This window comes from Selenihalanaerobacter shriftii, from assembly GCF_900167185.1.
Lineage (GTDB): Bacteria > Bacillota > Halanaerobiia > Halobacteroidales > Acetohalobiaceae > Selenihalanaerobacter > Selenihalanaerobacter shriftii.
This window is the reverse complement of the sequence record NZ_FUWM01000019.1, coordinates 1-57,671: the sequence shown is the minus strand read 5'-3', so window position 1 is coordinate 57,671 and position 57,671 is coordinate 1. Positions and strand designations below refer to the sequence as shown.

General features: G+C 32.8%; 46 protein-coding genes and 2 CRISPR repeat arrays (1 of these 48 running past the window's edge). Of the genes, 3 read left to right on the top strand and 43 right to left on the bottom strand.

Going from position 1 to position 57,671, the window contains the following annotated elements; all coding sequences use genetic code 11:
• The 25 genes from B5D41_RS10710 to pta form a co-directional block, all read right to left on the bottom strand.
• Positions 1-323: the 5' end (the start) of an NCS2 family permease gene (locus B5D41_RS10710; RefSeq protein WP_078810650.1), read on the bottom strand. It extends 1,015 nt beyond the left edge of the window; only the first 323 of its 1,338 coding nucleotides appear in the window; it begins with the start codon at positions 321-323; its stop codon lies beyond the left edge, outside the window.
• A gap of 129 nt (positions 324-452) precedes the next feature.
• Positions 453-2,171 (bottom strand): adenine deaminase, encoded by a 1,719-nt coding sequence (gene ade / locus B5D41_RS10705; protein ID WP_078810649.1) that lies wholly within the window; start codon positions 2,169-2,171, stop codon positions 453-455.
• A 31-nt stretch (positions 2,172-2,202) separates the two neighbouring features.
• Complete coding sequence (locus tag B5D41_RS10700; protein ID WP_078810648.1) at positions 2,203-4,482, bottom strand: xanthine dehydrogenase family protein molybdopterin-binding subunit; 2,280 nt, start codon at positions 4,480-4,482, stop codon at positions 2,203-2,205.
• A complete protein-coding gene (locus B5D41_RS10695; RefSeq protein ID WP_078810647.1) occupies positions 4,479-4,958 on the bottom strand; it encodes a (2Fe-2S)-binding protein in 480 nt (159 codons plus the stop codon). The genes B5D41_RS10700 and B5D41_RS10695 overlap by 4 nt, the downstream gene beginning before the upstream one ends.
• A complete protein-coding gene (locus tag B5D41_RS10690) occupies positions 4,959-5,831 on the bottom strand; it encodes an FAD binding domain-containing protein (RefSeq protein ID WP_078810646.1) in 873 nt (290 codons plus the stop codon). It abuts the gene before it with no gap.
• A 23-nt stretch (positions 5,832-5,854) separates the two neighbouring features.
• A complete protein-coding gene (gene ssnA, locus B5D41_RS10685; RefSeq protein ID WP_078810645.1) occupies positions 5,855-7,189 on the bottom strand; it encodes a putative aminohydrolase SsnA in 1,335 nt (444 codons plus the stop codon).
• A gap of 35 nt (positions 7,190-7,224) precedes the next feature.
• The gene (locus tag B5D41_RS10680) at positions 7,225-8,595 is read right to left on the bottom strand and encodes an 8-oxoguanine deaminase (RefSeq protein WP_078810644.1); all 1,371 of its coding nucleotides are present in this window, start codon (positions 8,593-8,595) and stop codon (positions 7,225-7,227) included.
• 124 nt (positions 8,596-8,719) lie between these two features.
• A complete protein-coding gene (locus tag B5D41_RS10675; RefSeq protein ID WP_078810643.1) occupies positions 8,720-9,799 on the bottom strand; it encodes a 4Fe-4S binding protein in 1,080 nt (359 codons plus the stop codon).
• A gap of 13 nt (positions 9,800-9,812) precedes the next feature.
• Positions 9,813-12,554: a molybdopterin-dependent oxidoreductase gene (locus B5D41_RS10670; RefSeq protein ID WP_078810642.1), complete on the bottom strand. Its 2,742-nt coding sequence runs from the start codon at positions 12,552-12,554 to the stop codon at positions 9,813-9,815.
• A gap of 53 nt (positions 12,555-12,607) precedes the next feature.
• A complete protein-coding gene (locus tag B5D41_RS10665) occupies positions 12,608-13,954 on the bottom strand; it encodes a uracil-xanthine permease family protein (RefSeq protein ID WP_234983938.1) in 1,347 nt (448 codons plus the stop codon).
• 241 nt (positions 13,955-14,195) lie between these two features.
• Positions 14,196-15,176 carry an ornithine carbamoyltransferase gene (locus tag B5D41_RS10660; protein ID WP_078810640.1) on the bottom strand — a complete coding sequence of 327 codons (981 nt, stop codon included), beginning with the start codon at positions 15,174-15,176 and terminating at the stop codon, positions 14,196-14,198.
• 150 nt (positions 15,177-15,326) lie between these two features.
• Positions 15,327-16,526 carry a YgeY family selenium metabolism-linked hydrolase gene (locus B5D41_RS10655; RefSeq protein WP_078810639.1) on the bottom strand — a complete coding sequence of 400 codons (1,200 nt, stop codon included), beginning with the start codon at positions 16,524-16,526 and terminating at the stop codon, positions 15,327-15,329.
• Between the two features lie 37 nt (positions 16,527-16,563).
• A complete protein-coding gene (hydA, locus tag B5D41_RS10650) occupies positions 16,564-17,946 on the bottom strand; it encodes a dihydropyrimidinase (protein WP_078810638.1) in 1,383 nt (460 codons plus the stop codon).
• Positions 17,947-17,973: 27 nt separating this feature from the next.
• Positions 17,974-18,522 (bottom strand): helix-turn-helix domain-containing protein, encoded by a 549-nt coding sequence (locus tag B5D41_RS10645; RefSeq protein ID WP_078810660.1) that lies wholly within the window; start codon positions 18,520-18,522, stop codon positions 17,974-17,976.
• A gap of 12 nt (positions 18,523-18,534) precedes the next feature.
• Positions 18,535-19,785 (bottom strand): threonine synthase, encoded by a 1,251-nt coding sequence (locus tag B5D41_RS10640; RefSeq protein WP_078810637.1) that lies wholly within the window; start codon positions 19,783-19,785, stop codon positions 18,535-18,537.
• A 153-nt stretch (positions 19,786-19,938) separates the two neighbouring features.
• Entirely contained in the window at positions 19,939-21,405 is a 1,467-nt protein-coding gene (locus tag B5D41_RS10635; RefSeq protein ID WP_078810636.1) for a pyridoxal-phosphate dependent enzyme, read from the bottom strand.
• A 78-nt stretch (positions 21,406-21,483) separates the two neighbouring features.
• Positions 21,484-22,488, bottom strand: coding sequence for a carbamate kinase (gene arcC / locus B5D41_RS10630; protein WP_078810635.1), 1,005 nt, complete (start codon positions 22,486-22,488; stop codon positions 21,484-21,486).
• 417 nt (positions 22,489-22,905) lie between these two features.
• Positions 22,906-23,871 carry a 4-hydroxythreonine-4-phosphate dehydrogenase PdxA gene (pdxA, locus tag B5D41_RS10625; protein WP_078810659.1) on the bottom strand — a complete coding sequence of 322 codons (966 nt, stop codon included), beginning with the start codon at positions 23,869-23,871 and terminating at the stop codon, positions 22,906-22,908.
• A 32-nt stretch (positions 23,872-23,903) separates the two neighbouring features.
• Complete coding sequence (locus B5D41_RS10620) at positions 23,904-25,196, bottom strand: four-carbon acid sugar kinase family protein (protein WP_078810634.1); 1,293 nt, start codon at positions 25,194-25,196, stop codon at positions 23,904-23,906.
• A 28-nt stretch (positions 25,197-25,224) separates the two neighbouring features.
• Positions 25,225-26,184 carry a 2-keto-3-deoxygluconate permease gene (locus tag B5D41_RS10615; protein ID WP_078810633.1) on the bottom strand — a complete coding sequence of 320 codons (960 nt, stop codon included), beginning with the start codon at positions 26,182-26,184 and terminating at the stop codon, positions 25,225-25,227.
• Between the two features lie 168 nt (positions 26,185-26,352).
• Positions 26,353-27,510 (bottom strand): UxaA family hydrolase, encoded by a 1,158-nt coding sequence (locus B5D41_RS10610; protein WP_078810632.1) that lies wholly within the window; start codon positions 27,508-27,510, stop codon positions 26,353-26,355.
• 28 nt (positions 27,511-27,538) lie between these two features.
• Complete coding sequence (locus B5D41_RS10605) at positions 27,539-27,832, bottom strand: UxaA family hydrolase (RefSeq protein ID WP_078810631.1); 294 nt, start codon at positions 27,830-27,832, stop codon at positions 27,539-27,541.
• A 250-nt stretch (positions 27,833-28,082) separates the two neighbouring features.
• Complete coding sequence (locus B5D41_RS10600) at positions 28,083-29,990, bottom strand: sigma 54-interacting transcriptional regulator (protein ID WP_078810630.1); 1,908 nt, start codon at positions 29,988-29,990, stop codon at positions 28,083-28,085.
• Between the two features lie 175 nt (positions 29,991-30,165).
• The gene (locus B5D41_RS10595; protein ID WP_078810629.1) at positions 30,166-31,380 is read right to left on the bottom strand and encodes an acetate/propionate family kinase; all 1,215 of its coding nucleotides are present in this window, start codon (positions 31,378-31,380) and stop codon (positions 30,166-30,168) included.
• 37 nt (positions 31,381-31,417) lie between these two features.
• Positions 31,418-32,431 (bottom strand): phosphate acetyltransferase, encoded by a 1,014-nt coding sequence (gene pta, locus B5D41_RS10590; protein ID WP_078810628.1) that lies wholly within the window; start codon positions 32,429-32,431, stop codon positions 31,418-31,420.
• A 351-nt stretch (positions 32,432-32,782) separates the two neighbouring features.
• On the opposite strand from pta, the gene B5D41_RS10585 reads away from it, so the two are divergent.
• A complete protein-coding gene (locus B5D41_RS10585) occupies positions 32,783-34,051 on the top strand; it encodes a nucleotidyltransferase (RefSeq protein WP_078810627.1) in 1,269 nt (422 codons plus the stop codon).
• Here the strand turns inward: B5D41_RS10585 and B5D41_RS10580 are convergent.
• Together B5D41_RS10580 and B5D41_RS10575 are read right to left on the bottom strand one after the other, a co-directional pair.
• Positions 34,035-35,051, bottom strand: a complete 1,017-nt coding sequence (locus B5D41_RS10580) for a YlbL family protein (protein WP_078810626.1) — start codon at positions 35,049-35,051, stop codon at positions 34,035-34,037. The two genes, B5D41_RS10585 and B5D41_RS10580, sit on opposite strands and share 17 nt — an antisense overlap.
• On the bottom strand, positions 35,051-35,836 hold the full coding sequence (locus tag B5D41_RS10575; protein WP_078810625.1) for a patatin-like phospholipase family protein: 786 nt from the start codon (positions 35,834-35,836) through the stop codon (positions 35,051-35,053). The genes B5D41_RS10580 and B5D41_RS10575 overlap by 1 nt, the downstream gene beginning before the upstream one ends.
• Before the next feature lie 241 nt (positions 35,837-36,077).
• Between B5D41_RS10575 and B5D41_RS10570 the strand changes: the two genes are divergently transcribed.
• The gene (locus B5D41_RS10570) at positions 36,078-36,947 is read left to right on the top strand and encodes an HD domain-containing phosphohydrolase (protein WP_078810624.1); all 870 of its coding nucleotides are present in this window, start codon (positions 36,078-36,080) and stop codon (positions 36,945-36,947) included.
• 142 nt (positions 36,948-37,089) lie between these two features.
• On the opposite strand, the gene B5D41_RS10565 is transcribed toward B5D41_RS10570, so the two are convergent.
• The 16 genes from B5D41_RS10565 to B5D41_RS10485 all read right to left on the bottom strand — a co-directional run bounded on the left by B5D41_RS10565 (position 37,090) and on the right by B5D41_RS10485 (position 57,299).
• The gene (locus B5D41_RS10565) at positions 37,090-38,160 is read right to left on the bottom strand and encodes a GerAB/ArcD/ProY family transporter (protein WP_159442943.1); all 1,071 of its coding nucleotides are present in this window, start codon (positions 38,158-38,160) and stop codon (positions 37,090-37,092) included.
• Between the two features lie 261 nt (positions 38,161-38,421).
• Positions 38,422-39,621: a Ger(x)C family spore germination protein gene (locus tag B5D41_RS10555; RefSeq protein WP_078810621.1), complete on the bottom strand. Its 1,200-nt coding sequence runs from the start codon at positions 39,619-39,621 to the stop codon at positions 38,422-38,424.
• Between the two features lie 15 nt (positions 39,622-39,636).
• A complete protein-coding gene (locus B5D41_RS10550) occupies positions 39,637-41,226 on the bottom strand; it encodes a spore germination protein (protein ID WP_078810620.1) in 1,590 nt (529 codons plus the stop codon).
• Positions 41,227-41,440: 214 nt separating this feature from the next.
• Positions 41,441-42,214: a CRISPR direct-repeat array (repeat unit 37 nt; unit sequence CTTTCAGTCTCCTACTTAACGGAGTAGTCTTTGTAAT).
• A gap of 345 nt (positions 42,215-42,559) precedes the next feature.
• Complete coding sequence (gene cas6, locus B5D41_RS10545) at positions 42,560-43,519, bottom strand: CRISPR system precrRNA processing endoribonuclease RAMP protein Cas6 (protein WP_159442942.1); 960 nt, start codon at positions 43,517-43,519, stop codon at positions 42,560-42,562.
• A gap of 13 nt (positions 43,520-43,532) precedes the next feature.
• Complete coding sequence (locus B5D41_RS10540; protein WP_078810618.1) at positions 43,533-44,213, bottom strand: hypothetical protein; 681 nt, start codon at positions 44,211-44,213, stop codon at positions 43,533-43,535.
• Between the two features lie 16 nt (positions 44,214-44,229).
• Complete coding sequence (locus tag B5D41_RS10535) at positions 44,230-45,186, bottom strand: DevR family CRISPR-associated autoregulator (RefSeq protein WP_078810617.1); 957 nt, start codon at positions 45,184-45,186, stop codon at positions 44,230-44,232.
• On the bottom strand, positions 45,179-47,035 hold the full coding sequence (locus B5D41_RS10530; RefSeq protein ID WP_078810616.1) for a hypothetical protein: 1,857 nt from the start codon (positions 47,033-47,035) through the stop codon (positions 45,179-45,181). The genes B5D41_RS10535 and B5D41_RS10530 overlap by 8 nt, the downstream gene beginning before the upstream one ends.
• A 16-nt stretch (positions 47,036-47,051) precedes the next feature.
• Positions 47,052-49,412, bottom strand: coding sequence for a CRISPR-associated helicase Cas3' (gene cas3 / locus B5D41_RS10525; RefSeq protein WP_078810615.1), 2,361 nt, complete (start codon positions 49,410-49,412; stop codon positions 47,052-47,054).
• A 20-nt stretch (positions 49,413-49,432) separates the two neighbouring features.
• Positions 49,433-50,404: a helix-turn-helix transcriptional regulator gene (locus tag B5D41_RS10520; protein WP_078810614.1), complete on the bottom strand. Its 972-nt coding sequence runs from the start codon at positions 50,402-50,404 to the stop codon at positions 49,433-49,435.
• A gap of 91 nt (positions 50,405-50,495) precedes the next feature.
• On the bottom strand, positions 50,496-50,687 hold the full coding sequence (locus B5D41_RS10515) for a hypothetical protein (protein WP_078810613.1): 192 nt from the start codon (positions 50,685-50,687) through the stop codon (positions 50,496-50,498).
• Between the two features lie 2 nt (positions 50,688-50,689).
• A complete protein-coding gene (gene cas4a / locus B5D41_RS10510) occupies positions 50,690-51,607 on the bottom strand; it encodes a type I-A CRISPR-associated protein Cas4/Csa1 (protein WP_078810612.1) in 918 nt (305 codons plus the stop codon).
• Positions 51,607-52,176, bottom strand: a complete 570-nt coding sequence (gene cas4, locus B5D41_RS10505; protein ID WP_078810611.1) for a CRISPR-associated protein Cas4 — start codon at positions 52,174-52,176, stop codon at positions 51,607-51,609. The genes cas4a and cas4 overlap by 1 nt, the downstream gene beginning before the upstream one ends.
• The gene (gene cas2, locus B5D41_RS10500) at positions 52,173-52,433 is read right to left on the bottom strand and encodes a CRISPR-associated endonuclease Cas2 (protein ID WP_078810610.1); all 261 of its coding nucleotides are present in this window, start codon (positions 52,431-52,433) and stop codon (positions 52,173-52,175) included. The genes cas4 and cas2 overlap by 4 nt, the downstream gene beginning before the upstream one ends.
• A 1-nt stretch (position 52,434) precedes the next feature.
• Positions 52,435-53,451: a CRISPR-associated endonuclease Cas1 gene (cas1, locus tag B5D41_RS10495; protein ID WP_078810609.1), complete on the bottom strand. Its 1,017-nt coding sequence runs from the start codon at positions 53,449-53,451 to the stop codon at positions 52,435-52,437.
• A gap of 337 nt (positions 53,452-53,788) precedes the next feature.
• A CRISPR array of direct repeats spans positions 53,789-55,378; the repeat unit is 37 nt; unit sequence CTTTCAGTCTCCTACTTAACGGAGTAATCTCTGTAAT.
• Between the two features lie 293 nt (positions 55,379-55,671).
• Positions 55,672-56,094, bottom strand: coding sequence for a type VII toxin-antitoxin system HepT family RNase toxin (gene hepT, locus B5D41_RS10490; protein WP_078810608.1), 423 nt, complete (start codon positions 56,092-56,094; stop codon positions 55,672-55,674).
• Between the two features lie 71 nt (positions 56,095-56,165).
• Positions 56,166-57,299: a PAS domain-containing sensor histidine kinase gene (locus B5D41_RS10485; protein WP_078810607.1), complete on the bottom strand. Its 1,134-nt coding sequence runs from the start codon at positions 57,297-57,299 to the stop codon at positions 56,166-56,168.
• 124 nt (positions 57,300-57,423) lie between these two features.
• On the opposite strand from B5D41_RS10485, the gene B5D41_RS10480 reads away from it, so the two are divergent.
• A partial coding sequence (locus B5D41_RS10480; RefSeq protein ID WP_143555682.1) for a helix-turn-helix domain-containing protein occupies positions 57,424-57,671 on the top strand: 248 nt, incomplete at its 3' end.

Below are 57,671 nucleotides of genomic sequence, written 5' to 3'. Positions count from 1 at the left end.
ACTCCCATATTCATAACAATAGAATAAGCGAAGAAAGCATTTAATCCCATCCCCGAAGCTAAAGCAAAAGGATAATTAGATATAAATGCCATTGATAATGTACCTAAGATTGCCCCAGCTATAGTTGCAATAAATACACCATTAAAAGGCATTCCAGCATCGCTTAAAATTCCAGGATTGACGAATATAATATAACCCATAGTCATAAAAGTTGTGAAACCAGCCAATATTTCAGTCTTTACATCAGTATTATTCTCTTTTAATTTAAATAACCTCTCCAAAAGACCAACATTTTCCTCAGTTTCAGACCTTACGTCACTCAATAGTAAGCCTCCTTTATAATTTTTAGACTAATCACCAATCCCTTCACAATAAAACATTTAACTACTCCTGTCTATCCCTCCTTTTTCATTTAAAAAACTAATGCTAAACTCATCACTCACATCCAACAATCAATCTATATTCAATTGAACATATTCTAGCTGCTTAACATCAAATAACCCTTTGTCAGTAATTTTCAATTCTGGAATTACCGGTAAAGCCATAAATGATAAAGTCATAAAAGGTTCTCTAATCTTAACTCCTAATGACTCAGTAATCTCTTTCATCTTATTAATCCGAATAGCTACCTCATCTAAAGAGAGCTTAGACATTAAACCTGCTATTGATAACGGTAATTTGGCAAGGACTTCTCCTTCTTTTACTATGACAATCCCACCATCTAACTCTTCAACTTTTTTAACAGCTCTATACATATCATCTTTATCCAGTCCTGCAGTTATTATATGATGAGAATCATGGGCAATCGAAGTAGCAATAGCCCCTTCTTCAAGACCAAATCCTTTTAAAAGTCCTAATCCTACATTACCTGTAGCTTGATGTCTATCTACCACAGCTATTTTAACTAAATCATTCTTAATCAATTCCTGTTTAACTTCTGTCTCTTCAAAAGAAAGATTAACAATCTGCTGCTTAGTTATGATCTGATCTGGACTTAATTCCATAACTCGGAATTTATTCCCTTTAAGTAATTCAAAATTTTCAGACAAAATTCGACCAATGTTTACAGAATTCATAACTTCTTTCTTCAAATCCTGATCAATCTTAGAGCTCATTGAAAAGGTAGATTCTCCTTCTTTAGCAACCATCTTTCCGTCTTTAAATACCATATCAATATTCCAATTATCGAAGTCATCAATTACTACTAAATCTGCTTGATACCCTGGAGCAATGGCACCTAAATTATCTAAACCAAAACATTCAGCAGCATTAATAGTACCTAACCTAATTGCTTCTACAGGATTAATACCACTCTTATGTAATTTTTTCATCAAAAAGTTAATATGTCCTTCTTCTACTAAATCTTGTGGATGGCGATCATCAGTAGCTAACAAGAATCGTCTCATATTATTTGAGTTGATTCCTGGTAGCAAATTAAGCAGATCCTTAGTAGCAGAACCTTCGCGAATCATGACATACATTCCGGACCTAATCTTCTCTATTGCTTCTTTAGCAGTAGTACATTCATGATCTGCCCCAATATCAGCCATTAAATAAGCATTTAACTCTTTACCACTAACTCCAGGAGCATGCCCGTCCTTAAATGTCTCGCCGGTTATCTCTAACTTTTCCCATGTCTTATCATCTCCAGCGATCACATTTATAAAGTCCATCACTTCTCCTAAACCGAAGAACTTCTCCTCAGAAAATAATTGTGACATCTTCTGAGCATCTATTATAGCTCCAGGAGTTCCAGCAGATGCTGCTGGAACCGCCGAAGGAAACATCAGGAATAAATTCCACGGCAACTCTTTTGCTCCTTGATAAATATACTCTATCCCCTTCATCCCGCTAACATTAGCAATTTCATGAGGATCAGCAAAGATAGTAGTAGTTCCTGAAGCTATAACTTGACGAGCAAACTCTTTAACTTCTACCATACCACTTTCAATATGAAGATGTCCATCAATAAACCCAGGTGAAAGAATTCTACCATCTAAATCTATCTCTTCTTTACCTTGGTAATCTCCATAACCTATAACCTTTCCATCGGCAACTGCAACATTTTCTTCTACTATTTCTCCATTAAATACATCAACTACTCGACCATTTTTAAATAGAATATCTACTTTCTCTTCTCCCCGCGCTTGCTTCAATAATTTCTTATCCAATGTCTTTAGCCTCCTCAACTATATTATAGGTTTAATTATCATTTTTCTCTCTTAAAGCTTTAAGAATTTTTTCTGGAGTAGCAGGGAGTTCTTTTATTCTTACTCCAATTGCATCTTCAATAGCATTAATAATAGCAGGAGCAGCCGGAAGGGTTACTGGTTCTCCAATACCTTTAGCTCCATATGGGCCTGGTCCATCACCACTTTCTACAATCACTGTTTCTATCTCTGGAACATCCATTGTAGTAGGTACTAAATAATTACTCATATTAGGATTCATAGTTATTCCTTCATCTATAATCTGATCTTCCATTAACGCCATTCCCATCCCCATTACAGTTCCACCTTCACTCTGTCCTTCTATATTCTGGGGATGGATAGCTTTTCCTACGTCAGGAGCAGTAACCATTCTTAATACAGTAACAATCCCTGTATCAGTATCAACTTCAACTTCTGCAACATGAGTATTAAAGGTATAAGTAACATAAGCAAGTTCTGAATAACCAGTCTCTTCATCAGGAGCATAAGTTTCTGGGAAATAACATCCTTCTGCTTTAAGCGGTTCTCCCTTATTTTTAGCAATTTGAGCTAACTCTTTAAATGTTAATTCTTCTCCTTCAAATGGAACTACTTTTCCATCTTTCACCTCAAACTCGGGATAATTAGCTCCTAATTCCATAAATGCTTGATGATTAATCTGACCTAATAATTCTTCTGCAGCCACCTTAGCCGCATTTCCAGAAAAGATCGTCTGTCTACTAGCTGAAGTTGAACCAGCATTCTTCATATCCTCTGTAGTACCTGGAGCTACTTCAATTCTATCTTGAGATATGTTTAATACTTCAGAAACAATCTGGGTAACTACAGTTAAAACACCCTGTCCTACATCAGCTGCTGCAGTCTCTATTAATATATCTCCATCTTCTTTAACTTTTACTGTGCAGAAAGAATGATCTGGAAATCCTTCTCCATAGCCATTACCAAACATTATAGTAGCCATGCCCTTCCCACATTTCTTCGTTGATGAATTATCAGCTTTCTCTTCTGTACTTGCCGACTTTTTTTGATAATCTGCTGCTTCAATAGCTTTTTTTAATGATTCCTTTGCTCCAACACTACTAGTTAAAATTTGACCATTAGGAGTTGAAGAACCTATATCATAAGCATTCTTTAATCTGAATTCATAAGGATCCATACCCAACTCTTCAGCTATAATATCAATCTGTGATTCATAAGCAAATGCTGATTGAGTAGCACCAAAGCCTCTCATTGCTCCAGCATAAGTGTTATTAGTATAAACTGTGTAAGACTTTCCTTTTACATTGGGAACATTATATGGTCCTGTACAATGATAGAGCGCTTGATGTACTACTGCTGGACCACTGGAAGCACATGCTCCTGTATCACCAATTACTTCAGACTCCCAAGCAATTATCTCTCCATCTTTAGTAACTCCTGTTTTAAATTTAAAAGTTATAGGATGTCGTTTTGATTGAGTTATCATAGATTCTTCTCGAGTATAAGCTAATTTAACAGGCTTCCCAGTTAACTTTGCCATAATAGCTAAATGTAGATGTACCGAAATATCCTCTCTCTTTCCAAAAGCTCCACCAATAGTTGGTTGGTTAATTTTGATTTTTTCAGGAGGGACTCCTAATGATTGAGCCATATCTCCTTGAGTATCATGCAACCACTGCGTTGGGGCCCAAAGAGTATACGTATCTGTTTCTGAATCATACTTAGCTACCCCGGCTTCTGGTTCCAAAGGAAGTTGTTCTATATGTTGCGTCTGAAATTCATTAGAAATAATTAAATCTGCTTCCTCAAAACCTTGCTCCACATCACCTTTTTCAAGATTATGAGAACAGACAACATTACCCTCTTCATGAATTTTAGGAGCATCATCTTCCATAGCCCGAAAAGGATTATCAATCACTTCTAACTCTTCATATTCGACTTCAATTAAATTCCGAGCTTCATGGGCAATCTCCTCTGACTCAGCAGCAATTGCTGCCAAAGCATCGCCCATGTAATGAGTCTTTTCTTTAACAAATACCTCTTCATCTTTAAGGATTAAACCAAAATTATTTAATTCAGGAAGATCATCAGCCGTAACTATTCTTACCACTCCATCTAACTCTTGAGCTTTAGAAATATCTATATCAATTATTTTAGCATGTGGATGAGGTGCTCGCAATATTTTTAAATACAGCATGTCATCAAATGAATAATCTTTTGCAAACTTAGCCTTACCAATTACTTTCTCAATCGCATCAACTTTCTTCACTTTTTGACCGACTACTTTCTTCATGATGAGTCACCTCCTCTATTAGCAACTGCTTTAACTGCTTCAATTATCTTTGTATATCCTGTGCAACGACATATATTCCCAGATAATCCGACTTTAATCTCAGACTCATTCGGTGCAGGATTCTTATCAAGTAGATTTTTTGCTGATAAGATCATACCTGGCGTGCAAAAACCACATTGGACTGCTCCATATTCAATAAATGACTCTTGTAGCGGATGAAGATTATCCTCGTCACCAAGCCCTTCAATAGTAGTAATATTACTATCATCAGCTTCTGCAGCTAGAACTAAGCAGGAGTTTACTGTTTCACCATCCTTAATTATAGTACAGGCTCCACACTCACCTTCACCGCATCCTTCTTTAGTACCTAATAATCCTAATTCTTCTCTAAGCAAATCAACTAATCTCATATCAGGACTGACATCAACTGAATAATCTGTGTCATTCACCGTTAAGGTAATAGGAAGTTTATTCATCTATATCCCAACCTCCAATTGCTCTGTAGCCTCTTTGATTAATCTAATTACTGCTGACTTAGCTACTTGCTTTCTATATTCTGCTGTTCCTCGTACATCATCAATCGGAGTAATCTCATCACTGGCTGCTTGACCTGCTTTTTCTATATTTTCTATAGTAACCTCTGCGCCTCTTATCACTTCTTCAGCTTTTCTAGCCCTATACGGTACAGGTGCTACAGAACCAAGACAGATGCGTACATCTATAAATTTCATATCTTCGCGGTCAATTTCTAAAAAGACAGAGCCGTTTAATACTGAAATAGATAGTGCTTTTCTTTTTCCTATTTTCATAAAGCTACCTGCTTTTGTGTCATCAGGAATCGGTAATGAAATATTAGTAATCAATTCTTGATCATCAATAATTGTCTCTCCTGGCCCAGTAAATATATTTTCTAAGTCAAAATTACGTTTACCATTAACTCCTGTTAATTCCACAGTAGCTCCAGCTGCAATTAGAGCCGGTACTGTATCAGCTGCCGGAGATGCATTAGCTATATTACCTCCTATAGTGCCTCTATGTCTAATCTGAGGAGACCCTACTTCTTCAGCCGCTTGACAAAGCCAAGGAACTAATTCTAATAATATTTCTGAATCACATATTTCTTGGTGAGTAGTCAACGGACCAATCTGAATCTCATCTTCTTTCTTTGTAATTCCACGTAATTCTTCTATTCCTGAAATATTGATTATCTTTCCCATTTGGCTTAAACTTTCAAAATACTCTACCATTAAATCAGTGCCGCCGGCAAAGAAAGTTGCATTCTGTTCTCTACTAATTAATTCTAATGCCTCATCTATATTAGTTGGCTTATAGTACATACTACCTGCCAATTAACCCACCTCCTATATGAAAACTAGAACCTTTTCCAAACTTCTTTAGCTGTTAACCGTGCCTTATGATATATCTCTTCTTCATCTACTACTTTAACTTCTCCATCTTCCATTAATACCTGCCCATTAACCATAGTCATCTCTACCTTACCACCAGAAATTCCAAAAAGTATATGAGGATAATAATTATCACTGCTTAAAGGTGTAGTAGGACGATAATCAACTGCTATTAAATCAGCATATCCACCTTCTTTTAAAACTGCTAATGGTTTATCATAAAATTTATTAGTTATTTTTTGATTATTCTCAAAAGTTATAGTAGGTACTTCCTCCCACGCTGCAGAAGGGTTTCCAGAATTATGTTTATGCAGAAGGTTTGCTACTTTAATTGATTCAAACATATCAGTAGTAAAACCATCTGTTCCATGTCCTACAAGAACTCCTTTATCAAGCATAGAAAATATCGGTGGATATCCTACAGCATTACCCATATTCGATTCTGGATTATGAATTAAATTAGCATTATGTTCGGAAAGAATCTCCATATCATGAGGCTGTAAATGAACACCATGAGCACCGATCATCTTTGAATTACAAAGACCTAGCTCCTCTAATCTTTCAATTACAGTTAAATCATACTTAGATAGACTATCCTCTTGGTCTGCTTTTCCTTCAGCAACATGCATGTGAATACCTGTCTCTAATTCATTCACTACTTTACTTACTTGCTGTAAAGTCTCATTACTTAAAGTAAAGGAAGCATGTAATCCAAAAGCACTTTTAATTAATTCTGAATCTTTTTCTTTACATTTTTTAATAAACCGCTTATTCTCTTCAATTCCTTCTTGGGCTTTTTCTTTACCATCCCGATCAGAAACCTCATAGGATAAACAAGCTCGAATTCCTGTTTCATTTACTGCTTCTGAAATCTTATCAAGTGAACCACTGATAGCATTGGGACTGGCGTGATGATCAAAAATAGTCGTCGTACCATTCTTTATCCCTTCAATAATAGCCAATAATGCGCTATAATAGACTCCTTCATAATCTAAAGCTTTATCTAACCTCCACCAAAGTCGTTCTAAAATCTGAACGAAATCCTGCGGGGGGTCATCTTTAATTGCCATTCCCCGAGCAAAAGTACTATAAAGGTGCATATGAGTATTAACCATCCCCGGCATAATTAATTTATCATCAGTCTTAATCTTATCTTCAATCTTTGACTCATATTTTTTAATAAGCTGCTTATAATCTCCAATCTCTTTTATCAAATTATCTTCAATTACTAAGCCGCCGTCGGTTACAACTGGTCTGTTTGAATCAAAAGTGATTATTGTCCCTGGTCCAACTAGTTTCAAGGGATCACCTCCAATAAATTAATAGCTACTACTTCTTAATTATTCACCATAACTTTAGATATTTCATTAGCTTGCTTAGCAAGGTTTCGCTCATCAACATTAACCAACTTGCCTTCCTTAACAACAATTTCTCCATTTACCATAGTCATATCCACAACATTGCTATCGCCACAAGTAATCAGAGCAGTTATTGGATCATGAAAAGCCCCAGCCAATCCTAGTCGGTACTTATCGACCATAAACAAGTCTGCTGCTTTACCAGGTTCTAAACTACCAATATCATCTCTACCTAATAGACGAGCTCCACCTCGAGTTGCCATCTCTAGCACTTCTTCTGGTGAAATAGCATCAATGCCGCCATTAACTCGATGTAATAAGAGAGCTGACTTCATCTCTCCTATCATATCTGAAGAGTCATTACTGGCACTACCATCAACTGCTAAACCAACTTTGATATCTCTTTCTAACATAGATGGAATCTTAGCTATTCCAGAAGCTAATTTTTGATTCGATACAGGACAATGAGCAACTCCAGTAGATGTCTTAGCTAATAAATCTAATTCCTCTTCATTAAAATGAACACCATGTGCAAACCAGATATCATCACCTATCCAGCCGACACTTTCCATATACTCTAAAGGACGCATTCCCATTGCTTCTTGACAGAAATCATTCTCATCTTCAGTTTCTGCTAAATGAGTATGACAATTTACTCCTTCGTATTCTCTAGCTAACTTTACTGTCTCTTCCATAATTTCTGATGTAACTGAGAATGGTGAACAAGGTGCCAATACAATTTGACACATTGATAACTCATCTGGGTCATGATAATCTTCAATTAATCGTTGACTATCTTCTAAGATTTCTTCATCACTTTGAATTACAGAATTAGGTGGTAAACCGCCATCATCTTCTCCTAAAGACATGCTTCCACGACATGGATGAAAACGAGCACCTAACTTTCTAGCCGCTTCTATCTGTCGATCAATTAATTCTCCACTTACTCCTTGAGGAAATACATAGTGATGGTCACTACTTGTTGTACATCCCGTCTTTAATAACTCTCCTAAAGCTACTAAAGAACTAGTATAAACAGCTTCAGAAGTTAAGTTAGCCCAAATGGGATAAAGAAATTTTAACCACTGAAAGAGTTCAACATTTTGCACCTCTGGAATACAACGAGTTAATGTCTGATAAAAGTGATGATGAGTATTAACTAATCCCGGAAAGATAAATTTATCCTTTCCATCAATAACCTCATCAACCTCAACATCTTCATTCAATGCTTCTTTCCCAATAGCTTTAATCTTACCATCTTCTATTAATATTGAACTATCTTCAAATATATTTCTTTTATCATCCATAGTAACTATTTTATCTGCATTTCTAATCAATTTAGTAGTCATTAGTCCATCTCTCCTTATAAATCAAAATCCAGGTTCCCGTAAAACAGATTTTCTTCTCTATTAATTATTATTCAAACTATCTCAATAAGAGACTAGTCAGAATATGATATTCAAATTTACGGATTTAATAATCAATCTTTAAAGCGTTAACTGGACATCTAGTAACACATAAACCACAACCAAAACAACTCTCTTCATCAATCAATGCTTTTTCTTCAATAGTGATAGCTTGATACGGACAGCTCTTCTTACAAATACCACAAGTAGTACATTCATCATTAGCTTTTGGTACTTCTTTATTTAAATTTACTTTGTCATCTACCTTCTGCTGAGCCAAGCCTCTAATTTCATCTAAGGAAGAATATCCTTTTTCTTCTAAGATATTTTCCATCTCAGCTACAATTTTACCATAAACCTGCGGTCCCTCTAAAATAGCAGCAGTACAAACCTGTACCGCTTGAGCACCTGCCATAATCATCTTAATGGCATCAGCTCCGCTACTGATTCCTCCAACTCCAATTACTGGAATATCAACTGCACCACAAGCTTCAAATACACATCTTAAAGCTAGAGGGAAAATAGCATCACCAGATAGCCAACCATAACCATCCTTACTTCCCATTAATGGTTCTCCAGTTTCAAGATCAATATCAAGACAAGGTCCAAATGAATTAATTAAAACAATTCCATCAGCTCCAGCATCTTCAGCAGCTTTTGCAAATTTAGATATATCAACATCAGGACTTAACTTTACAAATACCGGAATATCTACAGACTCTTTAGCTGCTTCAATGGCTTCAATTACTGGTGATGGATCACCGCCTAAATAATGAGTCGATAATTCTAAAGCATCAGCATACGGTTCTACCTTTGGAGCAAGCTCTCTAATATCTTCTCCAGAATAACCAAGTCCTACAATAATAGGTAATCCTGTCTTTTTAACTTCTGGATATTCTGCATCCAGCCATACATTGGGACCATGTTCTGACCAAAGCTCTGAATTTAAGAAACCAGTATCTACCTCTGCCATACATGGTCGAGGAACATCAGCAGCCTCTGTGGAAATTGTCTTAGTTACAATTGCTCCTGCTCCACCTTCTTTAGCTTTATGAGCAACTTCTCCATTTCTAATCGGAGGACCTGCTGCAGGCATAACTGGATTCTTTAATTTCATGTCATAAATTTCTACATTTAAATCAGTCATATTCCCACCCTTTCTATTTTGTAATTAACTTATCTTTGATTGGAATTTGATTAATATTAAGACCTATTGCATCATAAATTGCATTTGTTATAGCAGGTGCTACTGGTGAAACCGGTAATTCAGACATTCCTTTAGCACCGTATGGTCCTTCTGGATGTTCTTCTTCAATTATTATACTTTCTATTGGCGGTATATTCGCAGTATTAGGGAGATTTAATTTAGACAAAGTATCTTGAACCGGCCAGCCATCCTTTAAATAAAACTCTTCACTGAGTGCATAACCAACTCCCATGGAAACTCCGCCTTCAATCTGTCCTTCTACACCTTTGGGATTAATTGCCTTTCCTACATCATGAGCAGCAATAATCTTCAATACTTCAAATTCACCTGTTTCTTTGTCTACTGCTACTATAGCAGCATGAACGGCGTAACAATAAGAAAAATGTATCTTACCTATATCATCATCTTTAGTTGGATAAGCCGGTATATTCTGCTCAGGAATCGGTTCTGTTTCAGGAGGATGATAATCATATTTAGCTTTTAAACCTGAATAATCATTTGCTACTTCTTTTAATGAAATTATTCTTTCTCCCGTTACATTATTTATGAAATCTCTTCCTTGTAACTCTATTCTTTCTGTTGGAATACCAGTTACTTTAGAAGCGTTTTCTAATACTTTATCTTTTAATTTAGTAGCACAACCTTTAACAGCATTACCAGCAAGAAATGACATTCTAGAAGCAGTAGTAACTCCACCATCAGAAATGTGGTCTGTATCACTGGCAATAACCTCTATATCTTGATAGAAGCATCCTAACACTTCAGTAGCAACCTGAGCCATTGCTGTATCAGAACCCTGGCCTGAATCAACACAACTAACATATAAAGTGAAAGTACCATCTTTATTCAGCTTAATTCTAGCTTGATTATCTTCAGGTAATCCATGACCGATACCTACATTTTTATAACCACCAGCTATACCAATACCAATCTTTTGATTATCCTTTAAATCATATTCTTCCTTAGCTAAAGATTCCTTAAGTTCTAATAAACAATCCTTAAAGCCTATACCTGCGCCTAAAACATGACCAGTCAGTGTCGACTTGCCTTCTTCTAGAGCATTCTTTAACCTAAATTCCAGCGGATCTATATCTAATTCTCCAGCTAATTTATCTAAATGTCTTTCAGCTGCAAAACATACTTGTGGTGAACCAAAGCCCCGCATAGCTCCACCTGGCAGATTATTAGTATAAACAGAATAAGTATCTACTTTAGCATGTGGAATTACATAAGGTCCAAAGGTAAAAGTAGTTGCTCTATTGGCCACTGGAATACCTGCTGATGCATAAGCACCAGTATCAGTATAAATTTTAGCCTCTGCTGCAACTAACTTACCATCACTAGTAGCTCCCATCTTATAATTTAGATAAGCTGCATGCCTCTTAGTAGACATTCTGATTGACTCTTTTCTATTTAAAACAATCTTTACCGGCCTTTCCGTGACTAAAGCACCTAAAGCAGCATGAATCTGTACAGTAGGTTCTTCTCGACCACCAAAAGCACCACCAGTACATGTATTAATAACTCTTACTTCTTCTTCATCTAAATCTAAACTAGCAGCAATCATTCCTTGATACTTATGTGAACTCTGACTAGGAGTCCAAACCGTTATTTCTCCATCATTGTATTCTGCCAACCCACCTTCAGGTTCAAGATAAGCATGCTCAACAAAAGGAGTCTGATAAGTATCTTCAACAATTACATCTGCTTCTTCAAAGGCTTCCTCATACTCGCCTTTCCTTAGTTGTAAATGGGTTAGGGTATTACCATCGTCATGAATTTCAATAGCATCTTCATCTAAAGCATCTTGTGGTTTATAATAAGTAGGAAGTTCTTTATACTCAACTTTAATTACTTTTGAACCTTTAGCTGCTGCTTCCTTACTTTCAGCAAGGATTAATGCTATTGGCTCCCCGACATATCTTACTCTATCGTAGGCTAGAATCGGTTGCTGATCGAGGATTAAACCAAAATTCTTCTCTCCTGGTATATCATCAGCAGTTAAAACTTCAACTACACCAGTAACCTGTAAAGCCTCACTTATATCTACATCAACTATTTCAGCATGAGGCTCTTCACTTAAATGAAGCTTTCCATGTAACATATCTTCCTTACTATAATCATCTACATATATAGAAGCTCCCTGCACCTTATCTAAACCATCATTTCTAATGACTGATTTACCAAATGCATCTGTGGTATAATTTTCTTTAATCTCTACTCCTTCTCTTAAATATCTGGCAGCAAGTTGTACAGATTCAATAATCTTTTGGTACCCAGTACATCGACAGATATTTCTCTTTAAGGCATCTCTGACTTCATCTTCTGAAGGATTGTTATTCTTATCTAACAAAGCCTTAGAAGACATTATCATTCCTGGAGTACAGAAGCCACATTGCACAGCACCAGTCTCTAAAAAGGCAATTTGGAGAGGGTGTAATTGCCCATCTTTGTTTAAATTCTCAATAGTTTCTACGGTCGAACCATTAATCCTCTTTAACTTCCAAAGACAAGATCTTTTCGCCTCTCCATCAATAATTACTGTACAAGTACCACATTGCCCTTGACCACATCCATTCTTAGCACCCATTAAACCCATTTCATCTCTAAGGAAGGAGAGTAAGGCTGTATCTCCTTTTTCCTCTGTTACTGATATTTCTTCTCCATTAATTATAAGATTTATTTTCTCTGACATGGAGTTGCCTCCCTCCTTCTTTCTTTTACTCTAAAAATTTTAATTAATTAACTTTACATACTTGCTTTTTGCTGATTATCAGCTTTATTATTAGGTAAAAATTGGTTTAATACAACTGCAAATATAGCTCCAACAGTTATACCAGAGTTTAGAACAGTTTCTAATAATTTAGGTAACTGTTTAACAACATCAGGTTTCATTGTTACTCCTAAACCAAATGCTAATGAAATACCTAAAATAAATAACTTACGATCCGTTAATCCACCTCTAACAACTATCTTCATTCCTGACGTAGCTACCATTCCAAATAAAGCTATTGTAGCTCCACCTAATACTGGACTAGGCATGACACTGATTAAAGCGCCAAATTTAGGTAATAACCCTAGAAGAAATAAAATTCCAGCAGTAGCTATTCCTATTGTTCTACTACCTACTTTACTAAGCTGAATTACACCAGTATTTTGACTAAAAGTAGTATTCGGTAATGAATTTAATAAAGCAGCAATCGCACTACCTACTCCATCTGCTAAAACTCCTCCACTTAAACGCTTCATATGCAAATCACCATCAACTGGTTCCCCAGAAGACTCAGCTATAGCAGTCAGATCACCGATAGATTCAACTGTAGTAATAAAGTAAGCTACAATCCAAGGTAAAACATGAGACCATTCAAAGCTTAATCCAAACTTAACCGGAACAGGAATTGTAAACCAACCAGCATTAACTATTGGTCCAAAGTCTACTAATCCTAATGGAATCGAGACAATATATCCTGCTACTAAACCAATAGCAATTGCCCCTGATTTAATTATTCCTTTTCCATACCGATTAGCTATAATAACAATAGTCAAGACAAAAGTACCAAGTAATAAGTTTTGAATACTACCAAAATTTTCAGCTCCATGACCACCTGCAAAGTCAGTAATACCAACTTCCATTAAAGTAAGTCCAATTAACATAACTACTGTCCCAGTAACAACCGGTGGGAATATTTTCTTTGCTAACTTTATAAAGCGACTTAAAATCATTTCTATAGGTGATGTAGCCAATGCCATTCCTAAGACCAAGGGTAATCCTCCTGCTTTAGCAGCAGCAATAGCCATTGGAACAAAAGTAAAACTAGTTCCCATAACTCCTAATAAACCTGACCCCACAGGACCTACCTTTTTAACCTGAATAAAAGTAGTAATTCCCGACGCAATCAAAGCCATACTAACAAAGAAACCAGTCTCTGCTGCATTCAAGCCTGCAACTCCAGCAATGATTAATGGTGGTGTTATAATCCCTACAAACATAGCCAACATGTGCTGAAAACCTAATAAAACTGTCTCTCCTACCGGTGGTTTATCCTCCAGCTTATACAGAACCTCTCCATCACTCGTCCCTTCTGGTTTACTCAAAATAAATCAGCTCCTCTTTTAAGATTCTTATTTTGAATAAAGAATATTACTAGTATAAATTAGCTCATTCATGTCATAAATACTGGAAGACCGGTAGAGCATCATAGAGAATAATTATTTATATTTTATATTGGGAATTTAAGTAGTAAATATATTTTTAAATCAATTACTTCCTTATCTATTAAGCAAATACAAGTGGATATAAATTTATACCCACTTGTATTTAAAATCCTTGCTATGCTTATTTGCCACCCATAGTTAAAGTCATTACCGATTTAGCAGTATGAATTCTATTCTCTGCTTCATCATAAACAATTGAGGCAGGACCATCAATTACAGAATCTTCCACTTCATTACCTCTATCAGCAGGTAAAGCATGCATATACATTACATCATCAGCAGCTAGATCCATCATTTCTTCAGTGCATTTCCAATCTTTATTAGATTCTAACATTTCTTCTCCACCTTCAGGATGATTTACCCAGCTACCCCAGTTCTTTGGAATAACAATATCAGCATCCTCATAAGCTTCTTCCATGTTATTAGTAACTTTAAATGTACCATTATGCTTTTCAGCATTCTCTTTAGCTTGCTTAATTACCCAATCAGGTAATTCAAATCCTTCAGGATGAGCAAGTGTTACATTCATAGAATAACGTGGGAATAGAAGTGCTTGAGTTAATGGTACAGAAATCGGCTTCTTATGACTAGTTGCATATGCCCAAATAATAGAAACATTTAATTCTTTAGTTTCATCTTTCTTCTCTTGAATAGTCATTAAATCAGCTAATCCTTGCATTGGATGATATAAGTCACATTGTAAATTCAAGATAGGTGCACTAGAATGCTCTGCCATATCTCTTAAATAATCATTTCCAATTTCCCAAAAACAATTACGACAAGCAATTGCATGACTATAGCTAGAAAGAATAACTGCAGTATCCTTAGCAACTTCACCATGATTAATCTGCATAGTACTAGTGTCTAAAAAATTAGCATGACCTCCTAGCTGAGCTAAACCAGCTTCCATGGAGTTTCTAGTTCGAGTTGATTCCTCAAAGAACATTAACATTGCAGTTTTATTCTTTAAATATGAAGTGTCAACTCCCATTGCAAACTTACGTTTTAAATCAAAAGATACATCAAGTAATGTGTCAATCTCTTCTTTCTCCCAGTCCTGCAAAGTAATAAAGTCTTTTCCTCTTAAAAATGTTGTTTTCATATTTTTTGCACCTCCATAGTTTATTAACTAGCCCCTAATCTTCATAAGATTGGAACATTTTAAACATAAATTATATTCTCTCAATTGAATATTTTGAAAATAATTAATATTGATGATAATCTTCACTCACTTAATACTTATATTATTAAATTATAGATATTCAGGATAAGTAGCATAGAAAGCAGCAGCTTTTAATAAGTGATCTACTGGAATTTGGTCATTAACTGTATGGGCATAAACCTCATTAGCTGGTCCGAAACCAATGCAAGGGATTCCAGCCCTTCCCATAATAGAAACACCATTAGTACTAAATGTCCACTTATCTACAGTAGCTTCTTCATCAAATAATTCTTCAAAAGCACCTACAGCAGACTGTACAATATCATCCTCTTCTTCAATAACCCAAGTAGGATAATACTTTTCAGTTTCATAAACTAAGTCAGTATAACTTGGAGTATCATAATTTAGTATTCTAACTTCAGCTTCTATATCAGCTTCAGCAACTACCTCTTCTACTTGTTTAACTGCTAATTCTTTATCTTCTCCTGCCGTTAATCGACGATCTAGATGAATCTTTGTCTTATTTGGAACAGCACAAAGGCTAGGGGTCTCATTAGTAACATGAGTTACTGCTATTGTTCCTTTTCCTAAAAAGTCGTCATCTTTAAGATTTTCGTTCAATTCTTCGATTCCTTCAATAATAGGTGCCATCTTATAGATTGAATTAACACCACGGTGTGGAGCACTACCGTGACAAGAAACACCATCAGTAATTACTTCCATTTCCATTCTACCTCGATGTCCACGATATATATTTAAGTTAGTAGGTTCAGTAACAACTACTAATTCTGGTTCTAACTCATCTTCATTAATAATATATTGCCAACATAAGCCATCACAATCTTCTTCCTGAACACTACCTATGAAATATAGACTAAACTCATCATATAAGTCTAAGTCTTTAATTACTTTAGCGGCATATACCATACTAACCATAGCGCCTTCTTGGTCAGTAGCTCCTCTACCATAGATAATACCATCTTCCATCTTACCTTCAAATGGATCCCAATCCCACTCATCAAGATTTCCTACTCCAACTGTATCAATATGAGCATCAAAAGCTACTATCCGATCTCCAGAACCGATTCTTCCTAAGATATTACCCATAGGATCGATTTCCACTTCATCAAAACCTACCTTTTCCATCTCTTCCTTAATCCGTTCTACAACTTCTTTTTCCTCACAACTCTCACTAGGGATTCTGATTATATCCCGCATAAATTCTACCATTTCATCTTCATACTTGTAAGATTCTTCCCTGATTTTTTCTACTAATTCATTTCTATCCATTTTATTACCTCCTAATTCTAAGTTTACTAGATATGCCCTAATCCAAATTTTCTGAATATAGTGAGGAAAGATTAGCTTTGATAAATTGGCCTGAACCTTTAGTTCCTAAAAATTCACCATCTTTAACTAATTTATTTCCTCGTAGTATTGTAAATAATGGACTTCCTTCCATCTTCATGCCTTGATAAGGAGTATAACCTGCTTTAGAATGTAATTGCTTATGCTCAATAGTCATCTTTTTATTTGGATCAAAGACAACTAAATCAGCATCGCTACCAGGTCTTAAACTACCTTTTCGTGGATAAAGTCCAAAAATTTTAGCTGGCATCGTTGATAAAAGTTTTACCATTTTAGAAAGAGTAATTCTTCCCTCTTTAACTCCATATGTATAAACCAGAGGTAAAAGAGTTTCTACTCCAGGAATTCCTGGTAAGACATCTAAAGAATTACTGCCTTCTTCTTTCTGTTTAATACTGAAAGCACAATGATCAGTAGCTATGACATCAATAGTCTCATCTATGACACCTTCCCAGAGTGCTTCATTATCCTTTTCTTCTCGCAATGGTGGTGTCATGAAATTTAATCTACCATCTTGTCCTGCTAATAAATCACGTGTTAGCAAAAGATAATGCGGAGTTGTCTCTGCTCTAATATTTATTCCTGCTTTTCTTCCCTTAAGTATTTCTTCATATCCTTTTTTAGAAGAAAGATGTGCTATATAAATAGGCATCTGAATATCTTCCACATACTTACACAAGTCCCTAATTGTCTCACTTTCAGCAATATCTGGACGGATATCAGAATGATACTTTACCCCTAGCTTATTCTGATCATCATATATCCTCTGCTTCTTTTGAATAATTTTATCTTTTTCAGCATGAACAGTTACTAAAAGTTTAGCTTCTTTAGCTGCTTTTAATAATGGTGACCACTTCTTATCATCGAGCATGTACATATCTTGATAAGTCGTAAATAACTTTATACTATTAATCCCAAACTCTCTTAATTCATGCAATTTATCAACCTCTATTTGGGGTTGAAAATCATCATTAATCACTAAATGGAAAGTATAATCTATTACAGAATCAGTTGCATCCTTAATTCTATTCTTAACTCCTTTTAATAAAGAATCAGGTGCTTGATCAGCATAATCTACAACTGTTGTAACTCCTCCAAAAGCAGCTGATCTGCCTCCCCAATAAAAGTCATCTGCAGTAACTGTTCCCCGGGAACGAAGCTTAAAATGAGTATGAGCATCTATAATCCCGGGTAGAACTAATTTACCTGCAACATCAATAACTTCTTCTCCTAAATCAGGAGTTAAATTATTAGCAACCTCTCCAATTATTTCTCCACTGATTCTAATATCAGCTTTTTTTACACCATTTTCACTTACTAATTTACCACCTTTTAATAGCAATTAGTACAACACCTTCCTTCGTATTATTTAAAAATCAGGCGGTGTAATTGCAGAAACAAAGACAAGATCTTTTTTACCAGTACTAGTAATCTTATGAGGAATACTAGAATAATAATATACACTATCTCCTGCATCTAATTGATAAGATTCATCTCCTATTTTAATTTCCATCTTTCCTTCTAACACTAATGTGCATTCCTCACCAGGATGTGAAAGTGGCTCTTCACATGTATAAGCTCCTGGCTCTAAGCTAGCATAGATTACTTCTAAATCCCTTTGTAAATCAGGAGAAAGTAATTCAAAGGTTAAATTAGATGGAAAAGCCAATACTTTTCTTTCATTCTTCCTTACTACAGGACTATGTTCATTTGAATCTAACAGAAAATAGAATATTGGTACATTTAATGCTTGAGCAATCTTGCGTAGAGAAGTAATAGAAGGATCTGCCATCCCTCTCTCTACTTGACTTAAAAAACTCGAAGTGCAACCTACCTTATCTGCAAGCTTAGCCAAACTAAGATCTCGTTCTTTTCTTTTTTCACGTACTCGTCTTCCTAATTCTTTCTTTTTATCCATTATCATCGATAATCAAAATCTATCTCCCCTCTTATAAGTTTTTTCAAGAAGTTCTAAATTCGGTGGTACTTCCAATGGTTCTCCAGCAGCTTTCTTACCATTAGTAATATCCTTTAAACCATTTCCAGTAATCACCGCTGCTACTTTATCTTCCTTAGCAACTACTCCTTGATCAACTAATTTCTTAAGTCCAGCAAATCCAGTTACTCCAGCCGGTTCACCAAAAACCCCTGTTGTCTGACCGACAGTAACCATCATATCTAGAATTTCTTCATCACTTACATTTACCATAGTACCATCAGACTCTCTAATAGCATTTAATGCTTTTTTGTAATTTCTCGGCTTTCCTACAGCAATACTATCAGCTAAAGTATCTTCACTAGTTGTTTCTAGTGGTTTTTCAGTTCTAAAAGATTTAGTAATTGGGGCACAGCCTTCAGCCTGAACTCCTATTAACTTTGGAATCTTGTCTATAAAGCCAATCTGCTTTAAGTCATATAATCCCTTCCAGGCTCCAGCAATCGTACAACCATCTCCAACTGAAAAGACAAGCCAGTCAGGCATTTCGAAATTAAGCTGTTCAGCTAATTCTAAACTTACTGTCTTCTTACCTTCAACTAAATAAGGATTAATACCTGCATTTCTATTATACCAATCCCACTTTTTAATAGCTCCATCTGATAAGTAGTAAGCTTCTTCATATGAACCTTGAACTGAAACTACTTCTGCTCCATAGATTAATAATTGGGTTACTTTACCCATTGGTGCTCTCTCAGGAACAAAAATAACTGCGTCCATCTTTCCTCCCATGGAAGCAACATTACCTGCTAAAGATGATGCTGCATTTCCAGTAGAAGAACAAGCTACTGTAGTAGCACCTGCCTCTTGAGCCTTAACAACTGCCATTGCCGAAGCTCTATCTTTTAAAGAGCCTGTAGGATTTAATCCATCATCTTTTAAATATATCTCTTCTAATCCTAATTCTTGAGCCAGAACATCACTATCATAAACTGGTGTCCATCCCACTCGTAAACTAGGACGTGGAGTCTCTTCCTTAACCGGTAATAAAGGCAAATAACGCCAAATACTTAAATCTTCGTTCGCCTTTAAATCTTCTATTGACCAATCTTCTTTAATCTTATTGTAATCATATTCTACTTCAAGAATACCTTCATTATCACATTTAGAGCATAAATACTTATCCGGTTCTGCATCATATTCCTCTCCACAATCAATGCAAACCAGTTTCTTTACATACTTCATTTTTATACCCCTTTATATAAATATTTAACTAATATAATCATCTTTCAACCTTTATCTAACCCTAGCACATTGTATAAATTTATAAAATTGTACTTAACTGTTATTAAATTTATTCAATATTACTACAAAATATCCTTCCTTTTTTGACTAAATTCATTCTAAAAGTCCTGTTCTTTCATTGAATTCTTTAATTAATTCATCTATTTTATCTGCTTGTTTATGAACTCCACCCCAATATTCATCTGCATCATACCATTGTGCATTTAATTCATCTAGCTCTTTACCTTGCTGTTCAATCCAAGTAAAGTATTTTAAGTTATGAACTCGTTTCTTATCATAATAATTTAATTCCTGCATGTGATCTGTTGTTACAGCCATTAAATTCTTATGGTAATCTATAGCTGCATCCATTTTTTCATAGGAACCAAACTTCTCCTCTAATTCTTCTAACCTTGATCCATATAGCTCCATAGAATCAGTAAATACTGTTAGAACAACATCATCTTCAGTCAACTCGTAATACTTAGCAAACTTAATAGCACTAAGCATATTAGACACACCGGAAATACCCATTACAGATAACTTTTCAATTAATTCTTCAGAAACTCCCTGTTCTTTTAAATATTCTTGACCAGCTGGTTCATTGAATAATCGAATTAATCCCATACTCTTATTATCATCAACACCAAGTACCATATCTGTATTCTTCACATTATGAATCCATGGAACATGCTTATCTCCAATTCCTTCAATTCGATGTGCACCAAATCCATTATTTAATAATGTAGGGCACTGTAAGGCTTCTGCAGCTACTACTTTACTATTTGGATAAATCTTCTTTAAGTAATCACCACAGCCAATAGTTCCAGCTGAACCAGTAGTTAATGTTACACCAGCATAATTATCTTCTGGTCCCATGACTTCTTTTAGAACATCTTCCATAGCATGACCAGTAACTTCATAATGCCAGAGATGATTTCCTAGTTCTTCAAATTGATTAAAGATATTGATGTTATCTCGAGTTTCTCTTAATTCCCAACACTTATCAAATATCTCCTTTACATTACTTTCTGTTCCTGGCGTAGGAATAGTCTCACTTGCTACTTCTGATAACCAATCAAATCGTTCTTGACTCATCCCTTCCGGTAATATAGCAATAGACTCACATGCTAAAAGCTGTGAATTGTAAGCTCCTCCTCGACAATAATTACCTGTCGAAGGCCATACTGCTTTTTCAGAAGTAGGATCAAACTGCCCAGTAACTAGTTGTGGAATTAAACATCCATAAGTTGCACCTACTTTATGAGCTCCTGTTGGAAACCACTTTCCAACTAATCCAATAATTCTAGCATCAACACCTGTTAATTCTGAAGGTAATTCTACAAAATTGACACCATCATGAAGTCCACCACTCTTTTGTGCCTCATTCTGCCAAGTAATTCGGAAAAGATTATGTGAGTCAATTTCCCACAGATCTATATCTTTAAGTTTCTCTTTAATCTTGTCAGGAATTAACTCTGGATTCTTTTGTTGTTCTAAAGTAGGAAGCATAATATTCTTTTCCTTAGCTCTCTCAACGGTTTTCTTTAATTGCTTTTCATCAACAGTTAAATCAATCATTCCATCTCATCTCCCCTTTACTTTAATAATAGTTTGAATTTTAAATAATATTCTGATTTATTTATTAATATTTATTCTTTAAAAATTAGATGCTGCTAAAGTCTCCTCATAACCTTTAGATGAATCGAATTCTTCACAATTATCAGGTATAATTATTGTTCCATTATTCTTATTTAAAGCTTTTAAACCATTATCCAAGGATGTGATAATAGCTTTTTGTCCTCCATTTTCTACAAATTCAAGAGCTGATTCAACCTTTGGACCCATGCTACCATCAGCAAAGTGACCTTCCTGTAAATACTTCTTCATCTCAGAAACTTTAGTGACATTTAAATTTTTCTGCTCTGGAGTATTAAAGTTAAGAGCAGCATATGGAACTTCAGTTAAAACCATAAATATATCCGCCTCTATTTCTTCAGCTAATTGTTCACCAGCTCTATCTTTATCAATTACTGCTTCTACTCCTTGATAAGTTCCGTCTTCATGTTTGATTACTGGAATTCCTCCACCACCAGATGCTATTACGATAGCACCTGTCTTCACCAATGACTTAATGGCATCAATCTCTAAAATACCTTTTGGGATAGGAGAAGGCACTACTTTTCTCCAACCTCGACCTGCATCTTCTATCCAATCTTCATCCTTTTTTTCTATCATCTTTTTGGCATGCTTTTCTCCATAAAAAGGACCAACTGGTTTAGCAGGATTTTTAAATGCTTCATCGTCTTCATCTACAAGCACTTGAGTAATAACTGAAATAACTGAATTATCTATTTCTACCTGCTCTAATTTCTCTCTCAATGCCTGTTGAATCATATAACCAATCTGTCCTTGTGTCTGTGAACCACAAACATCTAACGGCATAGCTGGGACTTCTTCTTTTGCTGCTTCTTGTTGAATTAATAATGACCCAACTTGAGGTCCATTTCCATGAGTGATAACTACTTCATGACCAGCTTTGACTATTTTTTTAATTTCTTCTGCTGTATTTTGTATATTCTTCAATTGTTCCTCAGCCTTTCCTTCTTCTTCAGGCTGCTTAATGGCATTACCACCTAGAGCGATTACAATCCTTTTTCCCATTTTTAACACCTCCATATCTTGTTAAGTATCATTTAACTCTATATTAATATATTAAATATAAATTAAAATATTCCTGCATTTTATTAGAATTTATTCATTTTTTTATTAAATATTAAGTCTGATTTAATATTTAATGGAGATTCAAAATGTTTATATATCAATCATATAATTAAATAGGACTAAACCCTTATTATATTTATTCAGTACCATTTAATATTTTCCTGCTTATTTTGACAAAAAAATCTGAAAATTCAGTAATAATCATGATTATTGGTATTATGTATAATTAATTGTAAAATTTTGCGACTTTTTGTGTTTTATATCATGATGATTTTAAAATTATACATATATAACCTAAAATAATAAACCAGGTAACGAATAGAAATCATCTATTCGTTACCTGGTTAGATTAAGAGACTATTTATTAGAAGATAATTTATTAGCTGCTCTAATAGCTTGTACCAAACTTGTTTCTCTAGCAATTCCCTGCCATGCTATGTCAAATGCTGTACCATGGTCTACTGATGTTCTAATAATCGGTAATCCCGTAGTAATATTAACTCCATCATCAAAAGCTAATAACTTAACTGGAATATGACCTTGGTCATGATACATAACAACAACTATATCATATTTACCTTCTACTGCTTTAACAAAGACTGTATCCGGTGGTAATGGTCCTTCAACATCTATTCCTTGCTCTTTAGCTGCACTAACAGCAGGTTCAATTGCCTTTATCTCTTGATCTCCAAAGATACCATCCTCACCAGCATGAGGATTAAGACCTGCTACTGCAATTCGTGGTTCAGTTAATCCCATTTTCTTTAATGTTTCATCGGCTAATTTAATTACTGTCTCCACTCGTTCTTTATTTATAGTTTTACAGGCTTCTTCTAATGCTAAATGTGTTGTCACATGAATTACATTTAACTTATCTGAATATAACATCATAGAGAAATCTTCTGTCTCAGTTCGTTCAGCTAATATTTCAGTATGCCCTGGGTATTTGAACCCAGCTTTATGAATTGACTCTTTATTAAGTGGTGCAGTTACTACAGCATCTGTATCTCCATTTAAAGCTAAATCTATTGCCTTCTTAACATACTCAACTGCAGCCTTTCCAGCTTGTTTTTGTACTTTTCCTGACTGAAGCTTTTCTAAATCAACATTAGCCAAATCTAGTACATTAACTCTTCTATCTTCATTCTTTAGTTCTTTAATATCTTTAACTCTATTAATCTGTAATCCATAACCGAACTTTTCATTTAAGTGTTCTAATACTTCTGCATCACCAATTACTACATGCTGGCCTATAGGTTGAACCTTGTTGTTTTTAATTGCTTTTAATATAATCTCGGGACCAATACCTGCTGGATCCCCCATGGTTATGCCATAAATTAAGTCGGAATCCAAATTTAACTCCTCCTTCGTAAATACTTAAAGATCTCTACTATAGCTTCTTCTTCACCAAAGGCACCTGCTTTTGTAACTATTGGAGTTTCTAATAAACCTTCTCCTTTGAATATTCCAATAGGAATTCCTGGTAAGACTTCATCTTCAATAATTGTTGCCTTCGCTCCAATTATTGAAGCAGATTTGATAGCAATATCTCCACCAGTAAGCAATATCCCTTTAACTCTTTTATCTATATAAAGTTCATTAGCAATAGTACCTAAAAATTCTGCAACTAAATTACTAATTTCTAGATCAGTCATTCCTTTTTGATTACCAATTTGTTGTGCTTTAGTGACTACATCTCTAGTCTTGGCAGAACGCACAATTATATCTTGTCCTTCTTTGATTAATTCATTAACCTGAGTAATTATTCTACCTAATTCTCTTTCATAACTATCTCCGAATAGATGCTCCGCATTAATATCAACTATATTTAATTCCAAATTCTTTTCTGCATAATTAACCTGTTCTCTAGTGACATCACTAACACTACCTGCTATCCCTACTATACTTCCTTCTGCTTCTAAATTTGCTTTCTTACTAATTAATCCTAATCCAGTCGGTAAACTTTCAGCAAATCCGGCCGAGCCTACCAACAGATAATCTTTTTTAAGCAGTTTTAGTATATCAGCAATTACATCTAAATCTTCATTCTTAATCGAATCAATAACTAAAATTTGTATACCTTCATTTAGTTTCTGTTCAATTTCCTGAATTAAATTTTTACTACCTCTAATTACTTGTTGTAAGTTTATACTTCCTATCTGTTTATCTGTCTGTTCTTTAATTATATCAGGTACATAAGAGTGATTAATTGGAGTTACTGGATCATTAGCCATTTCTGTCTTCTCTAAAGGAAGACCATGGACTAATTGATTACCACCAATAGTCACTCTTCCATTTGAAGGAAGAGCTGGTGCAACAATCGCTATTTCATAATCACCAGCTTCCATAGCAGCTTCTATTTCAGAACCAATATTACCTCTTAAAGTAGAATCTAATTTTTTGTAAATATAATCTATTCCCATGTCTTTTAAGTTCAAAACAGCATTATAAACTTTACTATATGCTTCTTCTTTTCTATCAAACCTACTATCTGTATCAATAACAATTACATCCGCTTCATAATCTAACTCATTAATACTATTTATTTGAGATGTCACTACTGTCTTTAAACCTTTCTTACTAAACTGTACTCCTGTATCATTAGCACCGGTAAAGTCATCAGCAATTATTGCTAATTTATCTGCCATATATTATCTCTCCTTAAGTGCTTTTCCTTTATACAGTCTCTTCATTATTTATTATAACTTCATCTTCTTTATTAACTCGTTTTGCCATATAAGCTGTAATGGCAGGAGTTAATAATGCAGTTGTAATCGTTGAAGCGGCTACTTGCGGAGTTGCAGTAACTGCTAGTGATTTAATTGTTGGGTCAGCAACTGCTACAGCCTGTGGAGTAGCTACAGCATTACCTGCTGTACTAGATGCAGCCGCACCAGCAACACCACTTCCACCTGTTGCCTTATCAGCCATAATATTAAAGAATCCACCTATGAAACTAGTCATTACTCCTAATAAAACTCCTGGTAAACCAGCTTTAATTAACATCCCAAAATTAATACCTGCTCCTAGTGCAAATGCAAAGAATGGAATCAATAAAGCTCCACCTTGAGTTAAAAATTCTTTTAATTCTTCATCAAGATTTCCTAAGATCATCCCTACAATAATTGGTAAGATTACTGCTACTAAAGTCATCAACGGAATAGTAGCAATACCTGCTGTTCCTAAAGCAACCATAGTCAAGAATGGGCCATCATTTACCGAAACAATTGCTATTGCTCCTACATCTGTCTCATCACCAAATTCACCTGTTAATGCTGCATATAATCCACCATTAGTATTAGTCATAGCAGCTATTACTGCTAAAGAAGATAAACCAAACAGACTATCTCCCATAAACTTAGAAACTAATAATCCTATAGAAACACCTACTAATAATTTAGCTAATGTAATAACTAATCCTTTCTTAGCCGCTTTAGGAGCCGCTTTAACACTCAATCCTGCACCCATACAGACTAAAAATACCCCAATCAAAGGTAAGGCACCTTCAGCAATAGCAGTTGTAAAACCACCTATTTTAAGCAACTGCGGAAAGAAAGTATTGATTAAAGCTCCTAAAATCAAAGGAACTACCATCATCCCACCAGGTATCTTTTCAATTGATTGTTTAATCTTCATTATTATAATTCCCCCATTCTATTATTATTTTCCTTATTAAAGAAATTCATAATTAAATAAATTTAAAAATTCTATTTAAAGAATTTTAACTGTCAATTGCATGTTAGATAGGTAACAATCTATAAATATAATTTATAATTGCTACCTATCTCTTTTAATCAAAACAGATTAAAAAGTCGGTGCTATTTTGTGAATACCAAATTCTTGATGTCCTAACAATTCAGCTTTAGTCTTCTTACCATTACAGACCTCAACCATAAGATCAAAAATTTCTTCAGCAAGATCATCTATTGTTAATCCTTCATCAATAATTTTACCAGCATTTACATCTATATTATCGATCATATTATTAAAAGTACTCGAATTTCCAGTTACCTTAATAACTGGAGCTAATGGTGAACCAGTCGGAGTTCCTCTACCAGTAGTAAAGATCACTACTTGTGCTCCACCTGCAAGCATACCAGTAATCGATTCAATATCCTGTCCTGGTGTGTCCATAACATGAAAACCTTTCTTAGCCGGTACTTCTCCATATTCTAAAACACCTGCAATATCTGCTGTTCCTGCCTTATAAATACAGCCTAATGACTTCTCTTCAATAGTTGTCACTCCACCTTCAATATTTCCTGGTGTAGGCTGACCTCCTCTAATATCAACACCCAAGGACATCGCTCGATCCTCTGTTCTCTTCACTATCCCTAAAAGATTTTCTTTTACATCCTCATTAACAGCTCTTTTAGCTAAAACATGTTCTGCTCCAATTAACTCTGTTGTTTCTGATAACATAGCAGCGCCGCCAAACTCAATAAGTTTATCAGAAGCACCTCCTACTGCTGGATTAGCAGCAATACCAGAGGTAGCATCAGTTCCACCACATTCAATAGCTAGAGTAATTTCACTGATATCTACTTCTTCTTTCTCCATCAATACTAAATCATTAGCTAAATCTCTAACAATTCTTGTGCCTTCTTCAATTGCTTTTAAAGTACCACCGCATTCCTGAATAGTTATTTTTTCAACAGCCTTACCTGTTTTAGCAATTCTTTTAGCCATATCTCCTGGCTCTGCTCCTTCACAGCCTAAGCCCACAACTAAGACTGAACCAACATTAGGATTCTTACCTAAACCAACCAAAGTATTAACTGTTTGGTCATGGTCTGCACCTACCTGACAACAACCATGTTGATGCGGAAGTGCTACAGCTTCCTTGATATGTTCTGCTATCCTAACTGCAGTTTCACTAGCACAAACTGATGCAGGTAATACTAAAAGATGATTTCTAATTCCAACTTTACCATTTTCTCTTCTATATCCTTTAATCTTCACAGTTATCCCTCCTATTTTATCAAATTTATTACTCTATTAAATCTCCTCTACCACGTTTACTCTCTAAATTATGAACATGAACATAATCACCTACATTAATATCTTCACTAGCCGCTCCTAAACTTTCACCATACTTAATAATATCTTTCCCTTTTTCAATCGTAGCCACAGCAAATTTATGGCCAAATGGGACATCTTGATTAATCGTAATCTCTTTAACTTCTCCACCTATCTCAACATCCACCTTTTCTCCTTCATTAATCGCTTCAATAGTAGTCGCAACATTATCAACCGATTTCATAACAAGACTTTTCTTACTCATATTATTTATTTCCTCCCTTCTTTTACTTGAGAAGTTTAGCTTCACTTTTATAATAATGCAACCTTTATGCCAACTTCTAATAATTTTAAATAAAAAAATATTGAAATATCTAAAAATAACCGCTTCAACCTACATAACCTTAGGATTGATAACTTTAAAAAAAAATTTAAATACTAGATCAATATTAAAGTAATACAGAATTCCAAAAATAAAAAAAGAAACATCATGCTGCATATTGCAACACGACGTTTTACTCTGCATCCCATTTATTTAATTTACGCCATAAGGTTGTCCGATCGATACCTAATTTTTCTGCTGCTTTAGTCTTATTCCCTTCTCTTTTTACCGTTCTTTCTATTATTTCTCTTTCAATTTCTTCTAAAGTTCCATCCATAATTACAAATTCATCATCTAAATTAAAATTATCTTCTCTATTTATTAAATTAGATAGTATAAAATTTATGTCTTCTTTCTTGATTATATTACCTTCAGAAATAACAACTATCTTTTCTATTACATTTTCAAGTTCTCTAACATTACCTGGCCAATTATAATCTGCTAAAAACTCTATTATATCATCATCTACTTCTTTAATATCTTTATTTAATTTTTTACATTTTTTCTTTAATAAATATGAAAATATTAATTCAATATCTGCTTTCCGCTTACGTAAAGGAGGAATATCTAAGTCCAATACACTTAATCTATAATATAAATCCTCTCTAAAGCGACCATTACGAACCTCTTCCCGTAAATTCCTATTAGTCGCAGCTAAAATCCGTACATCAATTGGAATAACCTTCTCTCCTCCTAGTTTCATAACTCTCTTCTCCTGAATAACTCTAAGCAATCTTGCTTGTAAACTTTTATCCATTTCACCTATCTCATCTAAAAAGATTGTTCCATTATGAGCTAACTCAAATAACCCCTTCTTACCACCTTTTTTAGCACCAGTGAAGGTTCCTTCTTCATAACCAAACAGCTCACTCTCAAGTAAATTCGTAGGTAGTGCTGCACAATTAACCGCAACAAAAGGTCCTACTCTCCGATCGCTACAATTATGAATTCCTTGGGCAAATAACTCTTTTCCAGTTCCGCTTTCTCCATTGATTAATACAGTAGAATCAACTTTACCATACTTACGTGCCAATTTTTTCACATTTTTAATTTTATCACTATTACCTATAATGTCCTTTAAGGTATATTGAGCTGTCAATCCTTTTTTATGCAACTTCTGTCTAATCTTTTGTTCTAATTCCTGAATCTTAGTGACATCTTGAAAAGTAGCAACTGCTCCTGTTATTTTGTTACCAACTTTAATCGGCACTCGATTAGTAGCAATTTTAGTTTCATCTATATTCTGGACATGACCAATATTCTCATTACCAGTTTTGATTATTTTCGGTAATTTCGTATTAGGAATTACTTGCTCTACACTTTTACCAATAACTTCACTTCGTCTTTTATTAAATAATTTTTCTGCTGTTGGATTAAAAACAGTTACAATCCCTTCTTCGTCTACCGCTGTAATTCCTTCATGTGCAAAGTCTAATATTGTTTGTAACTTTTTCTTTTTCTCTCTTTCTATTAAAGTTGCTTCATATACCTTCAATGCTTCTAAAAAACCATTTAAGATCGCTTCATTTCCTGATTTAATTAATTCATAATCCAAACCATACTTTTTAGCTGCATTAACACCTACAGTATCTCCAATAATCGTTTCTATCCCATTGTTAATCGCTTCTTTAATCTTCTCTTCTACTTCTAGCTCTTTCTTAATTGTATAATAATCTATATTAAGTCCTATAATTTCAGCAATTGCCTTTACACCATAAATTACACTTTTGTAACCGATGATCCCTATCCGTTGTTGACAACCTTCATATTTATGCAAAACACGTAACAAATCATAACCAGTCACATTAATCTTTACAACAGGCAAATTAACAGCTTCTTTAATTAAAGAAGCTGTCCCTCCTCTACTGATAATCACCTCATAACCTTGATTTGTCATTTCTTTAGCACGTGTTACCCCTTCACTCATATCTCCTATAATGGTTGTAATAGGAAATTTTCTATCTTTTATCACTTCATCAGCTAGTCTCTTTAACTTATTATATGGAGCAATAAAGCATATTTTATTTTCTTTATTTGACATAAGCTCCCTCCTAGCATTACTTATAATTTATACATCATACTTTATTATAAAAGTTATGACTTAATTTGTCTAATTTATGATATATAAAATAGAAATAACTCCTAAGACAATAAATTTACCTTAGGAGTTATTAATTATCATACTATTTAATTTTGGCTAACTATAAATATCAATCTTAACTAGCTGCTTCTGCAGCTTCTTCAACTAATCGCTTAGTATCTCGAGCAATTACTAACTCTTCATTAGTCGGTACTACCATAGCGATATTATCTGCATCATCAGTAGTAATCACTTGCTCCTTACCACGCATATCATTCTTTTCTTCATCTAAAGTAAGTCCTAGATAACCTAATCCTTCTAGAATATTAGCTCTAATCTCAATAGCATTCTCACCAATACCAGCAGTAAAGACTACCACGTCTGCTCCGCCTAATACAGCAGAATAAGAACCAATATACTTCTTAACGCGCTGAGCAAATACATCAATAGCTATCTGTGCTTGCTCATTACCAGACTCTGCTTCTTCTCCAATATCTCTAAAGTCGTTACTTACTCCCGATAATCCTGCTACACCACTCTTCTTATTTAGAACATTGTCCATTTCAGCAGCAGAATAGCCTTCATTCTCCATCATAAATGGTACAATCGCTGGATCGATATCTCCACAACGAGTTCCCATTACTAATCCTTCTAGTGGAGTTAGTCCCATACTAGTATCCATTACTTTACCACCATCAACAGCAGCTACACTAGCTCCATTTCCTAAGTGACAAGTAATAATCTTTAAATCTTCAAAAGATTTACCAAGAATTTCTGCTGCTCTCTTAGCAACATACTTATGAGAAGTACCGTGGAAACCATAACGACGTACTCCATAATCTTCATACCATTCATAAGGTAGTGCATACATATAAGATTTAGCCGGCATTGTTTGATGGAAAGCAGTATCAAATACTGCAACATCAGGAGTTTCAGGCATTAACTCTTGACTAACCTGAATCCCTAATAAGTTAGGTGGATTATGTAATGGTGCTAAATGCTTGACTTCATCAATAGCATTATATACTTCATCGTCGATTAAAGCAGAATCAGCAAAATTCTCCCCTCCGTGAACAACACGATGACCAACCGCACTAATTTCGTCCATACTAGCGATTACTCCATAATCATCATCTAAAAGAGTATCGATAACCATCTTAATCGCTACACTGTGATCTGGAATCTCATTCTCTATCTTAACTTCTTCACTTCCAGCTGGCTCATGTGTCAAGAATGCGCCATCAATACCGATTCTCTCTACAACTCCACTTGCTAATGGTGACTCATTTTCCATATTAATTAACTGATATTTAGCAGATGAACTTCCACAATTTAAAACTAATACTTTCATAATTTAGCCTCCTTATATATTATTAATATTTAAAATTTTAACCTTCTTGTGATTTTCTAAATTGAGATTGTACTGCAGTAATAGCAGACACAGTAACAATATCTTCTACACTACATCCTCTAGATAAGTCATTAACTGGTAAAGCATTACCCTGAATTAATGGTCCAAAAGCATCAGCCTTAGCTAACCGCTGTACTAATTTATAAGCAATATTACCTGCATTTAGGTCAGGGAATATTAATACATTTGCTTTTCCAGCTACATCACTATCTGGAGCTTTTTTAGCACCGATTTCTGGAACTAAAGCTGCATCTCCTTGCATTTCACCATCAACTTGTAAATCAGGTGCTTTCTCTTTACAGATTTCAGCTGCCTTTCTCATTCTTTCTACTATTGGGTGCTCAGCACTACCTTTAGTAGAGAATGATAACATAGCAACTATAGGCTCTTCTCCAGTTAATGCTTCAAAAGTACTTGCAGAAGAGATAGCTAATTCTGCTATTTCCTCTGGATTACCTTCAGGGAATACTCCACTATCAGCAAATAACATCTTACCCTCTGATCCATACTCACAATCTGGTACAATCATTAAGAAAGAACCAGATACTATGGAAACATCATCACTAGTACCTATAATTCTAATTACAGGTCGTAATACATTAGCAGTAGTATTTAAAGCACCAGCAACCTTACCATCGGCTATTCCTTTCTTAACTAACATAGATCCAAAATAAAGTGAATCTTTCATCTGCTCTAAAGCATCTTCTTTAGAAATACCTTTGTGCTTTCTTAATTCATAATAAGTTTCAGCAAAATCTTCTAAATAATCAGATGCTTCCGGGTTAATTATTTCAGCTCCAGAAATATCTACACCCTCATCAGCAGCTATTTGATTTAATTCTTCTTCATCCCCTACAAGAATAATATCAGCAATTTCTTCTTCTAATATCTTAGGCGTTGCCTTAATCATTCTTGGTTCTGTACCCTCTGGCAAAACTATTGTTTGCCGATCTTCACTAGCCTCTTTTCTAATTTCTTCAACAAACCCCATAATTTAAACTCCTCCTTTTTATTTAAATTTAAAATGTACACTTAAATTTATTATTAAATTTAAAATTTATAGCATTATAATATTATAAAAATAGACAAAATAATAATTTAAAATTTTCTGAAAATTTAGATTAAATTATTTAACAGCTATACCTCCTTTCTCCTCCTTTATGCTTACATAATCTATATTCTGCATAAAAGAGATTATTCCTGCAAAAAATAGAAAATAATTCCCTTTTTGCATAATAATTGTGTCCTATAAATTATAAAGGAGCTTTTAAGTTTTTATAGAAATTGTAAATAATATTGAAGGAAATATCAATAAAAGATATTAAGGAGTCGATTTGAAATTATGAAAGCCTTAGGAATCATTACTGAATATAATCCTTTTCATAATGGTCACCTCTACCACTTGCGTAAATCATTAAAAACTACTGACGCCGATTATACTATCTGTGTTATGAGCGGTAATTTTGTACAAAGAGGAAATCCAGCCATTATTGATAAATGGAACCGAGTCAAAATGGCTTTAGAAGCTGGAATTGATTTAGTATTAGAATTACCAATTGCTTATGCTCTACGTAGTGCTGAATACTTCGCTTATGGTGGAGTCCAACTTTTAAACCAAACTGGGATAGTAGATAAGATGGTTTTTGGTAGTGAATTAGGAGAGATTGAACCGTTAATAGAAATAAGTGAAATTCTTGCTGATGAACCAACTGAATTATCAAATCTAATTCAAGAAGAATTAGATAAAGGAGTTTCTTTCCCCAAAGCTAGAGCAGAAGCCCTAAGTATATATATTCCTAATTTGGATACTACTCTAAGTACTGCTAAAGTCAAGAAAACCATTAATAATCCTAATAATATTTTGGGTATTGAATATATTAAAGCTTTAATTCAAACTAATAGTCAAATTAAACCTTTAACTATTAAGCGTAAAGGAGCAGACTATCATCAAACAAAGATTAAAGGTAAAATAACAAGTGCTACTGCTATTCGCAATACAATACTTAAAGATCAGTCATTACAAGATATAAAAGAATTACTACCGTCCTACTCTTTTGATATTTTAAAAGAGAATATTAGGCTTAATAAAGGACCTATTGATTTAGAAAATTTTGAATTACCAATCTTAACTATTTTACGACGCACATCACCATCAACTTTGAAAGAAATTGAAGATGTTACTGGAGGTTTAGAAAACAGAATTAAAGATGCTGCTAACCAAGCAACATCTTTATTAGAATTAATAGATTTAATTAAGACTAAGCGATTTACTCAAACTAGGATTCAAAGAATTCTTCTTCATTTATTATTAGGGTTGAATAAAAGTACATTAAAGGGATTTGACAAAGCCGGTGGCCCACAATATTTAAGAATTTTAGGTTTTTCTAAAAAAGGTCAAAAAATATTAAAAACAATGAAAGAAACGAGTAAATTACCTTTAATTAACCGAGTAGCAAACCATTATAAGAGTGCCTATCCAGCTGATTCACTTAAAGCTAAAATGTTAGCTATGGAAGTTAAAGCAACTAATATTTATTCCTTAGCTTATAATAATCCTAAATATCGCCAAGGAGGCCAAGATTATACCCAACCACTTATTCTAAAGAATTAAGAAAATCAATTGCATCTTCCACCTTATCTACAGAAACCACTTTAATCTTAGTAGCCGATTCTTTAGCTTTTTCATAATTCCCAGCTGGTGATAAGAAAATTTCTGCTCCTTCTCTTTCTGCAGCTAATATTTTTTGTTCTACTCCACTTATTTCTCCTACATTTCCTTCTAAATCTATAGTTCCTGTTCCAGCTATATCCTTACCATGTGTCAAGTCATTTTTAGTTAATTGATTAAGAACTTCTAAAGTAAATACCATTCCTGCAGAAGGCCCTCCTATATCTCCAGAATTTATCTCAATCTCAACTGGAAAGTTATAAGAACGTTTATATGAGGAAATTAAGACTCCTAAGGATGCTTTACCAGGACTATTCTCTAATTCTTTAGTCTTAATACTATATTTATGAGTCTTATCCTCTCTCTTAATCGTTAAATCGACTGACTCACCTATCTTTCTTTTTCTGATTTTATCTATTACTTCAGTTACTAAACTTATCTTCTTGTCATCAACTTCAGTAATGATATCCCCTTCTTTTAACTTATCTTTAGCATTACTCTCTTTTAAGACCTTAACTATCTCTGCTCCTTGCCCAGTAATCTCAAAATCATAACCAGCTTGCCTTAAAGCAACAGCTTTGGCCTTTAATTTACTCTCTTTCATTACATCTTTCATCATCTCAAAATATTCTCGAGGTTCAACTTCTGGAGGTAATTGCTTCCCTAAAGGGGTTAATGCAACACCTTGCGGCTTAAATAAAGAAACATAATAATATTCTAATACACTAGCTGTTTCTAAAGAGACAGCAGTTAATCTAAACTTACCTTTAATCTCATCCTTATATCCATTTTTTACCTTTACTAATGAACTTAATTCTTTAGCAATACCTGGTGATTCTACATAATAATCTGTTGGCCAAATAGCTGATAAAAGACTGACCAATATTACAACCAAACTAATTATTAATAATCTATTTAATTTTTCGTTTTTAAAACTTGCCATTATTTCTCCCACCTTTTAATTAACTCTTTAATCTTAGGAACTTTCTCTTCAGCAGCTTTAACTCCGGCTGCTACACATTCTTCGGCTTTATCTAAAGCTCGAGAGGGAACATGACCTACTTTAGGCCTAATTAAAACATCAGCATCTATCCCTTTATACTTCATGATTTCTCGTTCCATAATCCCCAAGGTCTTCATAATAATTTCAAATATATTATTGACATTACCATCTTGAGTGACATCATAGCTTACATCTACTCCAATTATAATATCAGCCCCAAAATCCTCAATAACATTGGTTGGAACTCTATTTAGGATTGCTCCATCAACTAATAACCGGTCATTAATTTCATGCGGAACATAAACTCCAGGAATAGATATGCTAGCTCTTATAGCATCTGCTACTAATCCTTCTCTCAAAACTACTTCTTCTCCTTTTTGAATATCTGCTGCTACTGCCGCAAAAGGTAATTTCAAATCTGAAAACCTCTTATTTTGAGTCAGTAATTTAATAAATTCTTTTACTTTATTCCCTGCAATTAATCCTTGGCGCGGAACTGTTAAATCCGTCACTAAATCCCAATCCATTTGATACGATAATTGTTCTAAGCGTTTAAGGTCTAAATCTGCTGCATAAAATCCTCCCACCATACTTCCAATACTAGATCCTGCTAAGTAATCTATATGTATTCCTGCTTTATCTAATACTTGTAATACACCAATATGTGCTATCCCTCTGACTGAACCTGCTCCTAAAGCTAAACCAATTTTAGGTTTATCCCCCACTTAAATCACCTCAATTAATGACTTGTTATTAAACAAGTCATTATTATATTATATACAAATTTATAACACTATACTTCTTAACTTAAAAAAATATAGATTAATATACTTTCTTAATGAATATGCAGGATATTAACAATTAACCTAGAAATAATGTTGATAATAGTTATTATTTTATATGATTTATATGCTAGATGAATTTTCCTTATAAATATACATATAATTAAAGGAGCTGACAACCCCCATGACATTAGATGAATATCAGAGTCTTAAAATAAAGCTAAATAAACTCTCCAATGGAGTTATCATTATTAATAATGATAATCAAGTTACTTTCATTAATTCTGCAGTAGAAAAGATTCAAAATATATCTATAGAAGAAGCAATAGGACAAAACATAGTTCTATGTGAAAATGAAAAATATCCAAATCAAATTAAAGAAAAATTACAATCTTTTAATATAGAAAAAGAAGAAAAAGATTCTGGTATCTTACATAACCTTAAAGAACAAGTAAGTCAGTTAAGTACTGAACTCCAAGAATTATTTATATCTTCTATGACCAGTTTAGTAAAAACCCTAGAAGCTAAAGACTCCTACACTAAAGGTCATTCTGTACGAGTAAGCACTATAGCTAAAACAATTGCTCAACATAAATACGGAGATTCTAATAAAACAGAACAAATTAAATTAGCTGGTAAATTACATGACATAGGTAAAGTAGGTACTCAAGAAACCATTCTTAATAAACCAGGTAGATTAACTGATCAAGAATTTGATCATATCAAACGACACCCTATTATTAGTGAAGAGATCTTAAATCCGATTAAACGATTCGAATCTATAACTCACATGGTAAGACACCACCATGAAAAATTTGATGGAACAGGGTATCCTGATGGATTAGCAGGTAAAGAAATTCCTATTGGGGCTAGAATAGTAGCACTTGCAGATAGTTATGATGCTATGACTTCTAATCGCCCTTATCGTTCAGCTATGGAACCTATAAAAGCTGCGAAAGAAATTGAAGAAAATTTAGGAACACAATTTGACCCAAAATTAGGAGAAATATTCTTAGGCCTATTCTATGATAAAAAATTAGTACCGTTACCTTAATCTACTGTTATTTATTATTACATTAAACAAAAAATAAATATTACCTTTATTTTTTAGGAAATATAAGAAGTCCTCATCAAATGATGAGGACTTCTTTATCTTAAGATTCAAATTCTATCTTCTCATATCAAAAATAATTTTATTACTGAATTGTTTCTTTAATTAAGGAAGTAATCAATATAATCAATGGAATAATAACTTGAAAGGGAATAGCATAATAAGGATAAATCTGTGCTGACCACTGCAGTGTCTCCATAATACTACCATATAACCATTGAGATAAACCTACTGTCACTAATAATAGTGGGATAATAAAAGATTTATAATGATCAAGCTTAAACAACTGAGCTAGTCCCAATGCTGCTGCATAAATAAGCAGACTACCTTTAATCCCACCTCCAATTAAAAAATTAACAAAAATTACTGGATCAAGGTTAAGATTAAGATTAGGAATTACACTAGTTGTTATTACTGGTGGAAAAATAGCATTAGCAAAAAAATTTGGTCCTAATACCAATAAATCTCGAATAGTTATAATAAAAAGAATCATCCCCATAATTGCAGTAGCTAAATAAGATGTTTTAAAAAGCTCGTCTTTTTCATTTAAAGCTGGAAATATCATTAAAAATAAAACAACCTCACCAAAAGGAAATGTAGTAATTGAAAATGCTGCTTTAATAACTGGAGTTATCCCTCTTTCTAAGATAGGTAAAAAATTACTAACATCATATTCAGGTAATAGAATAAGAAATAAAAACAGTACAAAAATAGGCACCAGAGGAACAAATAATTCACTCATTCTTGCTAACACTTCTAACCCTGACCGTACTTGATAAGCAACAGCCCCAGACAAAATGATTACAATGAAAATAAGAGGAGTTTCAGTATATGTAGATATAACCATAAATTCTCCAAAATTTCTTAAAATAATAGCTGCTAGATGAATAAAGTACCAGATATACAACATTCCCAATATACTACCTAAATATTTACCAAAAGTAGCTCTTAATATATCTATAAGAGTCTTGTTGGGATTTAAAATTGCTATATATGCATACATTCCTATTAAAATAAATCCTGCAGCCCACCCCATAATAAATGCTAACCAAGCATCCTGATAGGCTGCTGATGCAGGATTAACAATAATTCCAAATATAAATCCCATCATTAATACTAATAATTGGTACTTAGAGATTTTGATATCATTTACCATATTAAACCTCCAAAACATATTTCACTATTTTTTTAATAATAATAGCTGGACTTGTGGGCGCTTTATCAATGATTAATAAAAAGTTGATTATAAATCCCATGGAGATTAAAGTGTAATATATGATACTTATCCTTTTTTTATCATTTACTTCCAATATTCGAGGACGGTCAATAAGGATAATAATACAAATTCCTACAATTAATAAAACCAACAATAAAGCCATAGTTCAATCCTTCTTTCTCTTTATTTTACTAATTGTTTCTACCTAGGTCTAGTAGGCTTCTTAATTAATCCTGTACTCATGGTATTCCAGGTTACTTCTATCTTAACTGGGGTCTTACTAAAGACCTCAACCCAATTGTTTTCTACCTCTTTCCAATAATCTAAATGTTTATTATGAACTAATTCGGAGAAACCAAAAATATCACTTTCATATTTAAATTGTGCTAATTTTACAGTATTTCGAATTTCATTTTTTATAACCGAAGCTACCTCTTTCTCTAATTTCTTAACTATTTTAGGTTTAGTTAAGTCACCTTTTCCCTGCTGACTAACCAGCTTACCTTTAGTATCAATCTTAATTAAAAAAGTTAATTCACCATTTTTTAACTTAACATCTATTTCTCCTTGAGAAGAAAGTATTTCAAAATCTAATTCTTCTTTTTTATCCATAGGATTAGGTAAAGTAATTACTGTACTACCCACCTCATTTAATGGGAATAATAGCCCTCTAGTCTCTATAGGTCCTAACCACCCTATTAACCTATCTTTTTTAAAGACTGCTGCGCCTTCAATTTTTAAATCTTTAATCTTTACGTTATCTATTTGTTTATTTAAATGAATCATACCAATTACTGGTGATCTACCTTTACTATTTAAAACTTTAAGTAATTTAAAAACGCTTACTTTTCTAATTTTAGCTAAAGATTTTAAGTTACTTTTAATTATATTTACCATATGTATTGCAGGAATATCTTCTAATTCACTTTCAGCTTTTAAAACCTTTTCTGCTGTTAATCCTTTAGATTCTTTAGCTACTAGTATCTCTGATAATTCATTTATATTTTGATTTCTTTCAAACAACTCTAATATACCTATTATTCCCTCTTTAGCCACCTCTTCAGAAATTACTACTATTTGATTATGAGAGAAAACTACCTTGCGGTCTATAGTTTTAAGTGAATTTCTAATGGCTTCAAATGCTGTCTTACCAATCGCTGAATGTATCCAGACTGCCCTTTCTTGATTACCTTGGGCTTTAGCCTTAATAATCCCCGGCTTAACTATCTGCAAAGTTACTTTTAGCTTACCATCCTTAGTTTTATCAAAACCTATTGCAGTGGCTATAGCCATTTCAGTTAAATCCCTATTATTCCAACAGCCAGTAGAGGCTAATATAGTTAAAAAAATAATTAATATTAGGGATACTTGTTTTAATTTTTTACTTCTTCTTTTGTTCATTATTTAGCTCTCCTATTAATCTTCTTTAGTCTTAATATCAACATTCATTCTATAGGCCGCTTCTCTATCATCTTCAATCAAATCATGAGGCCTTCTCCACATTAGCCATAGAGGTAGACGAATAAATGTATCTTTTAATTCCATTCCAGCTAATGGTGCAAATGGTACTAAATAAGGCACACCAAAAGACCTCAGCGTACATAAATGAATAAGAATAACTACTCCTGTGAGGGATATTCCTAATAAACCTATAATATTTGCTGTAATTAACATAATTATTCGAATAAGTGGGATTACTCCTCCTAAAGCTGGTAGAATAAAACTGCTAATGGCTGTAAGTGCCGTCACCATGATTACTGGATTACTGGCTACTCCTGCTTCTACAGCTGCTTGTCCTAAAACTAAAGCGCCTACTATACTTACTGCTTGCCCAATAGGTCTTGGCATTCTAACTCCTGCTTCTCTTAATAATTCAAAAGTAAGCCCCATCATTAATGTTTCTGTAAATGCTGAAAAAGGTATGCCGTCTCTTGAAGCGGCAACTGTTAGTAATAATTTAAAAGGAATTACAGTTTGATGAAAAGTTACTAAAGCTACATAAAAGGCTGGAAAAATAGTAGTAATAAATAATGCTAATCCTCTCAATATACGTAATAGTGAGGAAAAATAAGGCCTAGCATAATAATCTTCACTAGATTGAATTGATTCAATAAATAAATGAGGAACTGTAAGTACAAAAGGTGTACCATCACATAAGATTGCTACTCTACCTTCTAATATTTTTGCTGCTACTATGTCCGGCTTTTCACTATTACCTACTGTAGGAAAGATTGAAAGAGGAGCATCTTCAATAAATTCTTCAATATATCCTGATTCTAAAATAGAATCTATCTTAATCTTTTTTACCCTTCTTCTAACAGTCTTAAGTATATCTTCATTGGCTAATCCTTTTACATAACAGATAGCTACATCAGTATTGGTCTTTTCACCTAAAGTAATATTTTCAAATTTAAGGTTTGAGTTTTTGATTTTTCTACGTAAAAGGGTAGTATTTGTTCGTAGAGTTTCAGTAAAGCCTTCTCTCGGCCCTCTAACGACTGACTCTGTATCTGGTTCAGTTACTCCACGAGATTCCCATTCTCTCATCCCAACTTTTAGTGCAATTTCAGTTCCATCTATGTAAATAATAGTATCTCCAGAAAGCATAGCATGTAATGATTTTTGAAAATCTTTGACTTCTGAAAGTTCACTTGCACTTAATATATTATCCTTTAATATCTCAATGATATTACTTTGATTTAAATCTTTATCTAATTCAGTGTCTCGTGATTCTAAAATTAATGGTTTCACAATATTATTATTAACTGATTTTCTATCTGTTAAACCATCTATGTGAGCAATAATAACTTCAATATTAGATTCATTTCCTAATACCACTTCTCGCATAACAAAGTCACTACTATCTTCAAACAATTCCTTTAATCTTTCTTTAATATCCTGGATTGAACGAGGAATTTTCTCTATGTTTTTTTTGCCTTTTTTAGCTTTTTGATTAGATGATTTTAATTTTAAATAATTAAGCATTTTAAATATCCTATTAAACATAGAATCCCTCCTTGCTTATTAATTTAGTATTATATTAAATGAAAAAAATATTCACTATTTAAACTCTTAAATTTTTGCATAGAAAAAGATAGGGATACCTTCCCTATCTGAGTTGACAGTTTACAGTTATCAGTTGACAGTTAAAAACAAAAATCAAATCATATTTAGACACAGACGGAATACAGACTAGAAATAAAAAAATATATTTTATTTATTTTCAGTCTCCTACTTAACGGAGTAGTCTTTGTAATGGCTTCTTTTATGATGTCTGGATAACCTTCAGGAGTACTTTCAGTCTCCTACTTAACGGAGTAGTCTTTGTAATAAGTACAAGAGGTGATTGATAAATGCTCAGCTTAGTCTTTCAGTCTCCTACTTAACGGAGTAGTCTTTGTAATTCAGGTTCTAAGGCTTTTATTCAGCATTACAATGATACTTTCAGTCTCCTACTTAACGGAGTAGTCTTTGTAATTCTATTAGACATGATGGTTCAATCTTGTTGGCAGACTTTCAGTCTCCTACTTAACGGAGTAGTCTTTGTAATGGAGACAGATAGTGAGTTATTAGATAGGTTTTTAATGACTTTCAGTCTCCTACTTAACGGAGTAGTCTTTGTAATAATGGGGCAGAGAAGAGGATTAAAGTATTTGAGAACTTTCAGTCTCCTACTTAACGGAGTAGTCTTTGTAATAATAATGGATTTGATATAGTTAAGCAGAGTAAAGATCTTTCAGTCTCCTACTTAACGGAGTAGTCTTTGTAATAGCAAGAGGGATGCAATTGGTGGCTAAGGTTAATAAGACTTTCAGTCTCCTACTTAACGGAGTAGTCTTTGTAATAGAGTATTAAAAAGACAGGAGAGCCTGGGTTTATTAATCTTTCAGTCTCCTACTTAACGGAGTAGTCTTTGTAATTGACTAATGAGGGATATAAAAGATTAGATAGTTTAGTCTTTCAGTCTCCTACTTAACGGAGTAGTCTTTGTAATCGCGAAAAATTGAAAATAAGAACCCCATGATATCAAGCTTTATAGCACTTCTCCTTCTTGAAATCACCTCCAAATTTTCGAAAACTAAATCTTGCACGAAAACCCTAGAGGTTTGCGAAATACATCCCGCTCCTTATTGTGTCAGGGTTTATAGCTATTTTAACTAGCAAACTTTTAAATCAAAATCTATTATTATATCATTACTTTTATAGGGTTTTCGAAAATAAGACTTAGCTACTAAATAATAATTTCTATATTAAACCTAATTATCCTGCATATTACATGATATTGAATTGTTCATTATCCTAACTAATCTCTTTTAATTTAAAATTTTCTAATACAGTTTTAATTATTCTTCAGAATCTTAAAATCACCTAATCCAAAGACTGTATTCTTACCTACATGTGTATATTGTCCTAGAATTAAGTAAGGTAAAAACTCTCCTAAGTCACCTTCATATTCTAACTCACCTGTTACTCCATACATCTTAATTCTTTGTTTTTGACGACTAGAATAACGTTTCCAATTTCGCCAATTAGTATGATTTTTGATTAATTTCACTTCTTCTGCTCTTTCTAGATATGATCCAAAATTAATATCTAATTGATCTTTACCATAAAAATAACTTAAACTAGATACTCTTCTAAATAAATTTCTCATCAAAATATGAAAATCTATCTTCTTAACATAATCTCCTTTATATTTTAAAAGCATAGGTGTAAGAAGTTTTAATCGTAAATGTTCTTTAGATATATTCTGTTGGAGTTGTTCAATATCCTCACTAATAATCTTAATATCTGAATTGTGGACTCGATTAGCATATTCAGAGTAAATTCGTTCTGCTTTACCAGTTAAATCATTAAGACTCCAAACTTCTGATACTATGAATTTACCTCTACCTTTTCCTAAGCCTTGATCTTCTAAATAACGCCAGCTTTCTAATATATATGGCAAAAACTTGTAAGTTGAACCGAAAAGATTTAACCTAAAATTAATCTCTTGTCCAGGATGAAAGATTTCTTTACCATTAGTTTTAGGTTCAAAGACGAAAGGACGGGGTTTGTCTTTGAAACGATTTGAAGTATTAAACTTCTCTTTACCTACTAAAATAGGATTAAATAATATTGAATAAGCACAATTACTATTTAAACTACATTCTTTACACCTCTTCTTTTCCATAACACAAGCAAAACTTTTCAAAGCATGACCAAAGGCACCCCGAAATGTTGAACCGGGGTGTTTGGGTAGCTTTATAGTATCTTTTGCTATTAAAGTAATTTCTAAACTAACTATATCCAGATTCATAATAAAACCTCCATCAATCATTACATAGCTTATAATATTGATAACCTTCTCCAGAAAGTGTCTGCTCAATATTAACTACAAATATTCTTTCATTATTTTTTCGATCTAATTTCTCATCACTATTGTAAATATTAATTGCTTCAAAATTAGCTTTGGGAGGAATATCCTCTGTAAATTGAATAATTGATTTGTTAGCTAACTTAAGATTTTCTTCTCCCATTTGATTTAAATAATCCTCATCCAATTCTTCTAATTGATTAAAAGACTTAAACTGCATAAAAGAACCTTTCTTACCAAAATAGTTTATTCTGATAAATAACCTTTTTAATAATTTCATCTCATCATCTTCTAAATTGCTAATTTCAATAGCTACTTTTAGACTTCCTTTTAAAAAAACATATTCTCTATAAGCAGGCTTTGATCTCCCAACTCTATTTCTTAAATCTGTAATCCTACCAAAGGTCTTATTTACAACGGCTTCTTCAGAAAGGCTAAATCTTATTTCTCTATTTTTAACCATCTCAAATACTTCTTTGCCTTTATCTAAATTATAGTTTTGTATAGTTTGAGAAACCAATCCCATCTTTACTCCAAAGGGAGTAGGAAATAAAAGAGAAGTAGCAGCTGTGTTGGTAGCATTAATATTCTTAAAAGAAAATAATGATGTTGGTAAATACTCAACTTCTAACCACATAAAACTCCTCCTTCACTTATAATTTCACACCATACGGAACTGTGTCCTCTATTAATTCTTTTATGATATTACAAAATTCTGCTAAAGAATTAAACTCTTTTAACTCCACTTCTTCACCGATAGAAGTTAATGTTTCAGAAATAGATTTAATCTCTTCTTTATAATTTGAATTTAAAGCACTAATTGTTGGTGCAGGCACTGAACTATAACTAACACTAACTACACCTTCAAAACTTGTCATATGTGGAGCTTGAGTATTACGCATAGCTCCTTCTGGAGAATAATAAGTCAACATAATTGATTTAAGTAATGCTTTATATCTAGCTTCAATACTATCTGAATCTAAAGGATACTCTTTAGAAATATCATTATATCCAATTCTAGCTACTTCAAGATTATTAACTACAGCATATTGCCCAGAATTTACTGGTCGATAAAAAATATTCTGCCCTTCGTTCTTACCACTACCTTCACTCTTTTCTCTATCTGAATATTTAACATGGAATAAATTTTCTGAATTAAACTCCTCCGGGATAGCAACTAACCAACCAAATTCTACTGTAGAATCGCGCCCTACATTCTTCTTATTATTAGTTACTAAAATTCCTTCCATATCATCCATGCTACACATATTAAGCATCTTATCAACTATATCAGATTTAGTATTATCACTATCACCTGTAAATTCATCGAAATCATCATCAATAGTAATTCTATTAGCATCAAATTTCTCACAACCTTGACATAATGATAAATCTTCTTTATCTTTAGCAATCTTAAATAGGTGACTAGCTTGAATATGCTTTAACATATCACCAGAAACAGCATTAACAGTTGCTAAATTACCAGCTTTATCTGTAATAGTAACATTTCTAGTAGTCAATTGATTTCCTTCTGACTTTTCATTATTTAGATCATGTAAATTCAATCCAACCTTACCATTAATAGAAATAGAATATACTCTCTTACTCATTACTATCATCCTCCTTAATTTCTTTTACTTTTTCATCTTTACCAAATCCATAAGCTAACAACATATTCCCAATAATTTTAGAATCATTTTCATCAATAAGTTTCACAACATCTTCAAAATCTTTAGTTGTTAAATTAGCTCTCTTTTGATGGCCATGATGAAAACTTTCTAATCCATTTTCATTATTATAATCTGCCATAAACTCTGATAATTCAGTTAATAAGGTCTTTTTATTGAGCGCTGCTCTTCTTAAGTCCTGTAATAACCCAAATTTAACTTTTTTCTTTTCATTAAGGTAAATTGGCACCAAAGTGCTATTTCTAATTGCTTTAGCAAAATTCTTAAACCCTTCATTCTCTAAAATTTTAGCATAACCTCCATCTAGTTTACTCATGATAAACTTAACACTCCTTTTCTTATAAATTCTAGCTCCTTGGTCATCACCTAACCTCTGCATAACCAAAATAGCATGGTAATAGTAATAATTTAATAGATAATCTACTCTTTCAGTAGTTAAAAAGTTATATAATTCCTGAAAGATTTTAATATCCTCATTCTTATCATCAATTGGCCTAATTAAGTCTTTAAACTCTTCGAACACCTCTTTAAACTTGCCCTTATCTTTTTCTTCATCTAAAATAATCCAATTTGGAACATTAAGATCATAAATATTCTTAATCACATGATTCTGTCCCATATCAACTAAATAGACATTCTTTAATCCTTCAATGTAATTTTTTAATCTATTTCTTCTACTTCTTCGACCTCTTTGAAAATTAAATTCTGGTAATTTATCTAATAACTTAGATATAAAGTCACTTAAATATAAAATATTTTGCTTTTCCAAAATCTCTGCTGGATAATAATTTGGCTCTACACTTGAATAAACCATATCAAAATCATCTAATAATACTTGATTAGGAGTAATCACTGAATAAAGTCTATTTCCTGAAGATAAAGATTTTAAAATGAAACTTTTGTAGAATCCAATTATAATCAAAAATAGTTTGCTCCAACTTTCAGAACTATTACTAGGAGTTATTCTTGAATCAGAAGATAAATCATTTACATTTAATCCCTTAACCCTTATAGGTAATAAACAACTTAAAGCATTACGGTTAGTAGTAAATTCTATCTTACCTTGATTATATAACTCCTTTATATTATCAACTATTTCTTTAGTAGTTTCTGATTCCTCTAAGTTATTCTTAATAAACTTCTTAACCTTGTTTCTCTTACTCCAATGATAATTATCAAAACCATTAAACAGTTCATCTAAGCTTCTTTCTACCTTAGCTAGCTCCTCATATGTTAATTTATATTTAATTACTTTTTTAAAATTATTAATTTGAATCCCTTCAAATAACCCATCTAATTCTTTATTTAAGATACTATAATCTAGTTTTATTTGACTATAAAATCTAAGTATAATCAACAAGACATCTCCAAAATAGTCTTTAATAGCGTATATATCATTCATAATTTTATTTGATAATGGAATCCCGGTTGTTTGTCTAATTAAATTAGATTTCATTTTACTATCAGACCATTCCTTATACTCTTCCTCTATTGTAAAGTCAATTATATCTGAAGTATAATCTGGCTTTTGTTCCATTTTATTATAGAATATCAATGGGTATAAAGACTTGAATTTTAAATTATCAAAATATTCTTTTTTAATTTTTTCATCAGATTCAACAACATAAAATGAACTCTGATTCTTGATTACAATTTTTGGAGATTCAATATTTTGCTCTTGTAAAATAAATTTAACTATCTCAACAATTCCTCTAGTCATTAAAATATCACTATAATCTCCTTCTAACTTAGGAATAAAAAATCTATTCATCAACTCACTCCTTTCATTAACTACCTTCATTTAATTTTTTAGTTGCTCTCTGGTCTGATAACCTTAAAATTCTGACTAAAACAAAATAGAATAAATATTGACTAACATTGCGTATTCTAATCTCATCTGAAATATCTTCTTTAAACTTTTGAACTAAATATAATTCATTATTATTAGAATTTATAAAGTTTGTTAAATCTTCTTCTATAAAATAATCTTTATTTATTATAGTTAAGTATTCTATTGCATTTTTAGATATTTTAAATTCCCCTGTTTCAGATACAGTTAAAGAGTGATGCGAAACTATAGATTTGGCTATAATATCAATAGTAAATTCATCTTTTTGTAAGTAATCTAATATAAATGCTTCTAGTAAATTAAAAACTATCCAGAAACTCTCTCCCGCATGACTAGGGGGTTTCTTAATTCTTTCAGCATGAGCTATAAGCTCATCTCCTTCTACCTTATGAGCTAACTGCCAATCTTCTTGTAACTTACCCAAATCATGTGCCCAAATAGTAAATTCAACTATATCTCTAAAATCATAATCTGTTAACTCAAACTTATCCTTAATCAGAGCAATTGCATAACTCATCTCTTCTTCTAATTTTGGAATTTCTTCCTTCATCCGTTGAATATGTTCTAAATAACTCTCTTCTTTATACTCATTATCATAAGGCTCTTGATTTGATTTAGGTAATGGGTCAAAGCTTTTACCTGTACCATCAAAAACCAAACCAGTCTCTGAATTATAACCAAAATAATCTGGATTAAGAATATAAAGAGTATTAGGATAAATATCCTTAGCAGTTATCTCTCGATAAGTATATTTAATATCACTATCATCATCTCTTTCAATTACTTCTTTAACTAACCAATCATCAGTTTCTTCAACTAATTCCTTTACCTTTTTCCTTAAAGTCCAAGGAGAAATACCTAAACTATGATAGTTATAAGGAGAAAGTTTGTCTGGTATCCATTTTTGAATCACTATATTGCAGCCAATTACATTTCTAATTAAATCTTTAAAGTTATCCTTAGCAGGATTCTTCCAACTATCAATAATAAAATCATTCATAGTATTATCTACTTTTTCATTGTCCTTAGCATCAATATCTGTTTCTTGAGTATATACTCTATCAATTACCTTCTGTGATATTTCTGAAGTCAATACTTGCCTATCAATCTCTCTTAAAGCTTCAAATGTTCTTAAAGTCACTTCTTCATTATAAGGCAAATACTTTTTATCGCCTTCATTCAATACATCATAAACATAAACTTTTCCTTTTTCATTTTGATACCTAGCACAACGACCTATTCTCTGTAAGAAGGAATCAATAGATGAAATCTCTGTATGCATAATATGGGAAGTAATATCTATTCCTACTTCTATAACCTGTGTTGATACTAAAATTACATTACTATCTTTATTACGCTTAGAAAAATATTCTTTTATTTTCTCTTCTTTTTCTTTTCGATCTTCATCTAAGAATCTAGAATGAATAAGTAAAACTTTTATTTCATCTTCCTTAACCAACTCTTTTATATGTTGATATATCTGTTGAGCATTTTCTACTCGATTACACATTACTATACTTTTCTTAGACTTATCTTCTTTATTGCTAGACTTAATCTGAGTATGTAATTGAACAACCTCTTCTGCATTAATAGATTTCTCTTTAGTATAAATAACCCTCTCTTTACCTTGTTGAGTTACTATATCTGCTAAATGCTCTTGACTATCTGCTCTAATTACTTTAGCATTTAATTTTTTAGCAACATGATTTATTTTTTCCTCTGAAATAGTAGCTGTCATAATACAAAATGGAACCTTATCTTTTAACTTCTCTAACATAAGCACAGTAGTCGTATAAGATTCTTCTAAATCAAATAAATGAAACTCATCAAAAATTAAATAAGATGATAATACTGCCCCAACATTAATATTACCTAGTCTATTTGATAAAGATATTGGCATACTTAAAGCAGATGATAAGCTCTGATCAAAAGTAGTGAATATTATATCACCATTAAAATATCTATCTTCTTTCTTCTCACCAGTCTGAATAGTTACATTATAATTTTGCTTGAATTTTCCCTTATCAATCTCCTTTTCAATATCTTCATATAAACTATTAACCAAAGTCCTACGTGGAGTAGAATATATCAACTTTTTAGGAAAGTTCATATCTTCTTCATTAGCAATAATAAAAGGCATAATACTAGCTAATGTCTTTCCAGCTCCAGTTGGGGCTTGTAAAATAATGTTTTCTCCATTTAATATAGCTTCAGCCACTTCTTTTTGATATTTAAATGGTTTAAAACCATCAATTTCATCACCACTTTTAGTCTTTTTATAATAATTATCAATCACCATACTTAAACCTCCTACTCCCCCTAGTTATACCTCCCCCACATCTCTTGCACCTCACCAGCAATCTCCTCACGTAAACTCTTAGGCGCAATAACCTCCGCTTCCGCACCAAATCCCAGCACCCATTGCTTCACTTCATTTATGCTACAAGTTACAACTGACATCAATATACTTCCATCATCTAACTCTTCTAACTCTTGAGTGGGATGATATGTATGCTCTCTAACATTTCTTACTGCTTGTCCACTAAACTTAATCTTAATTTCTATTTCTTCCTTACCACGTTCTACTCCCCAGGCATTACCTAGATAATCTTCAATTGAAAAATCATCTGGATATATAAAGTTTTTATTAGTAAGTTTAATCTCTAATATTCTATCTACCCGAAACATTCTTATCTGATTACGCAAATGACAATGAGCATATAAATATAAAGCTCCATTCTTAAAGTCAAGTATATAAGGAGAAACTTCCCTTTTAGATATTCCTTCCCGAGAAGCTGGATCATATTTTATCCATACATTAACTTCTTCTTTAATAGCATCACTTAAAGTATTAAAGACTTCTCCATATTGACTATAATCAACTAATGAATCCAAGCTAAAATGAATTCTTTCTCCTAATGAAGCAAGAAAATTCTTAGTTCTATTAGGTAAGACTGCCATTACCTTGGCAATGGCCATATTTATCTCTTTTGAATAAGGCAATTCACTATTATTTAAAATACTATTTCCACTCACTACTAAAGCTAAAGCTTCTGAAATACTTAATTCTGGTGGCCGCATATAATAATCTTCTCTTATTTTATACCCATTTGCTCTTTTATCATATATAATCGGTACTTCTGCTTCTTCTAATGTATCTTTATAACGATAGAAAGTACTTTTTGAAATATCTAAAATTTCCATTAATCTCTGTCTGTCATATTTTGCATACTTACCTTCAAGTAAACTAATCATCTTAATTAACTTCCAAGCCTTCGTTGGAACACTCATCTAGCTCTTCCTCCCTATTTAAAACCTTCCTCATATTTATCATTCTTGATCTTAACTCATTATCCTTCTAAATCATACATTTATGTTATATTTAACCATAATCATTCCTGTCTTCAGCTACTATTATATCTAAAATTCGCATTTTATCTATTACATCTAAGTTATTGGCTTGGTTCTTATCTGAATTATTACTCATTTCACAAAAAGGACACTTCTCTATTGCCTTTTCAGTTTTAGGAGTCCAGTATTTCAAATCACACTTGCAACAATAGCATTCTTGCATGATTAATTACACTCCTTATAATAAGGACAGCTTTGATAACAATCTTTTGCTATACCTGGGTCAATCTTTTCATAGACTATCCTCATCTTCTCATCTCGTTCTTCAATAAACCATTGTCTCAATTCATCATCAATGATTTGAAAATCTTTCTTTAAAATCAATCTACCATTTTTAAACTCAGGATAAACTATACATCCTAATGACACTGGAAATGAATAAATAGACTCCATTACCAAAGCATAACCTGTAATAGTTAGGTTATGAAAATCTCTAGGCTTGCCAAACTTTAAGTCTAAAATCATAGGTTCAGAGAAATTAAAAGCATCTGCACTAAGATAAGAGCTTAATCCTAAAAAAGAACCATCTAACTTCTGTTCAACAGTAATTGGAATCGTTAAATTTACTAACGAATCAACTCCAATATATGGCTGTTTAGACAATAATTCCTGCATTCTAAAAATTAAACGATTATATTCAAATTCCCACATTAATTTTACCTTCTCTTTTAAATTATTATAAAAACTATCACTTAACTCATCTTTTCGTTTTTCTAAATATTTAAATTTAGGCTCTTTTAATTTAGAAATTATTTTAGCTTGTCCTTGAACCCCATGTACATAAATTAATTTCTTAGCTGCAACTAATAATTCAGCTAAAGTATTATGTAATATACTTCCTTCAATCATCGCCTCATTCCATTTTGTGCCTACCCACTCCACTTTTTTCAAATAAAGATCTCGACTAGTAGGACAATACTTTCCAGCTATTTCATAAAGAGCTAACTTTTGATCATAAATCGGCTCTAAAGGTGGTTGATTCCAATTCCATCCTCTCAAATCTTCAGAGATTCCGATTTCTCGTGACTTTGGTAATAATCCCCGAATTAATCTCTGTCTCTCTTCATCTGTTAAAAAATACATTACACATCACCACAAAAGTTTTGATATTCACAGTCTTTGCATTTACCTCGTTCTTTCACTGGTTCTGGCATCCTCTCTAATTCAACTATCATCTTAATTTCATTAATTATTTCTTTAGTCTTTCTTCTTAAATTAGCAGTTATCTTAATTTCAAATGTGTCCTTCCTTGGAATCAAATGAATTATTCCTCGTCTAAGCGAAGTTTTATACTCTTCTTCAACTAATAGAACATAAGCTGCTAATTGATATTTATGATGTAAACCTGGATCTCTACTTGAATATTTCAACTCAATAGGTATATACTCGTTATCTTTCACTACTAACATATCTAATTTTCCAATTATCCCTAATCGTTTCGAATTTAAATCTACAGAATATCTTTTCTCTCCATCTTCTAAACCATATCGCTGTAATGTCCTTCTCTTTTCTAATCTTTCTACTCTATCATGTTTTTCTTTTCCAAACTTCATCTTATAAGTTTTCATCACATTTAGCGGCATGCAATATGTAAAATAAATGATTCGTTTACAATAAACATACTGCTTAATATCTGTTACCTTAATCATCATAATCTACCAGCACCATATCTGGCTATCTCTTGATGCAACTTCATATCTTTGCTACAGATAGGATATAACTGAATATTTCCTTCATTGTCACCTAAAATTCTACTAATTTTCATCATTAACTCTTCTCTAAGATTATGATTTATCTTACCAAAGAAAGCACTCCACTGCACTCTCTGTAATCCATAATCTTTACAAGTTTCAGCAACTCTATTTCTAATCCGATCCTCAGTAATATCATAAATTAATAAGGTATACATCCTACCACCCACTTATAAACGGAGTATAAATTTTATCTTTTCTAACATGAGACGCTACTTTTCTAGCTTGTTGTTGTAAGATTACTTCTAATCTATACTTCTTACTCTTATAACGCTCTTTACTTTTTAACCGTTTTAAAATCTTATTAGCAAACTTCTTCCTGTCCTCATCTGCTATCCTTCCATCTTGAATCTTAAACTTCATCCCCTGATTAAGTAATCCAATTACCGTTCTATCTACTATAGTTTGTCTAAATTCTTCAATTAAATCTAAAGCTAACGAGGGCTTGCCTGGGCGATCAGCATGTAAAAATCCTGCATACAAATCTAAACCTGCTCTTAATATAGCAGCTGAAACTCTAGAATATAAAATTCCATATCCATAATTCAATAACGAATTAATTAAATCAGTAGCTCCTTGTGTTTTACGCCCAGGAAATTCTATCTCTTCTGGTAAAACTTCTTTTACTGCTTGCCAATACTCTTTAGCTGACCTTCCTTCAATTGAAAGTATAAATTGTCGTACATCATCTACATTCTTTCCTTTTATATCCCTTAAACCTTCTTTGATGTTTTCTATCTTATCAATTTGCTCATAGATTAATTTATATTGAGCTTTATCTTTTCGTTTACGATATTTAGCTAAATATTTTAATAAAATAACTTGATTATCTATCTTTCCGTTAGCAAAAGTGATAGCTAAATCTACTCCTCGTTTATCTTCATATGCTAATATCTGCTCTCGACGAGTCTTAATTGTACCTCCCATTGCTGATGAAGAAACTTTTGCTAAATGTTCTCCAGTATATGTCACAAAATCAATCTGCACCCCTGCTTTAGCACATTCTTGAATTACATCTGAAGATAATGATACTCCAGAAGTAGTAACCAAAATTTCTTTTAATTTAAATAGTGGTATCTCTTCTATGATCTTTTTATCTTTTTTGAGAACTACTCGTTGACTCTTCTTACCAATAAAGATTCCATAATCAGAGACTACAAGTGATTCTGATCCCATAAACTCACCTCCAAAATTTTTATTTACATGAAGTATAACATACCATATTCCCATATGTCTGGGAACGTAAAAGAAAAAATATTTTTTTCATGAAAAAAGCTAATCTCTTCAATAATTGAAAAGACTAGCTAATGGAGTAATTTTTGTAATTAAGTGTTCGTGTCAGTGAGAATGTGAGTAAAAATAAATCTTGTAATCTCCTACTTAACGGAGTAGTCTTTGTAATATACATCACCTCTGTGTAGATACAGGGAAGGAATATCCGGAAATGGCCTACTTAACGGAGTAGTCTTTGTAATATACATCACCTACGCCGGTGTCTAGCTGTAATACTGTTCTTTCAGTCTCCTACTTAACGGAGTAATCTCTGTAATGGGGGCTGATCAAATGAAAGTATACGGTGTTATTGACTTTCAGTCTCCTACTTAACGGAGTAATCTCTGTAATTTATTTGTTTTGGAGGCATGTGGCAGCTATTTAAGGACTTTCAGTCTCCTACTTAACGGAGTAATCTCTGTAATAAAAGAGAAACTAAACTCAAGAAGTGGCAGATCATAGCCTTTCAGTCTCCTACTTAACGGAGTAATCTCTGTAATTTTTTTGATTAAAACTATTCGGGAATCGCATATATGCCTTTCAGTCTCCTACTTAACGGAGTAATCTCTGTAATTTTCTAAAAATAAAATGGAAGATTTAGGTCTTAAATCTTTCAGTCTCCTACTTAACGGAGTAATCTCTGTAATTAACAGGTATGGCTTACATTGTTTTAGATATTCTTCACTTTCAGTCTCCTACTTAACGGAGTAATCTCTGTAATTAGCAACTGATAAAGATGCTTTTGGAGAATCTCCTTACTTTCAGTCTCCTACTTAACGGAGTAATCTCTGTAATTATTCCACTTATCCCTAATAATTATCAATTCTTTTCTCTTTCAGTCTCCTACTTAACGGAGTAATCTCTGTAATAAATAGGAGATTTAATGTATTCATTTCGGAAGTTGAACTTTCAGTCTCCTACTTAACGGAGTAATCTCTGTAATAAAAATAAAAAGGTTTGAAGGGGGATCTAATAAAGTTACTTTCAGTCTCCTACTTAACGGAGTAATCTCTGTAATTATTTAAAATGGGAAGATGTAGAAAGAGATAATAAGGCTTTCAGTCTCCTACTTAACGGAGTAATCTCTGTAATGTACCTTTGAAATTTTATATTTATTTAGTTATTGCCTTTCAGTCTCCTACTTAACGGAGTAATCTCTGTAATCTATACTTGAGACAGCAGATACTAAAAGTGTTCCTGTCTTTCAGTCTCCTACTTAACGGAGTAATCTCTGTAATGGCTTAAATTTTCAGAAAATTATGATATTTATATAAGGCTTTCAGTCTCCTACTTAACGGAGTAATCTCTGTAATTAAAAAAGTACATATCCCTTATGTTGGTTATGATGGACTTTCAGTCTCCTACTTAACGGAGTAATCTCTATAATTCATAAGTTATATTGTAGTTCCCAAAAATATAAGAACTTTCAGTCTCCTACTTAACGGAGTAATCTCTATAATTATTACCAGAAGCAATAGAGGTAAGCAAAGTTAAAACTTTCAGTCTCCTACTTAACGGAGTAATCTCTATAATGAAGTAGAAAAAGCCCCTGAGAAAAGCGATGATGAAAACTTTCAGTCTCCTACTTAACGGAGTAATCTCTATAATTAAATAAACTTAATAATTCTAGCAACTATAGTCTTCACTTTCAGTCTCCTACTTAACGGAGTAATCTCTATAATGCAACTCTGGAATATAAACCAGCTAAATGACCACTTAACTTTCAGTCTCCTACTTAACGGAGTAATCTCTATAATGTCGGCAAGTTTGAGATTATAGATGATAGTCATAAATCTTTCAGTCTCCTACTTAACGGAGTAATCTCTATAATCGCGAAAATTTAAAAATACAAATCCTATGATATCAACGTTTATAGCACTTCGCCTTCTTGAAATCACCTCCAATTTTTCGAAAACTAAATCTTGCACAAAAACCCTTGGGGTTTGCGAAACCCACCTCACTCCTTATCATTTTAAGGATTATAGCTATTTTAACAAGCAAACTTTTAAATCAAAATCCATTATAATATCATTACTTTTATAGGGGTTTCGAAAATAGAACTTAACCATTAATTAATAATTTCTATATTAAACCTAATTATCCTGCATATTACATAATGCTTGACTAATTATTTTCTAAATATTCACTAATCTGCTTACGAAACTCTTTAAAGTCAGAAAGCTTATTTTGAAGTAGATTATATAGCTCATCACCAGTAACCTCATTATACATATAGACTAACCGATTTCTATAATCTCCCATCCCTTTTATCTGCTCAGCAAAATCTTCAGTAAGTATTTTATGATCTCCTAGCATATTTAGGATTTCAGTATTATCCTCTGGCTTACCTAAATCATTACTTACACAAATATGATAACCGATATCTAATAATGATTCTAAAGCTATTCTAATATGATGTTCAGTAATAGCAAAAGCATCACCATCTGCTAGAAAATCTTCATTAGATAATTGAGCCAATTTCGATAATCGCTCTTCTGCTTTCTTAATATATTCTATTCTACTTTGAATTATATCTTCATCTGTCAAATACATCCCCTCCTTTAAGTTAAGATTTCTCAAATTCATTATAATTATTCTTTAAGGTATTAATAACAGAATTAATCATATATATCAGAAAACTCTACACTCACTCTATCAAATAATTCTCTAGCCTCTTGGTTATGAAGTTTACCTTCCTTTTCTGCTACCTTCTTAGCCGGTAGCTCTATAATGAATTCACTACCTTCTCCTGGTTCACTTTCTAATGTTATTATCCCACCATGCATTTCTACAAGTAACTTAACAATTGATAAACCTATCCCACTGCCTTCACTATTTCTAGTAAAAGATTTATCAGCTTGACCAAATCGTTCAAATATTATCTCTTGCTTATCTTTTTCAATTCCTACTCCTGTGTCTTTAACAGAAATGCAGACCATTTTTTCTCTATCATATATACTAACTACTATCTTATCTCGTTCATCTGTAAATTTAACCGCATTAGAAAGTAAATTCAACATAATTCTTTCAATATTAAACGGATCACAAGCTATTATCTTTTTACTTAATTCTGAATTAAATTCAAATATTCTATCTTTATCGCTTATATATTCTTCAACCGACTCAGTAATATCTCGAATAACTTTTATTATATCATAATTTTTTAAATTAAGATTAAAATTATTAGCATTAATTTTATTAATATCGACTAAATTATTAACCAACCTTAAAAGTCTATAACCATTCTGTTTAATAATACTTGTATACTTACTGGCTTTTTTATTATCTTCTGGATCCAAATGTTTATTTTGATACATATTCAACATCTTTAGTGAAGAAAAGATTAAATTTAATGGAGTCTTTAATTCATGGGATAAATTAGCAAAAAATTCTGTTTTTAATTGACTATACTCCAACTTTTCTTTTAATAATTTTCTCTCAGTAATATCTAAACCAGAACTTAATATTTCTTGTATGTTTCCCTCTTCATCCTTTATTATAGCATTATGCCACGCAACCATTTTAGTTTCTCCACTTTTAGTTAAGATGTTATTTTCATGATGTTTAACAAATTTAATGCTTTCATCATCTGTATCTGTGCTTTTTAAAATACTTTTAAATATATCCTTTATATCTTCTTCCATGAAATTATCAAACCAATTCTTACCTATTATCTCCTCTTGCGAATACCCTAGAATCTCACAGCCTTTTCGATTAATTAACTTTACCTCTCCATTTTTATTCATAACCAAAAAGATTAAATCAGAAATAGGTGCATTGTATAATTAAATGCACGGGCTAATAAAAAAATGACACATACTTGTTCCTCTGATAAAATGTTAAGTAACCACACTTAAACATTAAGGAGGCACAAATATGCGTCAAAGTAATTATATCATAGAAAGAGAAAAAGGGAAACATTTAAAACTAGGAGCTCGTAAGATTATTGCTCATTTATATAATAAGCAAAATAAAAATTATAGTGAAATAGCCCGAGAAATGAACTGTCATAGGACAACAATAAGCCGAGAAATAAAAAAGGGTTTAACTACTTTTAAAAACGCAGATTGGTCTGATAGAGAAGTTTATGTGCCAGAAATAGCCCAAGGGGTATATGATGAAAA

Bases quoted from the DNA above. Each gene is read 5' to 3' on its own strand.
- B5D41_RS10680 (WP_078810644.1), bottom strand. From the start codon at position 8,595: ATGACTACTAAATTGATTAGAAATGCAGATAAAATAGTTACTATGGAT.
- cas2 (WP_078810610.1), bottom strand. From the start codon at position 52,433: ATGTATACCTTATTAATTTATGATATTACTGAGGATCGGATTAGAAAT.
- B5D41_RS10645 (WP_078810660.1), bottom strand. From the start codon at position 18,522: ATGGATAAAAAGAAAGAATTAGGAAGACGAGTACGTGAAAAAAGAAAA.
- B5D41_RS10660 (WP_078810640.1), bottom strand. From the start codon at position 15,176: ATGAAAACAACATTTTTAAGAGGAAAAGACTTTATTACTTTGCAGGAC.
- B5D41_RS10595 (WP_078810629.1), bottom strand. From the start codon at position 31,380: ATGAAAGTATTAGTTTTAAATTGTGGAAGTTCATCTGCTAAATATCAG.
- pta (WP_078810628.1), bottom strand. From the start codon at position 32,431: ATGGGGTTTGTTGAAGAAATTAGAAAAGAGGCTAGTGAAGATCGGCAA.
- B5D41_RS10700 (WP_078810648.1), bottom strand. From the start codon at position 4,482: ATGAAGAAAGTAGTCGGTCAAAAAGTGAAGAAAGTTGATGCGATTGAG.
- B5D41_RS10670 (WP_078810642.1), bottom strand. From the start codon at position 12,554: ATGTCAGAGAAAATAAATCTTATAATTAATGGAGAAGAAATATCAGTA.
- B5D41_RS10635 (WP_078810636.1), bottom strand. From the start codon at position 21,405: ATGATTGATTTAACTGTTGATGAAAAGCAATTAAAGAAAACCGTTGAG.
- B5D41_RS10675 (WP_078810643.1), bottom strand. From the start codon at position 9,799: ATGACTGATTTAAATGTAGAAATTTATGACATGAAATTAAAGAATCCA.
- B5D41_RS10535 (WP_078810617.1), bottom strand. From the start codon at position 45,186: ATGAGTAAGAGAGTATATTCTATTTCTATTAATGGTAAGGTTGGATTG.
- cas1 (WP_078810609.1), bottom strand. From the start codon at position 53,451: ATGGGATCAGAATCACTTGTAGTCTCTGATTATGGAATCTTTATTGGT.
- B5D41_RS10550 (WP_078810620.1), bottom strand. From the start codon at position 41,226: ATGTTTAATAGGATATTTAAAATGCTTAATTATTTAAAATTAAAATCA.
- B5D41_RS10580 (WP_078810626.1), bottom strand. From the start codon at position 35,051: ATGGCAAGTTTTAAAAACGAAAAATTAAATAGATTATTAATAATTAGT.
- cas4a (WP_078810612.1), bottom strand. From the start codon at position 51,607: ATGTATTTTTTAACAGATGAAGAGAGACAGAGATTAATTCGGGGATTA.
- B5D41_RS10530 (WP_078810616.1), bottom strand. From the start codon at position 47,035: ATGAATAGATTTTTTATTCCTAAGTTAGAAGGAGATTATAGTGATATT.
- B5D41_RS10640 (WP_078810637.1), bottom strand. From the start codon at position 19,785: ATGAAGTATGTAAAGAAACTGGTTTGCATTGATTGTGGAGAGGAATAT.
- B5D41_RS10605 (WP_078810631.1), bottom strand. From the start codon at position 27,832: ATGAGTAAGAAAAGTCTTGTTATGAAATCGGTTGATAATGTTGCGACT.
- B5D41_RS10565 (WP_159442943.1), bottom strand. From the start codon at position 38,160: ATGGTAAATGATATCAAAATCTCTAAGTACCAATTATTAGTATTAATG.
- pdxA (WP_078810659.1), bottom strand. From the start codon at position 23,871: ATGGGGGATCCAGCAGGTATTGGTCCCGAGATTATATTAAAAGCAATT.
- cas3 (WP_078810615.1), bottom strand. From the start codon at position 49,412: ATGGTGATTGATAATTATTATAAAAAGACTAAAAGTGGTGATGAAATT.
- B5D41_RS10515 (WP_078810613.1), bottom strand. From the start codon at position 50,687: ATGCAAGAATGCTATTGTTGCAAGTGTGATTTGAAATACTGGACTCCT.
- cas4 (WP_078810611.1), bottom strand. From the start codon at position 52,176: ATGATGATTAAGGTAACAGATATTAAGCAGTATGTTTATTGTAAACGA.
- B5D41_RS10695 (WP_078810647.1), bottom strand. From the start codon at position 4,958: ATGAATAAACTTCCTATTACCTTAACGGTGAATGACACAGATTATTCA.
- B5D41_RS10600 (WP_078810630.1), bottom strand. From the start codon at position 29,990: ATGTCAAATAAAGAAAATAAAATATGCTTTATTGCTCCATATAATAAG.
- B5D41_RS10520 (WP_078810614.1), bottom strand. From the start codon at position 50,404: ATGAGTGTTCCAACGAAGGCTTGGAAGTTAATTAAGATGATTAGTTTA.
- B5D41_RS10655 (WP_078810639.1), bottom strand. From the start codon at position 16,526: ATGGATAGAAATGAATTAGTAGAAAAAATCAGGGAAGAATCTTACAAG.
- B5D41_RS10540 (WP_078810618.1), bottom strand. From the start codon at position 44,213: ATGTGGTTAGAAGTTGAGTATTTACCAACATCATTATTTTCTTTTAAG.
- B5D41_RS10585 (WP_078810627.1), top strand. From the start codon at position 32,783: ATGAAAGCCTTAGGAATCATTACTGAATATAATCCTTTTCATAATGGT.
- B5D41_RS10615 (WP_078810633.1), bottom strand. From the start codon at position 26,184: ATGAAGATTAAACAATCAATTGAAAAGATACCTGGTGGGATGATGGTA.
- B5D41_RS10555 (WP_078810621.1), bottom strand. From the start codon at position 39,621: ATGAACAAAAGAAGAAGTAAAAAATTAAAACAAGTATCCCTAATATTA.
- B5D41_RS10570 (WP_078810624.1), top strand. From the start codon at position 36,078: ATGACATTAGATGAATATCAGAGTCTTAAAATAAAGCTAAATAAACTC.
- arcC (WP_078810635.1), bottom strand. From the start codon at position 22,488: ATGGGAAAAAGGATTGTAATCGCTCTAGGTGGTAATGCCATTAAGCAG.
- cas6 (WP_159442942.1), bottom strand. From the start codon at position 43,519: ATGAATCTGGATATAGTTAGTTTAGAAATTACTTTAATAGCAAAAGAT.
- B5D41_RS10620 (WP_078810634.1), bottom strand. From the start codon at position 25,196: ATGGCAGATAAATTAGCAATAATTGCTGATGACTTTACCGGTGCTAAT.